This is a genomic window from Bacillus sp. FSL W8-0848, assembly GCF_038007805.1.
Lineage (GTDB): Bacteria > Bacillota > Bacilli > Bacillales > Bacillaceae > Bacillus > Bacillus glycinifermentans.
The window spans coordinates 227,672-283,755 of the sequence record NZ_JBBOYB010000001.1 but is presented as its reverse complement, the minus strand read 5'-3'; the positions used below and the strand labels follow the sequence as shown (position 1 = coordinate 283,755).

The following is a 56,084-nucleotide window of genomic DNA, read 5'->3' as shown; positions in this document are numbered from 1 at the left end:
TTCCGACAGCCCGACGAGAAAGCGGAGAGCAAACAACAGGACGATGGCCGTTCCGGCGGCAAAAAATCCGAGCGTCCCCTGGAAAAGGGTAAATAATGACCAAAAGAAAATACTGGCGGCGATGACCATTTTTGAACCAAAGCGGTCGAGCAGCCATCCCCCCGGGATTTGCCCGACTACATATGCCCAGCCAAACGCCGAGAAAACATATCCCATCGCAACAGAGCTTAAGCCAAGCTCATGCTGAACGGTATCGCCGACGATCGATAGGGTCGCGCGGTCAGCATAGTTAATCGCCGTAACGAAAAACAGCATGAACACGATAAACCAGCGGACCGAGCTTTTTCTGCCTGCGGGATGATTTTTCTTCATAGCATCATCTCCTTTATTCATTTGTATTGAAACGAGGGGGAAGAAAGAGGCGACCAAGGCCCCTTTCGAACCGGATTACCGCTTGATAAAAACGGTTTTGACAGCTGTGAAAAATTCTTTGGCCGCCTCTCCTTGCTCCCGGGAATGAGAACTCGATTGTTTGAGGCCGCCGAACGGCGCCTGCAGTTCGACACCGGCGCTTTCCGCGTTTACCCGAATGAGCCCGGCTTCCATATCATTGATAAATGACAGCATATGACCGATGTTTTCCGTGAAAATCGAAGCGCTCAAGCCATACTCCACATCATTCGCGATCTTTATCGCTTCTTCAATCGTGTCCGCTTTGATTAACGCGATGACAGGTCCGAAGATTTCTTCCCGGGCAATCGTCATTTCTTGTGTCACTTGATCGAAGATGGCCGGACTGATATAGTAGCCGTTCTCATATTTTCCGTCGGTCAGCCTCTCTCCGCCAAAAATGAGCTCGGCCCCTTCCTGCTTTCCTTTTTCAATATAGGACAGGCAGTTGTCAAGCTGCTGTTTGCTCGCGATCGGTCCCATCCAGACGTCTTCTTTTAAGCTGTCGCCGATCGTGATGTCTTTCGTTCGCTGGATCAGTTTTTCTTTGAAACGGTCATACACCCCGCTTTGAACGATGACGCGGCTTGTTGCCGTGCATTTTTGGCCTGTTGAGCGAAACGCTCCGCTCACCGCCGCTTCCGCCGCGGCATCCAGATCGGCGTCATTTGCTACGATAACCGGGTTTTTCCCTCCCATTTCAAGCTGGTATTTCGCCCCTCGCTCAAATGCGATGCGCCCGATGCTCTTTCCGGTTTGATTGGAGCCTGTAAAAGTAACGCCGCTAATCCCAGGGTGCTCCGCCAGCCTCCCTCCGACTTCAGAGCCCGGTCCTGTCACCGCATTGACGACCCCTGCAGGAAATCCGGCTTCCTCAAAGCACGATACGATCTTTAGGCATGTGACGGCCGTTTCGGTCGCCGGCTTGATGACGACCGTATTTCCATAAACGAGCGCAGGCGCCATTTTCCATATCGGAATCGCCACCGGAAAATTCCATGGGGCAATCACCCCTACGGCTCCGAGCGGTACCCTGTCGGTAAACATGAGCGCGTCTTTGTCAGTCGACGGGATCACGTCTCCCGTTTTGCGCATGCCTTCTCCTGCATAAAATTTCAGAATTGCGATTCCGCGGGCTGTCTCGCCTTTTGCTTCAGGCAGCGTTTTCCCCATTTCGCGCGTCGCGCATTCGGCAATTTCATCAAGGCGCCGCTCCATGATGTCTGCTGCTTTATATAAAAATCGGCCGCGCTCGGCTCCGGACAGCTTTCTCCATGCTGTTTTCGCTTCGTTTGCGGCTGCGGCGGCCCGATCGACGTCTTCGCTCGAGGACTTTTGTACAAAACCGACGACATCCCGTGTGTCTGCGGGATTGACAACCTTTTCTACCGATCCTGATTCAGCTTTCACCCACTCCCCGTTGATAAAGTTCAAATACGTTTTTTGTTCTGTTGTAACGGGCATTCTGATTCCTCCTTTAATTTAGATGGCTGCCGTTTTTTTCGGAAAGCGGTCCATCGCTTTCTTCAAGATGGTTTCGAGCTGGCGGCAATGGTCTTTTTCAACCGGCACAATCGGCGGTCTGGCAACGTTTTTCACATTATGCCCCATGATTTCCATGCCTGCTTTAATAAGGGAAACGGCATACCCCTTCCGCTGTTTGCGAATGTCATTGATCGGCAGGATCACATGTTTATACAGATCCTTCACAAGCTGTTTGTTCCCATTTAACAATGCCTCATAAAACATTCTCGAAATGTGGGGAATGTAGTTTGAAATCGCTGATGAATACGACGTAAAACCGATCGGAGCGTATGCAGGCATCGTTACTTCGGCCATCGGCATGCCGTTCAACAGGCCGAGCCGGTCTCCAAGCGTATAAGACAAACTGATGTTTAAATCCATATCCCCCGCCCCGTCCTTTAGACCGACAAGCTGCTCAAGCTCAGTCAGCCGCTCAACTTGCCCCAGCGTGAGGACAGCATGATCGCGCTGATAGATAATCGCATTTAAATCCGTGCTTTCGATGATCGTTTTCGTATACTGGTAAAGCCCCTCCTGTTCGCCCTTGATCAGGTAGGGAGGCAGGATCAGATATCCGTCCGCTCCTTTTTCAGCGGATAATTCCGCCCATTCGACCGCCGTGCTTAAGTTTCCGCCGACCCCGGTGTAAACAGGGACCTTCCCGCCGGCCGCTGAAACGGCGATTTCAACCATTTGTTCGTATTCCGCCCTGCTGAGCGATTGAAATTCACCGGACCCGCAAGCGATGAAAATCGCTTCCAGCCCTTCATCCAGCAAAAATTGAATGTTTTGAAACAGTGCTTCTTCCTCCAGCTTCCCTTGTCCATTGAAGGGCGCAACCGGAAAACCAAGTATTCCCTCCGGCGCCTTCCGAATTTGACTCATATCTGCAGTCCCCCTAAATTGCTTATTTGAATGATATAGAAAGCGCTGTCATTTCATTCAAAATGGAATGATGACCCCCTTTCAATATGTCTTTTTGTTTAATTGTAAGACAAATAAACAAATTGTCAATATCTTTATTTTCGGATTTTTCAAAAATGTCGAAAAAAAATAGGCTGAAGACTGTGTCTTCAGCCTTGGGCCTCTGCCCCGGCTTCGCCGATCAATTTTTTTCTGTAAACAAACGAAGATAATGAAATGCTCAATTCATACAAAACCAACAGCGGGACGATCACCATCACGTCTGAAATAAAATCGGGCGGCGTAATCACGATCGATATGACGACCAAAGCGAAATAAGAAACCTTTCTCATTTTTGCAAGCCTTGCCGGATTGAGGATTCCAAGGCTCGTTAAAAACATCACGACAAGGGGCATTTCAAATAAAAACCCGAACGGAAGGGTCAGGTTGATCATAAAGCGAAAATAGTGCTCCGCCGTAAACATCGTTTGAAAATGGCCGGCTGAAAGGCCGATCAAAAATTGAAGGACGAGCGGAAACAGCACAAAATAGCCGAATAAGATGCCCAGAATAAAAAAGAAAAACAGCCCCGGAATATAGCATAAAGCCACCCTCCGCTCATTTCTGGTCAACGCCGGCGATACGAACCGCCAGGCTTGAAAAGCGGCTACGGGTATTGTCGCCGCAATCGCCAAAACACCCGATATCATCATATACACCCATATAATGTCCCCCGGGCCCAAGACGGCAAGCTTGGCGTCCAAATCCCTGATCAGCCAGTCATAAATATCCTGGACAAACAGAAAACCTGCAATGAGAAACAAAATAAACACGAGCAACGTTTTAATGATCCGCTGACGCAGTTCTTCAAGATGGTCAATTAAATGTGTTTCCCGGCTTTTCATCTGCAGCTGCCTCCCGCTTTCTTTAGCATGTTCGAATAAAGAAGCAGACGGGTTCACCCGCCCGCTTCCTTTATCCTGCCGTTTGGTCGCGCTTCTTTTTCACTTCAGTGTCAGCATCATTGTCATCAGAAGAAACCAAAGATTTCGTCGCGCTTTTGAATTCGGTTAACGTCTTGCCGAAAGCCCTCCCGATCTCAGGAAGCTTTGAAGGTCCGAAAATAATCAAAGCAATGACAAGGACCAAAATGAGACCGGGAATACCGATATTGGATAGCATCTGCCGTCATCCTTTCGCTGATTACTGGGTTACCTTTTTCTGCTTTTGCTTCATTTGTTTTTGGTGCGCTCTTGCATGCGCAATAAAGCGGTCCTCTTCGACTTCGTTCGATTTTTTTACGCCTCCCGGTACGATGTTGGAGGCTGTCCGCTTCAGGCCAGTGTGGTCTTTATGATAAACATACGAAGCCCTGGTCGAAATCGCGGCGCCCGGCTCTGACACATACGGAACAACCCGGTAGTCCGCCCGCCACTCCTCAGGGGTGACCGTGCAGCGCACATAGCCGCGGTAATCATTGAAAAATTTAATATGAGGATTATTCGATAAAATTTTATCCGTATCCGCCCGTTTATCGGCGCCGTTTCCTCCGGATGTAATCGATGTGCCGACGAACTCGACGCCAAAGATAGCCGATTTTGGATCGTCAAAATCGACGAGCAGATTGTTCGCCCAGCTTGCATGAACATCGCCGGTGAGGACGACAATGTTGTTCATGTTTTTCTCTTTGATAAAGTCAATGATCCGTTCGCGCTGGGCCGGGTAGCCGTCCCATGAATCCATGCTGTAAATCGGGGCCGAACTCGTCCCAAAGTTCCAGCGTGCAAAGAAAATCTGCTGCGCCAGGACATTCCAGTGCGCTTCAGACCGGCCGAGATTGCCGAGCAGCCAGGCCTCTTGCTCTGCTCCAAGAAGCGTCCGCTTCGGATCGTTTGATTCGTCTGAAGGCGGCTTGTTTCCGTCGCCATTTGCCTGATCATCGCGGTACTGGCGGGTATCAAGAACATTGATATCGGCTAAATTGCCATAGGAAAAATGACGGTATAATTGCATGTCAGGACCGTTCGGCAGCGATCTGCGGCGGAGCGGCATGTGCTCGTAATAAGCCTGGTACGCGGCTGCCCTGCGTTTGATAAAGGCTTCAACAGACTGGCCTTTTTCTGGAATCGTATTCGCATAGTTGTTTTCGACTTCATGGTCATCCCATGTGACGACCCACGGGAAGGCGGCGTGTGCCGCTTTCAGATTCGCATCTGAACGGTATTGGGCATGGCGGTTGCGGTAATCGAGAAGCGAGGTGATCTCCGGACCGCTGTGAGTTCTGACGTTTCCGGTCTTTGACAGATACTCATTCGGACCGTATTCATAAATATAGTCACCGAGATGGAAAACGAGATCGAGCTTTTCTTTCGCCATGTGCTGATAAGCGGTATAGTAGCCGTGTTCGTACTGCTGGCAGGATGCGAAAGCAAAGGTGAGCTTCGAGACGTCCGCCCCTGGTGCAGGAAGGGTTTTCGTTTTCCCCACCGGGCTGAGCTGATTGCCGCATTTGAAGCGGTAGTAATACACTTGGTTCGGCTTCAATCCGTCAACTTCGGCGTGAACGGAATGGGCGAGGTGCGGCGTCGCCTTCTCTTTCCCGCGTTTGACGATATGGCGGAAATGTTCATCCTTGGCGATCTCCCATTTCACAGTGACGGCTTCATTCGGCATGCCTCCCCCGTTTAGCGGATCCGGCGCCAATCTTGTCCACAAAACGACGCTGTCTGACAACGGATCTCCCGATGCAACGCCAAGCGTGAAAGGATAATCCGAAAACTTCGGCGCCGCATTGACTTCCATCGTCCCCATCGATTGAGCAATCGCGAGCCCAAGCGAAAGCCCGGCGATTTTTCCGGCGCCCTGAATAAAACGGCGGCGGTCAAACGTATGATCTTTCAAGCTTTCCTCGTTCAGCTTTTTTATCCATTCCTCCAGCGGCCCTTCATGTGACATGTAGAATACCCCTCTCTCTTCAAATGATTGATCGGGTTCTATTATAGGAGCTGTTTGTTAACGGTCAGTAAAGTTTTGTAAAACGGAAAATACGGAGAAACAAGCGGCTTTGCCAGGTTTTTGTCGGAATTTGTCACAATCGATTCCATTCGCCTACGAATTCGACAAAAAGCCAATCATTCCGCCAGAACTTTTCTCCTGTTTTTCTTCATATTTTCTTTAAAGAATCAAAACAAACCAGCTCATCTCATGGTAAAATAAAGAAAGTTATGAATAGAAAGGAATGAACGATGCACAGATAGCTGAATGGTCTTCTCATTTTCCTGAACACAAGCCAAACCCAAACTTTAGGAGGCAGACCATGGTACAAGCAAACCTTGAAACTGAAAGATTGATAGTAAGAAAAATGGAATTGCAAGATGCGGAGACTCTCTATCATTACTGGTCAGATCCGCTGGTGACGAAATTTATGAACATCACGCCTTTCACAAACGTCGCCCAGGCGGAAGACATGATTCAATTGATCAACGGAATGAGTCTTGAAGGCAGGGCAAACCGTTTTTCAATCGTTGTAAAAGAGACAAATGAAGTAATCGGAACGTGCGGCTTCAACACGATCGACGAGGAAAACAGCCGGGCTGAAATCGGCTATGACCTGGGGAGAGCCCATTGGGGAAAAGGCTTTGCTGCTGAAGCCGTCAAAACACTCGTTCGCCACGGCTTCCTGGACATGGGGCTGAACCGGATCGAAGCAAAAGTCGAACCGGAAAACAAAGACTCCATCAAACTCCTCGGGCGATTATCCTTTCAAAAGGAAGGACTTTTACGGGAATACGAGAAAGCAAAAGGCGTGTTCATCGATGTTTATATGTTCTCCCTGCTGAAAAGAGAGTTTCGGATATAAAAATGAAAAAAAGGTTGATCCGGCGCTTGGATCAATCTTTTTTCAGGTTGCTATATCCTTCTCCCCGCGCTCTCATTCAGCCGCTTCGCTTCCAGAAATAAGACCTGAATGAACTTTTTCGTGTTCACGCGGGTGGACGAAAGCGCGGGAACCGCATCCTTTTGCAGCTCTTTCATTTTTTTGCTGATTACGGTGAAGTCGAAAAACCGCGATGCATAGCTTTCAAACTTCGGGTTTGAAAAGTCCGTCAATCCGAGGGATGCAAAATGGTTTAATGAATGGATGACCGCCCTTCGAATCCGCTGTTCAGACGCTTTGATCTCACGGTTGATGTCAACGGGCGAAGCACCCGGTCCGAGCTTTTGCTCCGCGACTTTGATGAAAATTTGCTTGAGCGGCGGAAAGTTTTTTTCATATAATGATGCTTGCTCATCATCAAATAAATATTGAAGGATGGCGAGCAGGTCTTGGGAACCGTTTTCTCCGACGATGCCCAATTCAGAAAGGAGAAATTCGCCCGTCTCTTGAATGCTTTTTTCTTTCAGCACGTTCCTCCCGCCTCCGGTTACGTTCCCCAGACGGCTTAAAGAAGACTGGATATCCTGTATTGACCTTTCCAATTCGATCCGCTCTTTCACTTTTTGAATGACGTTTAATATTTCGATCCGGTTGATCGGTTTATGGATATAATATTCGATCCCGAGAGAATATGCTTCTGCAACCATTTCCTTTGCTTCCACCTGGGAGATCATGATGATTTTCCCAGGGAAAGACCCTTGCAGATGACGGATCGTCTCGATTCCGTCGCGGCCGGGCATCAAGAGATCGACAAATAAAATATCAATTTGCTTTAAACGTAAAACGTGCCCTTCCAATTGACTGCCGTCTTCCGCTTCACCCGCCGCTTCTCCCAAATCTTCGTCTTCAATGATTTGTCTTAAAATCGAACGCACGGCGCGGTCATCGTCAACGATAAAAAAACGCATAAGGCATTCACCCTTTCTGGATCAATTGTTGCACAGGAAGCCTGATCGAAAACGCGACACCAAGCGGTCGATTGCGGAACGCAATTTCGCCTCCCAGCTCTTCGACGGTTTCCTTTACGTAGGAAAGGCCGATCCCTGTTGAAGGAGTGCCGAATTCATCATACTTAGAGGTGTATCCCGGCTCAAACACGACGTCCCCGATCTTCTCCGGGATGCCGGGGCCGCTGTCTTCCACTCCGAATTCTACCATGCCTTCTCCCGGATTCGAAAGATGGAGACGGACCGCCCCTTTCTCTTGAATCGCTTCGACAGCGTTGGCCATCACGTTGTTGAGCATCGACAGCACGAGATATACGCGGTATTTCGGATGCTCGCCCTTGATTGAATATTGAAAGTCAATGTCCTTTCCGAGTGATTCGGCATACTTCCGATTGATTCCAACCACAAGGCGGATCAAATCCTCCGCTTTCATATAGTCCCTGAAATTTTCGTTTGAAATCAATTTGGAAAGCCCGGCAAAAATGCGCTGATTATCCTTTTTGACCTCATGGATCTCGCCGGCCAGCTTCAAAAGCTTCTGACTGAGCTCCTGCTCAGATGGAGCTTCAAGGCTCCGGTTATGCAAGCGGCGGTAAAGCCGGTAGGACTCGCTCGTTATTTGCTCCGTGTTTTTCAACGTTTTTTTCAAATGAATCGTTTCCTCATATAAATTAGAGACGATCATAAGCATGCGCTCATTTTGTTCACGGACTTGTTTTTCCCTCGATTGTGTCTCGTACAGTTTCATGACATTAAAAAAGCTGAGCACGATAAAGCTGTGGGAAAACGCGATCGCCATCATATCGCGCAGCTTCTCCGGCGTAACCGTTGAGGCAAACATCACATACTGAACGGACATCTCTGCACAGTCGGCAAAGATTTCGATGACGAAGCCGAGCAGTCCGATGAAGAGCGGCCGGTATTGAAAAAATCGTTTGCCCTTGGCCATGTAAAAAAGAAATGCGTACGTAAAGTAAAAGAAAAAAGTCGGAAAATGGCTGTAAAAGGCCGCCGCCAAACCGATGTGATCTTGAGTGAGAAGATCCAGCAGCATCCTGAATACGACCACCGCAGCACCTGTTAAAAACCCTGGCAACATGGCCGACACATTTCTCATCAGCAGCAAAAAAAAGAAAAAAGTCGGAACGCCGAAGCTGACCCGGAACATCTCATTCAAGGGATAAAACTTCAGCTCGCCTGCAAGCGGTACGGTGAAAAGCATCAGCGTTAAAATGTAGCCGTCTTTTTTCGCAAGCCGGCCGAACTTTTTCATGGCCTCGTCCCAATTTCTCCTCAGCATGTTGATCCCCCGTTAAACAGCGTTGTTTTATTTTACATCGAATATGTGCTTAATCCGCAACTCCTATTGTACCTACTGTCCATTTGATTTTCACATCCATCGGCTTATTTTTTCCGCGCGTTTGTCGTTTTTTGTATGATCGTGTAGGTTCTGATTTAAATTGAATTTATATTCTTACAATTTGAAAGCGCTTATCATTTCCAGATATTCTCTCTTGTTCAAACCCCTATCCCCTGACAAAACCGGCAGCCGCGGCGGCTTACGGAAGGCCGTCAAGACGGACAGCCGCCGTAAAAGCACTCGACTTTTCAGATTGGAGGAATTTCGATGAAAGAAATCGTGAAAGAACGTGATAACGCCCATTTCCGGCAAACCCGCCTTGACGATCTGGTCGAATATTACCGTCCCTTTTCCGCAGACGGCCGCAATGCCGAATATATCCCCGCTTTAGGAAAAATCGATTCAAAACAGCTCGGCATATGCGTAACAGGAGCTGATCAAACGATGATGAAATCAGGCGACTGGGATGTCCCCTTCACATTGCAAAGCATCTCAAAGGTCATTAGTTTTATCGCCGCCTGTTTAGCAAGAGGGATTCATTACGTATTGGACCGTGTCGACGCAGAGCCGACGGGAGATGCATTTAATTCGATCATCCGCCTCGAGATGAATAAACCGGGAAAGCCGTTCAACCCGATGATCAATGCCGGCGCGCTGACCATCGCGTCAATGCTGCCAGGAGAATCGGCTCTCGACAAAATCGAATCGCTTTACGACGTCATTGAGAAAATGATCGGAAAACGCCCCGTCATCAATGAAGACGTGTTCCGTTCAGAATGGGAGACCGCCCATCGAAACAGGGCATTGGCCTATTACCTGAAGGAAACCGGCTTTTTGGAAGCCGATGTCGAAAAAACGCTCGAAGTGTACCTTAAGCAATGCGCCATGGAAGGAAACACAGAGGACATCGCCATGATCGGCATGATTCTCGCAAACGACGGATACCACCCTTTCAGCCATGAGCAAATCATTCCAAAGGATGTCGCACGGCTGACCAAGGCGTTAATGCTGACGTGCGGGATGTACAATGCTTCCGGAAAATTCGCGGCCTTTGTCGGCGTTCCCGCCAAAAGCGGCGTATCCGGCGGAATCATGTGCGCCGTACCCGCCAGCTTCAAAAGGAATGAGCCCTTTCAGCATGGATGCGGAATCGGCATCTATGGACCGGCGATTGACGAATACGGCAACAGCCTGACAGGCGGCATGCTTTTGAAACAATTGGCACAGGAGTGGGATCTGAGTATTTTTTGAAGATAATCAATTAAGAGGTGAGAACATGCAGGAAGCTCTTCAGTATGTCATTGGAATCATAAACGATTTTCTTTGGTCAAAACTATTAATCGTGCTGCTTCTGTCGGTAGGAGTATATTTTACGTTCAGATTGAAATTTTTGCAGGTTCGGATGCTGAAAGAGATGGTCCGCGTTTTAAAAGAAGGCGCGTCAAACCGTTCCAAAAACGATATATCGCCTTTCCAGGCATTCTGCATCAGCATGGCGGCCCGGGTCGGCACCGGAAATATTACGGGAATCGCGATCGCGATTGCACTCGGCGGCCCCGGAGCGATCTTCTGGATGTGGATCATCGCCATTATCGGCTCAGCTTCAAGCTTTGTCGAAAGCACGCTGGCCCAAATTTATAAAGTGAAAGATGTAAACGGCTTCCGCGGCGGCCCCGCCTACTACATGGAAAAAGGGCTGAAAAAACGCTGGATGGGCGCCCTGTTTGCGGTTTTAATCACCCTGTCGTTCGGGATCGTGTTCAACTCCGTTCAATCGAATACGATCAGCGTCGCGTTCAATAACGCATTTGGGACGGACCGCTTCACGCTCGGCGTCATTTTGATCGCCGTTTTCGGCACGATCATTTTCGGCGGCGTGAAGCGGATTGCGAAGCTGTCCGAATATATCGTCATGTTTTTAGCCGTTCTCTATATCGGAGTCGCTTTTTTCGTCATTTTGACCAACATTTCGGAGCTGCCGGAAGTTTTTGCGCTGATCGTGAAAAATGCGTTCGGATTTGAGCAGGCAGCGGGGGGAGCATTAGGCGCGGCACTGATGCACGGGATCAAACGCGGAATTTTCTCAAACGAAGCGGGAATGGGAAGCGCGCCAAATGCCGCCGCAACGGCCACGACAAGCCACCCCGTCAAACAGGGGCTGATCCAGGCGCTCGGCGTCTTAACGGACACATTGATTATTTGTACAAGCACCGCCCTGATCATTTTGTTCTCTGATGCCTATAAGCAGCCGGGACTGAGCGGAATCCCGCTGACGCAGGCCGCTCTAAGCGAACACGTCGGACCGTGGGCGTCAGGATTTCTTGCGATTTTAATACTGTTATTCGGTTTCTGCGCGCTCATCGGAAACTATTACTACGGAGAGACCAACATCGGTTTCTTAAACAAAAGCAAAGCAGTCTTATTGCTATATAGAATCGGTGTGCTCGGAATGGTGATCTTCGGCTGTGTTGCAAAAGTACAGCTCGTCTGGGATATGGCCGACCTGTTCATGGGATTGATGGTCATCGTCAATTTAATTGCGATCTCCCTGTTATCGAAAAACGCCTTTGCTGCTTTGAACGACTATGTGAAGCAAAGAAAAGCCGGAAAAGACCCTGTCTTTTATAAAGATGTATTGGAACATCATGACAACATCGATTGCTGGGAGCATTCCGAAGACGTTCACGCTGCAAAAAGCGAGCATGCAGGATAAAATGGAGCCGCCTGAAAGGGCGGCTTTTCGATTGATTTGCGGGGTCATCGAGTTTCTTGACGGATGACTTATGTTCTGAACAACCTGCTGAAAAACCCCTTCTTTTTCGGCTTATCAGGCTGAGATTCCCGCTCCGTTTCTGCTAAAATTCCTTTTTGCTTCGCTTCTTTGAGCCAGACGGGAAATTCGTTGAGAAGCGACTCATACAGTTCATCATCTGAAATGCGTTCTATATCTTGAATATGCAAAAAATTGGCGTTGTCGACAACGCGGCCTTCCAGCGCATCAAGCTTTTTTAGAAAATCAAAATTTCCGCCGCCGATTCCGACAAACTGCCAGAATAACGGTTTATCCGAGGACGCCTGGATAATAGGTTTTATCGTTTTTTTGCACCCTCCGTCATTGATAAAAATGACAAAGGCAGGTTCTGAACTCGGTTCTTCAGCAATGTATTTTTTCAAAACATCTTTCATGACCGGCGGTTCATCATTTCTTCCGCATTTATGAATCGAATCATTATTGATAATCTCCCGGTCTACATACCCCGAAAAATCTTTTTCGGTAACCGGCGTCAAGCGGGAAAATTCATTGTCGTACACCCAAACATCAAGCACCCCGTCGTCATCAAACCGATCGGCGACAGCCAGCACCCTTTCAACCGTCTTCTGAACGCTTCCATTTTTATAAAGAGACCTCATTGATCCCGTGATATCCAAAACCAAGCCGACCCGTGCCGTAACTTTCGTTAGTTGTTTTTTCTCCAAAACGATGTTCAAGCTTTTCTTTTGCAGACTGATCGAGTTCATTTGCAAATCTCCTTTTTGTTTGTATAAAGCTATTACGAATCCAACATATCGCAGGTTTCAATTGAGAAAAACCCTTCAGATTTCGATTATGATGATAAGATATAGATCAATAGAGATTACATGCACGCAGAGAAATTTTCCCCTTATTTCAATAACAATTGCTCAATCATTAGAAACGGGGTTTTGCACATGATCAAACGCAACCGTACACGACAGGCCTCGCTCGTGATCGCGGCCATGGCGGCGGGATTGGGTTCACGAAAAATAGCAGGGCTGCTTCCGGACTTTGTCAATGCCTGTTTAGGCGACGCTCTTTGGGCCCTGATGATTTTCTTCGGATTCGGTTTTTTATGTAAGACGGCGCGTACAAAAACTATCGCGTTCATGGCGCTGGTGTTCTGCTATTTAATAGAATTCAGCCAGCTGTATCATGCCGGGTGGATCGACCGGATTCGAGGCACCGCACTGGGCGGGCTTGTGCTCGGCTATGGATTTTTATGGACCGATTTATTGGCCTATTTGCTCGGAATTGGAACGGGCATCCTTTTCGACCGCGCGATGCACAAACGAAAAAAACAGCTGTAAAGCTGTTTTTGAGGAAAATATACGCACTTTTATTTTGTGACTTTCTGCTGTTTAAAACCCGCTGGACAAGTCCGATAATAAAAGAGGATGGGTTCGATACGTAAAGCGTGATGTAGGCCGTCATTTCCTGCAGCCGGCAGATGATTTCCTCCTGTTTTTTCGACATGTCCAGTGTCTCTATCCTTTTTGGCAGGAGGAACTACATCGTTTATCTCTTCCCTATAATCGTCTGCCGCATGCTTTACGGTTTGCCCATCTCTGTTGTTCTATGGACTTTTCCCCAATACTCCGAAGTAAAAAATGCCGCCCCGCACTTTCATCCAGCCTTCTTCATTTGATGCGTTTCAATTCATGATTTTCACTTATTCCATAAAAGAAAGCCCCGTTCGCACGCCGAGCTTTGAATAAAACCGTGAGAATCTATTGTTTAAGTGTGCTGTGTTTATAAGAATAACCGAAATAAACCGCCGTTCCGGCCAGCAGCCAAACAGAAAAATAGAGCCATGTTTTCATCGGCAAATTCGCGATCAGAAACAGGCAGAAGCCTATCGAAAGAATCGGAAGCAGCGGCACGAACGGAACTTTAAATCCTCGCGGCAGGTTTTTTTCGGTTTTGCGCAATATGATTACGGACAGGCTCACCATCAAAAAGGTGAGCAGTGCGCCCATATTGGCTAAATCAGACAGGTTTTTCAAATCGACAAACCCGGCGATGAACGCTGTTAACATCCCGGTGATCCATGTATTCCATACCGGTGCCCCCGATTTTTTCCCCGCTATTGAAAAAACTTTCGGCAGCAGCCCGTCTCTGCTCATGGCAAACGAGATTCTCGTCGCCGCAAAGGTATTCGCAAAAATCACCGCCATCAGCCCGATTACCGCACCGACCGAAATGATTTCCGCCACCGCGTTTTGATTGACTACCTGTAAAACGTAAGACATGGCCTCAGGGACGTTCAGCTGGCTGTACGGAACCATGCCCGTCATCACCAGACAGACGAGGATATAAATCATCGTACAGATCACTAAAGATCCTATAATGCCGATCGGCAAATTGCGCTGCGGGTTTTTTACATCCTCGGCTGAAGCAGAAATGGCATCAAACCCCAAATATGCGAAAAACACCGCCGCCGCTCCGGTAATGACGCCCTCTGCACCGAACGGCATAAAAGGCTGCCAGTTTTCAGGCTTCACGTAAAAACTGCCGGCAATAATAAAGAGCGCGACGATTAATATTTTTACGATCACCATTGCATTGTTAAACTTTTTGCTTTCTTTCGTTCCCTTTGACAAGATCCATGTGATGACGAAGGTAATCAAGATAGCGGGAAGATTCATGATTCCGCCGTGTTCGGGCGTGGTCAGCAGCTGTTTCGGAATGGACAGTCCAAACCCTTCGAGCAAGTTGTTAAAATAGCTGGACCACCCGCTTGCAACCGCAGACGAGGTGACCATATATACCGACAGCAGCGTCCAGCCCATCAGGTGGCCGACGATTTCTCCCATGGTTGTATAGGAGTAAATATAAGCGCTTCCATATACAGGGAGTGCGGACGATATTTCGGCATAGCAGAGAGCAGCCAGACTGCAGGCAACAGCAGCAAGGATGAACGAAAAAATAACAGCCGGTCCGGCGTCCTGTGCCGCCGTTATCCCGGTCAGCACCATAACCCCCGTTCCGATAACGGCGCCGATTCCCATCAATGTTAAATCAAACGCTCCCATAGATGGGTTGTGTTTCCGCTTTTGATGTTGTGCTAAAAGTTGTACTACATCTTTTTTCTGAAATAAGTTTCGCAAAAGCCTTTCCTCCAAATACAAAGCCGGAAAAATACAGATTTCCTTAACTCTGATTGTTTTGCGTATCAAATGTTGTCATTTCAAGCTTTATGATGCGTGGATATGCTATGTATTCCAATATACACCCCGTTCCATCAGCTTCGTACAAAACAAAATCCCCTAAAAAATGGACAGTATTTATAGTAAATGAAAAAGGCCGCAATGTAAAATAATGTCCTTTCTCACAATACGAAAAGCGCCCGGCAGGCACCGTGCGCTTTACAAAGAGCATATCGCGGCTGAAAGCCGCTTTTTACTGTCGGTAAGGGTATTTATCGTTATGCAGCATATAATATTCCAGCACGCGTTCCAGCCATTCTTCCTCTTCCTTTGTATAAGGCGAAGGAATTTGATTCACAAACTCCTCTGTTTCAGCTGTATCGACGCTGCCGAAGGCCGCCAGAACATCCTCGCCGACAAACTGAAGGCTCATCTTCATATGCCGATTTGCCATCTCTTGCACCTCGGGATCGTCAACGGGTTTTCCCGCCAGTCTTTTGACTTGTTTGGCCAATTGAATAAAGGATTTATCCAATGATGCCATTTCTTCTTCAGGTTTGTTGAACAACCGGTCGGCGGCTCCTTCCGGCATATTCCGCTCAAGCCATTCGCGCTGATCTTTCTCTGTTTGGATGATGTTGATCAGGCTCATGAAAATAGCCCCGTCTATTTCTTTTTCTTCCTCCAGAAGACCGATCATCCGGCTGATTGCTTTCAATACGGTTTCAATATGCTCCTTTTTTCCTTCAAGCTCTTTCTTTTGATTGCGCAATGTTTCAATCAGACTGACGTCAAAGCTGGAATCGTTCATGAGCCGCGCAATTTGCTCAAGGCTGTACCCCAAAAATTTAAAACACGTGATCTTATGCAGCGTCATTTCATCCTGATCCGTGTAAAGGCGGTGTCCTGAGCTAGGGTGCTTCTCAGGCTTGAGCAGCCCGATTTCATCATATTAGTGCAGCGTCCTGATCGATGTGCCGGTTTTCTCGGAGAAAACCCCGATTGTATAATATTGATCTTTTTCCATCTTTGTCATCCCCCTCATCGACGATCATAACGCCTCACGTTACCGGAGGTGCAAGTTTTATTTATTTGAAGAATTGCACGAATGATGGACCCATCGGGATGCTTCATCGTTATGTTTTTCCCGTCGGTACTTCCCGAATGTCGCGAATGATCTCAGAACCGCCGTTCTACGAACTATTTCTTAAACTCCTCTACAGAATCGACTATCAAGGTTGCTTTTGTTTCCAAAGAAAGGCTCTAAGGCCTTTTGCGGTGCTGCTAAAATAATAAAGCGGCCAACTGCAGCGGTTTCCAAGCCCGCTTCGCGATATTGAAACCTCTGTTCAGCTTGAGAGCCAGACAGCTTTTCATAAAATGAGATAAGGCGGGTATATGCCTTTATGACTTGCAAGAACACGAACCCTTTCGTTCATCTGTTTTTATGATAACACTAAAGCGATGACGAATTTACGATTCCCGCTCTATGATGTTTTCCAATTCCCTCTTCACATTCGCTGCCCCAGGGCCGATAACAATCTGGATATCATGCCTTCCGATCTTGATGACGCCGTGTGCTCCGGCTTGCTTTAATTTGGTTTCTTCAGCAAGTGAGGTATCGGTTACTTTCATCCTCAGCCGCGTCATGCAGTTGTCGCATGCGATCACGTTTTCTCTTCCTCCGATATGCTGGAGAATATTAGCCGCGATCGTTTCATAGCCTGAATGCTTTGTACCCGGTCCGCTTTTTGCCGGAGCTTCGGCATCCTGTTCCCTGCCGATGACTGGAACGTTTCGCTTTGTAATGACGAGATAAAAGGTGACGTAATAGAGGACAAAGAATGCGAGGCCGACCGGAATCAACAATAGACCCCGATCAGATAAATTCAGATTCAGCGCATAGTCGATTGCTCCCGCTCCCCACGAGAAACCGTGCCGAATGCCGAGCAAGTACAGCACCATGCCGGCAAGACCCGTGTATACAGAATGGAGGAAATACAATAGGGGCGAGGTAAACAAAAACGTAAATTCAATCGGCTCGGTAATGCCGGTAATCAACGATGTGGCCGCTCCGGAGGACATCAGCGCCTTCGTTTCTTTCTTCTTCGTTCTGGCGGCCCGTGTGATGGCTAAGGCAATCGCCGGAATGCCAAACATCATCGTGACGTAAAATCCGCCGAGAAAATACCCGGCTGCCGGATCGCCATTCAGAAACCGCGTAATTTCGCCTGTCACCGTTTCCCCTGAAGCCGTTTCAAAACGTCCGAGGCCAAAATAAACATACGTATTCATGACATGATGAAGGCCGAACGGCAGCAAAAACCGGTTGAAAAAACCGAAGACAAATATCCCGAAAGCCCCCAGCCCGACAAGCATTTGACTAAAAGCATCGATTCCCGCCTGCGCATAAGGCCATACGACGGAGAACAAACCCGCGATCGGGATCATCACCAAAATGATCATTGTAATCGGAAACTTTTCACCGCCAAAAAAAGCGAACATGCTTGGCAGCCGTGTTTGATGAAATCGATTATAGATGAACGCAGCCACAAGCCCCGCAACTACCCCGCCGAACACGCTCATATCAAGGTTCTGATTCAGGATGCCGAGCCCTTCCTGCAAGACGGAAACCGCCAAAAATCCCGTCAAGGCGGGAATGCCCTTATCCTTTGTATTGGCAAGCCCCATGGCAATGCCGATCGCTATCAAGATGTCCATATTGTTCAAGATGACGCCCGACGCCTGAAAAAGCGGAATGTCGAGCATGTCTTCAGCAGACAGCCGAAGCAGAAGTCCCGCAGCCGGAAGGGCAGCTATCGGAATGAGCATCGATTTGCCGAGCTTTTGAAGAAAATGTTTCATCTCCTCTCCCCCTCTTATAGATCCCTGAATGTTGACAGGCGTACGTCCGGCAGCGACTTCACCCGCCCTACGGTCTCTCGGTCGATCAAAAACTCCAGCTCATCGGCCCGCGGATAAGTAAACGAGGAATTCGCCAAAAGCGCTTTATCAAGGTAAGCCGGATGCGTCATGACCTCTATCGATTCACAGTCATTGAAAAGCCGGCTGACGGCTTGTTCGTCCTGTAAAGCGGTTTCGAGAACGGGTTCGAAACGGTCCGTCGTTTTGATCTGTTCCAATGCCGCATGCTCCATGTTATTTCTGACAGGCAGCCCGTATTCTTTCGCCAATTTTAAAAACACTTCCGTAATCCCGGCATAGGAGTTGATATGATGATGGCTGTCCATATGAGTCGGCTTAAGGCCTAATTCATACACTGTTTCGATTTGCGCTTTCCACTCGGCATACACTTCTTCCAAATCGACAGTGAACGCTCCCTGATAAAAAGAAAGCCGCCGAAAATCCCCCTTCACATCAACGATTGTCCGATGGCCAGGCAAAATCGGCCTTCCGCATGTCAACACCAGATGTACGCCGACTCCCAAACCCGGACACGCTTCGGCAAGCCCGGCTGCATGTTCGGCTCCCGGCATATTGGCCATTAAGGTCGCCGAAGTTAAAATCCCCAGGTTGTGGGCATCGATAATCCCATAATTGACGCCTCTTGAATAACCAAAATCGTCAGCATTAATGATTAATTTTTTCACCGTGATGTCCCCTTTGCGATGTTTTGGTGTCTTTATCAAAATATGCCGGGTCCGGCCTTTTAGCATGTTGCAGCGATTTAGCGGGCCGCAAAACAAAGAAAAAAACCCGCTGCTGAACAATGTTCAGTTAACAGGTTTTTCCTATGTACATATTGCTGTTCGACGATAAACTTCGCTCTATCCCCTCTCGTGATGATCCAGAGCGTATTCGCCTTGATCATCATAGGTAAGTGATTCAGACAGGAATACCGGGGCACCGACGTTGATGTGCAAATGCCCGCTGATCGTACTATGAGCCTGTACACTCTTCTTGAACAAGAACGGGTGTGCAATTTTCCAAGGAATATAGAATGTATTTCAAACTTCAAAAGAAGACGGGTAGCATGTTTGGATTCCTTCATACGAGGAAAAACTAAAGTAAACCTCATACGAAGGAGTGAATGGGGATGGAACATGTCAAAGCTCTTGCGATTAAAGGCATCATGACGATTGTGATTTTGTATCTTGTACTCGGTCTCGGTTTCGGCTTTACTTTTGGACATACCCTCTTGATTACGGTAGTTTTAGGCGCCGTCTCCTACTTGCTTGGTGACTTGTTTATTTTGCCGAAAACGAGCAACATCACCGCCACGCTGGCCGATTTGGGCGTCGCATTTCTTGTTGTCTGGCTGCTTTCACGTACGATGGGAGTGGAGGGTGGCCCCTCCGCACTGGCCGCATTTTTCGCAGCAGTCGCCATGTCGGTCGGTGAATACATTTTCCATTTTTACATGATGAATAAAAACCTCGGCTTTTTCAATCACCGTCAAATGGAAACACGGACGGACTAGTGGCGTCCAAAACGAAGAACGTCCCATGTTACAGGGACGTTCTTTGTCTAGCGAATCGTAAACCGGCCGATTTGGCCGCATTCTTCGGCAAACCAGATCCCGCCACACGCTGCGGCGATGCCGTGCGGTTCAGCATGCTCCGCAGGAATGGGATATTCGGTGATGTCTCCTTTCACCGTGATCCTCCCGATTTGATTGGCGCCCCACTCCGTGAACCAGAGCGCGCCGTCTTCACCTGAGGTGATGGCGTGGGGCCGGGCGTTTTCGGAAGGAAGCGGGTATTCGCAGATCTCCCCCGAAACAGTGATCCTCCCGATTTGATTGCCGTTTATTTCAACAAACCACAGGGCGCAGTCCGGACCAGCCGCAATCCCGACCGGTCCGGATTGATCAGTCGGAATCTGAAACTCCCGGATGTCGCCCTCCGGCGTGATGCGGCCGATGGCGTTGTTTTGGTTTTGCGTAAACCAAAGCGCACCGTCCGGACCGGCAACAAGGAATGAAGGGAATGAACCAGAAGACAGTTCATACTCCGTAAGCTCTCCTGATCGGGACACCCTGCCGATTTTATGGCCTGCCATGTCCGTGTACCATACGGCACCGTCCGGCCCTTCCGTGATTCCGAATGGCGCCGTTCCAGCCGGAAGCGGATATTCGGTCAGTTCACCCTGAACCGTGATTTTTCCGATTTTCCCGGCTTTATACTCTGTAAACCAGAGCTCTCCGCTGCTTCCGGCGGCGATGATCGACACGCCGGCATCAGGCGTCGGAACGTCATATTCAGTGATCTGTCCGGCTGCAGTGATTCTGCCGATCCGGTTCCCTTTCTGCTCGGTAAACCAAAGCGCACCATCCGCGCCTCTTGCGATTCCGTATGGTCCTGATGCAAGATCAGGCAGCGGATATTCGTTTATGTTCAACTGCATGGCTAATAATCCCCCTGTATGTGTTGATTTTTCTGAATAGGAGGCGATGCAGCCGCACAGCAAGAAGAACTTCTTTACTATAGAAGCACATGACAAATCCTATTCAGAAAAAGGACGTTACATTTGGCAAAGTCGAATAGACGTATACGATGATATGCTTGTAACGGATTTTTCTAAAAAGGATTATAAGATCATGTGCTTTTTTCACCCTTCCGATTTTTTTACAGTATATCACATATCGGACGTTCATCTGAAACATTACGAACTCCTTTCAATTTGATTACAAATTGGAAAATCGATTCCAAATGGTTTCTTTTTTATTGAATATCATTTAGAATGCGCACTAGATCATTTTTTTGCGATCTGACTTTTTGTTCAAGAAAGGAGACACACGTTGATGAAAAAACTGATTTCGTCTCTCATGATCGGATTCATGGCTCTCGCTCTCGCCGCCTGCGGTTCAAATGAGGAAAGCCAAAAATCAAAAGCCGATGATCAGGCAAAAACAACGCAAAACGCACAGGATCAAGAGAAACAAATGAAGGCGATGCAGAAAAAGCTCGATAAGCAAAAAGTGGATGAGAAGAAAACCGTTGCAGTCGTCAACGGCAAAAAAATCACCGGCAGCGACTACAACAGCTTATTATCAACCGCACAAATGCAATATCAGCAAACCGGACAAGACCCGACGACAGCTGACGCGGCAAAGCAAATCAAAAAACAAACGCTCGACAGCCTTGTCGGACAAACCCTCCTTCTTGAAGAAGCCGACAAAAAGGGCTATAAAGCGTCTGCCCAAGAAATTAACAAACAGCTTGATGAAAGCAAAAAGCAGTATAAAAGCGATAAACAATTCGATGCCGCTTTAAAAAAAGCCGGCTTAAACATGTCCGAATTCAAATCCGAAATAGCCGACAACATCAAAGCTGAAAAATATATCAAGAAAGAAGTCCCGCAGGATAAAGTAACGAACGAAGAAATCAAATCATACTATGATCAATACGCTGCACAGCAAAAACAAAGCAAACAAAAAACGCCGAAGCTCGAAGACGTGAAATCACAGATCAAAACAATGCTCGAAAAGCAAAAGCAGCAGGAAAAGCTCGGACAACAGGTTGAAAAGCTGAAAAAGCATGCGAACGTAGAACTTAAAATATAAAAACAAGGACCGCCGGTTTTGTCCGGCGGCCTTTTTTTCGCATCCTATTCCAATGACCCGATCGCAGCAACGACATCTGCTTCGCTGAACGTTCTAATCTGCTGAACAAGTGTAATCATGTAAAAGGATAAATCGAGAAAATACATCTAATTCAAAACATCAAATTTGAGAGATAAAAGGACTTATTTTTTCTCCATATTCGAATTCTCATTTAGTTGACGAAGTAATTTTTTAAACCCGACATCACCCATTGATGAAAACTCAAGCTTTCCATTAGAACCAAATAAACAAAAACTTGGTACTGCTTGAATGTGACAAGCTTGAACAATATGATAGTTCTGATCCAGTACAATCGGTAATGAAAACCCCTTCTCTGTAGATTTTTCTTTAACTAACTCGATAGATTTTTCTTCTTCTGAATAAGGGACGTGAACAGCAATTACCTGCAAATTATTAAATTTATTTGTTTCTTTCAGTACATCACCAGATAGTTGCCTACAGTTTATACAACTGACAGACCAAAAATAAAACAGGTACTTTTGTTTTCTCTTAAGATCAACTCCTCCCTCCTCTACATTTATCCATGGTAAATCATTTGGAATTAATGGAACGGTAATTTCATTTTTCTTCATAAAAACCCTCCATTATTTTTCTTTTAACTGTGCAGCAATAATTTTCCCCAGGGCTTCCTCTGCCGCAAACGGAGCAACCAATCCGGATGGGTTCTCTTGTTCGTGTTTTAAACATTCATACATTTTTCGTTCAATTTTAGAAGGTTCGATCCAGGCTATTGCCCAAGACGCCCAAAAGCAAGGGGGACCATCCATATTTTTAGCAATCTCAATAAGGTATGGAAGGCTGCCTTTACCAATTCTCATTAATGAAATAGCCGCCGCCATTCTCGTTTCTTCCTTCTCGCTTTTTAGAAGTGATGCGAGTTCTGGTGACGCTTCGCTAGCATCTTCACCAAATTCTCCTAAAACAGCTGCAGCAATATTGCGTAAAGAGCCCTCTTCCTTCAATGCTTCAATCAAAACTGGAATTGCTGCTTTTCCAGTCTCCTTGAGTTCCCCAATCGCTTTAGTAACCGTAACTTCGTTTTTATTTGCAAGATTTCTTACAGATTGCGTTAGATTTTTTTTTGATTCCAATTTCATTTGTCCCTCCAAACTTTTCAGTTTATCAGTTTCCCTATAATTAACGACAGAAGAATAGAAAAGAGAAATGTTCCTAAACACAGATAGTTAAAATAAGTACTTCTTCTATATTTATAGAATAAAAACCATGTCCAACCTCCTGTTCCGATCAAAATTACCGGAAAAATAAACACAACAGCTTTTTGAGCAATAACAAAAACAATGAATAAAAAGAAGATGCTCACAGCACTATTTATTAAAAAATATTTATAATAGGAAGTTAAAGAAATCGACGGATCTTTTTGTCGTGTTTGAACAAATGATACCCAACGAATTGTTAGTAAAAATATATACCCCCCTATCCCATACATTATGAAAAGCAAGGCTTCTCCAACTGAAGACTGGTCAAATATTTGACGTGCCACAACTGATACAACCAAAAGAACGAACAGCCATATAGTATTTGAAACCTCAAGCAAAAGCACTTTTTTCCACAATGAACCCGGGAGCAGAAATAAATCGCCAGATTTTGCATGACGAACTAGGCCCGAATAATAAGAACTAAAAAAAGTAGCACATACAATTAAAGTGAAAAGAAGATTAAATACATCTGGATATTTTGACATTAAATATGGAAACAGGAGTAACAGAAAAGCAAAATGAGACATATGAAAAAATAAATTTTTTTTAACTAGTAAAATCTCTACCCATAAAAATGAAAAAACACCGACTAATCCTTTCAACCCCCACCAAGTTTGCTTTTCTTTAAAGTGGTCTTGGCCTAAACCTACATTACTATCTTGAAATTCCGCCCAAAATTCAGCTTCTTTAACCAATTTTTCTTTACTCTCTATTTTATTTGAAGTAAAGTGAATTATTACAATAGATATAAGAATTAATCCTAACATTATAAATTCAACCGGAGAATAAAAATGCATGAGAATGTTGCCGAATTCACCAACTTGATCCCCCGCTACCCTCCAAAAACTTGGCGGCCGATCATTAATAAAAGAGTAATAGAGAGTTACACAATAAAACACACTTAGAATCAGTGTAAAAAAAGTAAATATAAACTTTACGCTTCTGACTGCTCTTGTGCATGAAACCGCCATAATCCAAGTCTCCATTACAATGATTAAAAGTACCAGACCTATAGCTTTTCCGGTCAAATTTATGTAATGTTGTTTCCATAATAGTAAAATAAGATCACTTGCGATGCCGGAGCACAACCATAGTAAACCCTTCCAAATAGCTTTCCAAACTAATGCCGCATAAATGATCTCGGATAACTTATAAGGTGCAGTATATAGCCAAATGACATCCTCCATCTGGCTGGGAATACGGTTTGATAAAAGACCAAAGCACGTATAGACAATAAAAGCGCCTGTCAAGATCCATCCTGTTAAAGGTGAATTCCAAGTTTCCGTTTTTGCTATAAAACCAATTTGGATAAGTATTGCCCCTAAAAACAAAAACAAAATTAAGAAAGGGAGCTTTTTTTCTTGTTCTTGTTTGAGAATTTTTCTTTTTGACTGAAGAAATAAGAATGACAGAATATTAATCATCCGACCAATCCCCCAGGAGATCGATTACTTCCTGTTTCCAAGCTAAATAGTCCTTTTGATTTTCGGGGACATCAATCTCTTTTATAAGTATCCCATCTCGAATCAATAAAACACGATGAGCAGTTTCCAGCACAAAATCAAGACTATGAGTGGAGACAAGAGCTGCTGCTCCTTCGTTTTTTGCTTTATTAATCAGCCACTGAGAGAGCCATTGTTTTGAAGGAATATCTAAACCTACTGTCGGTTCATCCAATATGTATAACAATGCGTCTTGAATGATTGCCCCAGCTAAAACAGCACGTTGTTTTTGTCCTCTGGAAAGCTGTCCAGTTATCCGATCGGCCTTTCCTTCCATGTTCACTTTTTTTAACGCTTCTTGGACCTTCTCTTGTATGTTTTCTTTAATATTAAAAGCTTTTGCTCGAAACTGAAGATGTTCGGCTACGGTTAAAGAGGGGTACAAATAAGGTTGATCTGGAATTAAAGCAACCATCCGTTGAACTCGATTATCACCTGGCCTCAGACCGTTTATTTCAATATCACCGTTATCAGATTTATATAAGCCTGTAATACAGCGGATTGTCGTTGTTTTGCCCGCTCCGTTAGGACCGAGCAAAGCAACGATTTCCCCTGCGTGAATTGAGAAAGATAGTTGATCAATTCCCTCTCCATTATGATATTTTTTTGTTAAATTTTTGACTTGCATGATTTTCATATTTACCTTCTCCTCATTGTTAGAATGAAGATTGATTCGTATTTTTGCCAAATTGAAGTTTTTTTCTGACTTTATAATCCCATAGCGGCTTACAGACCAAGATGAGGTTATGAATGAAGTGAGCAGCCAATACTGATATAAATCCATATTGTAGGAAGACAAACCCTAGTAAGCATCCAAAAAGGGTAAGATGCAACCATCGTATCCACCTAGGATGATAGCCTGTTCCTTGATGCATTATTGCCCATAAAACTGAGGAAACCAAGACAGCAATCACCATATTATCAGTTAGCAACCAAATTGTAGGAATCATAAGAAGTCTATACACCGTCTCTTCTGATAAGGAACTTTGAAGACTGATATTTAGTCCTTGTCTAAATGTAAAGCCGGACAAATAGACAGTGCGATTTGAGAGTTCAGGAGAGATACGTAATAATTTTTTCTTTTCAAGAACTGTAAACATGGCAGCAGACAGCCCCAGGCAAGCAAGCCCTATGCTTATTCCGCTTAATACTTGAGAAGCAGGGTTATCCCATACTGACCATTTCATGCTGTACCCTACAGTATTTCCGGCTAATGAACATATAAATACGACAAATCCTGTTGATAAACCTGCAAGAATAGTAGACAAAGTTCCAAATATATACACCATCTTTACACTTATCCTTGAATCGTATGCATTTACAATTGTTAATTGTATATCCTCTTTTAAAGTTAATAGATTGCAACATATAAGAATCCCTCCCAGTATCATACTAGTTGTGACGTCCGCGCGAATGTCCATGTTAATTAATACCATGATTGCTGCAATTACAGCAATTAAAGACCCTATTACCCCCGTCATACCTAACGTCGATTCAAGGTGCTCTTTTTTTACTGCAACACCCATTTTCTCTGTTAGGATTTCTTGTTCACTTCCAATACTTAATATACAGCCATTATGTAATTCAACCGTCATTTTCATTCTGACATTATCCGACTCGGCAATATACCAATAAGTCGTGATATTTTCAAGAGCTTCTTCTTTTTCACCTGCTCCACTTACTTCCGCTTGGCTCCATAGTCCTTCATTTGAAGCAGCAAGTTCTAATTTCAGCTGCTCTGGAGAGATTTTAGAAACTTTCTTGGGCAATTCTCTTCGTGGTACATCCGCATGAAAAAATGTAATTTCTCCCTTTGAGTTCACTCCAGCTATAATTGATTTATTTTGATTTACAAAACGAATTCTCCAAGACTCGACCAATCCCCAATGATACAGGACTTGTCGAACTTTATTTAGTAAACCTAAATGATGCAGTTTGTTAACAGTATCATGGTCATACCAATACATTGCATAACAATCCCAATCAGTTACATCTATCCCGACATAGCGCTTAATAAACTTATTGCAAATTAATCGAGCAGTATCTTTATCAAGCAACAAAGATTGGTAAATTAAAGGCTTAAATTTATGAAATAAAAGTAAGCCTATCACAGAAATAGAAATCCATAGAATAATAGTCAAAACAGTCATGACTTAACCTCATCTATACGTATTTGACTAAACGGCAGATCAGGTTCTGATAACTCTATTTTACCTATACATCTACAATGCTTCGCATTACATTTTGCTTGCATTAAACGTTCAGGCGAACCGATATCTAACATACTATCTTCCAAGATATGTCCAATTGCTGATTCCTCAATTTGACACGGTGTTACATAACCATCAGCTCTGATATACCAAGCCAAATATCCAGGTGTACAAAAGTCAGTTACACCATTTTTTTCTTCCTCCCAATCGATAATGATAATTTGATCTCCCCAATCACTAATCGCTTTTTTAAGCTGTTGCTTTACTAAACGCTCTGTTTCTGAAGAAATGTCTCTTGTATCTGAAGCTCTTCCCACATTAAGTGTTCTTCCTGCCCTAAAAATAGTGGCGCCAGATTCGACAGAATTCTCAATGACCTCCAAAACCTCACAAGCATTTAATTCATTTATAGTCATAGCTACTATGACAGAGAGAGAAGAATCGGTCATTCGCTTGACATTTCTCATACTTTCTTTAAAACTGCCTTTTCTCCCTCTAAGGAGATCATGAGTATCGGCACTCCCATCAATACTTATCTGTACACATACATTCCCTAAATGTTTAAGAAGTTCTATTTCTTCATCTCTCCAATTCAATCCATTACTAAAAAGATTTACATTGGTAAATAATGAACTTGCTGCAGTGATAAGTTCTTTAAATCCCTTAATTAATTTTGCTTCACCACCAGTAATTGTAATATCTGCCACACCATGTGCAGCAAGCTTCTCCATTACCTCTATCCATTCGAAAGCATTCAACTCGTTTTGATAAGGTTTACCTGAACTTGCATAACAAAACGAACAACTCAAATTACAAGAGTTTGTAAATTGAAGTGTGCAGCTAATAGGTAAATAAGACTTTGTAGAGCCGGTAATCATTAACCGTTTATCTAACAATCCTTCTGTCCATGCAGCAGTGAATGGGTGCGTACTTAATTCTTCTTTTAATTTATCAGCACTCATTTCCTCCTTCGTTACTATTTCCCATATTCTTGCTGTTTTTTGCAAGCTATTATTTTCAGCCAGTAAAAGAGCAAGCTGCACTCCCCTTCCACTAAGCCTGTAATAGAACATACTTTTACGATCTACCAATAAAGCACCATGTGGCTGAAGGTGTACACTTAGTTCCATTTCCGATAATTCTCCCAATAAAGACATAGAATCCCCCTTTTGAATAGGGAGCTGCATGCCCCCTACCCGTTTTTGTCGAAACTTAATAGATTTAAATCACTTTCATTTGAGGACTTGGCAACGGACAAACGCGAGTCATTGCTATACTTTTCGCTGCCCAGCATCCCATACAACCAGCAGCTTTAATAATTGAATTTCCTGCTGGTTTAGAGAGCCCTTTTTGGTTTACTGGTTCCCATTCTTTTTCATTACCTCTCATGAAATTCACCTCCTATTTTTAATGTGGAATCACATAAATAGATTCCACCTAACATCACAATAACAATTCACTTTTGTCGAAGTAAGGGGAATTTTGTAATTAAATACATTTTATTCAAATTTTCTCATCTATATGTAATATTTCATAACCATCCAAAAGACCTTTTCTAATTATATTTAACTTCTTCCCCTTCTCTTGACTTAGTAACGAATATCTAAGTTATTCAAGGGGAGACAGAATGGAAATATAGAAACTGAATGTAGGGATTTTATTTCATCGATGGCAGGTGTGGAGAGTTTTTTAACACGGGAGATCTAAAATCAAACAAACCATTTGCATATACAAATGGTTCAATAAGAATTTCGAAATCTTAGTTTATGTTAATAAAGGGCGAATCAAAAGCATTTAAAACAAATTCTGCGATTTCTGCATAAATTCTTTGACCCGGTATTTCATTTACAACTGAGATTTCATGATTAAACAGTATAATAGATACTTTCTAAACAAAAATGCATGTTGTACACAAAATTTACGCCCTTGAATTCAATTCAAGGGCGCTTTTTATTATTCCAATGACCCGATCGCAGCAACGACATCCGCTTCGCTGAACGTTCCCATTAAGCAAAGCGACTCTTCCGGTTTGCACGCGTGGGCTGCAATTTTTTGTTTGGCTTGCTCAATGTTTTCGACAATGCCCAGATCGCGCAGCCTTTTCGGAAATCCGAGCGCATCATATAGCGGAAGCAGCTCGCGAATTTCGTCTGTCCGTCCTTCCAACGCAAGCTGAACCAATATGCCGTAAGCGACCTTTTGACCGTGGAGCACATGATGGGTTTCCGGAATAAACGTCAAACCGTTGTGAATCGCATGGGCCCCGGCCATTCTGCCGTAGCGGCCTGCATAGCCGCCCACCGTTCCGGCAAGTGCGATGACCGCTTCCAGCACATTCGCCAAAGCCGGAGATGGTTCGCCTTTTTCGATGCTTTCTACAGCCTGCAGACTCTCGTTTAACAGGATGTCGCGAATATAGACGGACTGTCTGAGCCCCGCCTGAACCATGATCGACAGCGCATCCTTCGTCGTTCTGATGATCGCCTCAGCTTCATACCACTTCGCAAGCGTATCGCCGATCCCGCTTTTTACGTAAGCAATCGGGGATGATAAAAGCAAGACAGGGTCAACAAGCGTCAAATAGCTTGAACGCTTATGGTACTGCACCCCTTCAAAGTTCCCTTCGTCATCGTAAATCACACTGAGCGGCGTAGCTGCGGCGCATGTTCCCGGGATTGTCGGAATCGTCATCACTTCAATACTCAGCAGATCGGCGACTGCCTTCGCCGTATCTAAAACGGTTCCCCCGCCGATCCCGATGATGATATCCGCCGCACCTGCTTCCTCGGCTGCTTTGCGAATCGCACGAAGCGAACTGGTTCCCTTATGCTGAATCACCTTCCAATCAGCCGGAAGCGCCGCATGATTGGAAAAAGCCGCAAACGACTTCACGCCGGTGACAATGACAGGCTGCTTGAACCCCTCTAAAAACGCCGGGAGCTCCCGCGTGATTCCTTCCTTGCATATATATTGATTCGGTCCGCTTCTGACGATATCTTCAGGCTGCATGACACCATCTCCTTCTATTATTTTCTAACGCCAATCATCTCACTTTCTTTAAAACTGTGTCAAATTATATTACGAGCCCGCTGCCGCGCCGGATTCCAAAAAAATACATGTTTCATATGAAACATGTCGAAGAAATGGTGATGTTGTCATTGAACCAGCCGGCGTTTAGCCACGGTTTTTCAGACTGAAATCACAGTGCGGTTCGCTGTGCTTCGTCTTTCCATCACTCGTGCCGCTTAATTCATTTTTCTCACAAAACTGAACGATCTTGCCCGTTTTTTTGTTTTTTCCATAATAATATGTCATATCCGGCTCATCTTTAAAAACGCCCATAGATTGCGTTAAAAAATAGTCTTTGTTTATCACAGTTTTAGGTTCAATCACATGATTCTCTTTATAATTTTTTCCTGATGCCCTATTTCCGACAAATGCTTTTCAGCATCTGAGCGAACCCACGCATTCATGATCGGATTGCCGTGGTCTAGGACATAAAAAATTGCATACGGACCGATGAGCAATACTGCACTGATCAGCCCTAATATGACGTTCAGCCTTTTCATTATTGAATTCCGCCGTTCTCACTCGCCAGCTCATCCAAGCGCGCCATCGCTTCCTCTTTTTCAAACGTACTGTACCAGAGGTCATCATAGGAATCCAGAATCCGGTAATGATGTGAAATCAAATTTTGCTGCATACGAAAATCTCCTTTACAGTCAATCTCCCGCCACCATACCCTGCCGCCGAGCGTTTTCCCCTTCGGCCGGTCAATGCTGCGGTGCGCCACAGTTTCGACAACTTCCAACGGTTCGTCCCCCAGCACTGACTGCAAAACCTCACTGTTTCGAAATAGCGCGCACACTGCCACGACATGCGTCCACCCCGCAGTCGTCCTTCCCTTTTCAATTTGCACAAGCGTCTTCTTCGAAATCCCAAGAACATTCGCCATTTTCTCCTGCGTATAGCCGCTTTCTGTACGAATCAGCCTTAATTTTAATGAAATAAGTTCGATTATATAATCTTTGTCCACAGTATTCCTCCATCGCAATATTTAGTGTAATATTACACTTTTTGATGAAATATTTCAATCTTTCAAACCGCAACATCATACAAGAAATCCCTGAAAAACATGCTAAACTAAAACAATCAACAACACGACAGGAGGTCCGTCATGCGAGAGGAAACCCGGACGCTGATCCTTGATCAAGACCTGCAGGTTGAAGCCTATCGCTTCAAAGGAATCATGCAGAAGTTCCCGAACCACTTTCACGAATATTATGTGATCGGCTTTATCGAAAAAGGACAGCGCTATTTGCTTTGCCAGGGACAGGAGTATATCATCAACCCCGGAGATCTCCTGCTGTTTAATCCGCACGATACGCACAGCTGCGAGCAAATTGACGGGAAGGCCCTTGATTACCGCAGCATCAACGTCATGCCTGATGTAATGGAAAAAGCCGTGATGGAGATAACGGGCGCCGAAAGCCTCCCTTACTTCACGCAAAACGTGTTGTTCCGCCATGAGCTGACGTCCAGCTTGAAAGAACTGCACGTGCAAATTTTGCAAAAGGAAAAAGCTCTTCAAAAGGAGGAGCTGTTTCTCAACCTTCTTGAAGAGCTGATCAGAACGTATTCAGACGTGACGTTCCTCGAACGCGCGCCCGAACCGTCTGATGAAGTCAAAACCGTGTGCGGTTATTTAGAAGAGCATTATACGGAAAATATTAAGCTTGATGATCTCAGCGGACTCACGGGCTGGAGCAAGTATCATTTGCTGCGGTCGTTTACGAAGCAAAAAGGAATTTCTCCGTACAGCTACCTGGAAACCGTGCGCATCAATCAGGCAAAAAAGCTTCTGGAACAAGGCGTAAAGCCGATCGACGCCGCCTTTCAAACGGGCTTCAGCGACCAAAGCCATTTGACGAAGTTTTTCAAGCGGCAGGTCGGGCTGACGCCGAAACAATATATGAAAATCTTTGAACAAGACAGATTGGAGATTGAAGGATGAATCATCGACGTGAAACCGCCGGACACCTTGCAGCCGTTTTAACGATTCTCATCTGGGGGACGACCTTTGTCTCGACAAAAGTGCTGCTCGAGGATTTTTCGCCAATGGAGATTTTGTTTTATCGATTTTTGCTTGGATTGATCGTCCTGCTCATCGTTCACCCGCGCGTTCTGAACGTACAGAGCCTGCGGCAGGAGATCCTTTTTGCAGGGGCCGGCTTATGCGGCGTAACCTTGTATTTCTTATTGGAAAATATCGCGCTCACCTACACATATGCTTCAAATGTCGGCATGATCGTCTCGGTGATCCCGATGATCACAGCCGTCCTGGCTCATTTCCTTCTGGACGGCGAGAAGCTTAAGCCGCACTTTTTCATTGGATTTGCCGCCGCTTTTACCGGTCTCTTGCTTATATCTTTCAATGGAAACGTCGTGCTCAAGCTGAATCCGTTCGGTGACCCGCTTGCCGCAGCCTCTGCTTTTGTTTGGGGAATATACGCCATTTTAATGAAAAAAATCAGCGCGTTTCGCCATCACACGATTCAATGCACCCAGCGCATCTTTCTTTACGGGCTGATCTTTATGATCCCGGCTTTGTTCCTGTTTGACTTCCGTTTTACGCTCAGCCCATTCGCTTCCTCCGTCAACCTGCTGAACATGTTGTTTCTGGGTGCTGGCGCATCCGCTCTTTGCTTTGTGACGTGGAACTGGTCGGTCGGGGTGCTCGGAGCCGTGAAAACGAGCGCCTACATTTATATGGTGCCCGTGATCACGATTGCCGCTTCGATTATCATTTTGCACGAACAACTGACATGGATCGCCTTTGTCGGAGGCGCGCTGACACTAACAGGCCTTTATATTTCTGAGATGAAATCCAAACCGCAGCTGAAGGAGGAGCATACGTCTTGAATGAAACAAAATGCGCACTCGTCATAGACGAAAGCCTGCCTGTCGGACTGACCGCCAATACAGCCGCCATTCTCGGCGGGAACGTAACAGACGGCTCAGGGATCGAATCGTAAAAGTCCCCATCCCCATCTTAAAAGGAAACGCCGGGCTTCTTCATGAACTGAGACAAAAGCTGCTCACCGACGAGTTCGACGATATCCTCCCGATGCGGCCCAGAGCTGTCATACATATGAAGCATATATCGAAAAATTCCAAGCTTCCGCTTCCTCCGATTACCGCTATTATGGAATCGGAATGTGCGGGGATAAGAAGAAGGTGAACAGGCTGACCGGGAGCTTGGGGCTGTTAAAATAAACAATTACGGGCATTGACTGCTGAATGGGTCAATGCCCTTATTTTTTTGTCATACGTTTGCCACCTAATAGTGAAAGCCTAAATAAAGAAAAGAGGGACCTTCTATGGATCAAATGGTATTGAAAACTCAGGAATGGCTAAACAAAACCTACAGCGGAAAACACGGCTACAACAAGGTGAAAGAGAACGGAAAACCAAGCTGGGAGACGATTTACGGTTTAACGAGAGCATTGCAGATCGAACTCGGTATCGCAGAGCCCGCCGATAATTTCGGACCGGCGACAGAGAGCAAATTTGTGCCGCTAAAAAAGCAGAAAAAAACTGAAAAACCTACAAACTTAAATTACATTCTGCAAGGCGCTTTTTGGTGTAAAGGAAGTGGATTTAATCCCGGCGGTTTAACGGGTAACTTCTTTGAGAGTACAGAGGATGCCGTGAAAAGGTTTCAGAGAGCTGCAGGCCTAGCCAAACAAGACGGTGTTGTCACTGCACAAATCATGAAAGCTCTGCTCAACATGAGCGCTTTTAAATTGCTTCGAAATGGTGATACGAAAATTCGTCAAATTCAGCAAAATTTAAATCGGGATTACAATGCTTATTTCGGATTAATGCCTTGTGACGGCGTTTATTCCAGAGAGACAAATAAGGCACTGATTTATGCTTTGCAAAAAGAAGAAGGCATGAGTACAAGTGTGGCAAACGGCAATTTTGGACCAGGGACAACAAGCAAATGCCCGACACTTAAACCAGGCGATTCCAGAACAAAGTTCGTGCTGATTCTTCAATACGCATTATATTGCAATGGCTATCCTTCAGGTGAATTTGACGGCGTTTATGATGCAGAAGTGGAATCTGCCGTCTCACGCTTTCAAAGCTTCATGTGTTTGCCGGCAAAGGGAATTGCCAATATGGCAACAATCAAGGCTTTATTGTCAAGCTCCGGCGATACTTCGCGTGCTGCCGCGGCCTGCGACACTTCCACGGTTCTAACAGCAGCAACTGCAAAAACTTTGCGTAACAACGGATATAAAGTTGTCGGCAGATATTTGACGGGCAATGTGCGGACAAGCAGCGGCCTTAAATCAAAGGCAATGACCCCTGCTGAGCTTTCCATCATTTTTAATGAAGGTTTGAGAGTGTTTCCGATTTATCAGGACGGCGGCTACGAATCCTCGTATTTCGTGCAAAATCAAGGAACAACAGATGCGTATGCCGCTGTCAACGCAGCACAAGGGTTAGGCTTCCCATCAGGCACAACCATTTATTTTGCCGTTGATTTTGACGCGTATGATTATGAAGTAACAGACAAAATCATCCCTTATTTTAATGAAATCAAAGCAGCGTTTGACAAAATGCAAAGCATTCCGAATTCGCCAAAATATAAGATCGGCGTATACGGGCCAAGAAACATCTGTATCAGAACAGCCGACGCAGGTTTGACGGAATACAGCTTCGTCGCCGATATGTCGACCGGCTTCAGCGGCAACCTCGGCTACACAATGCCGAAAAACTGGGCCTTTGACCAATTCTACGAACAATCAATCGGCAGCGGAAGCGGTATGATCGGCATTGATAAAGATGCTTACTCAGGCAGGGACAAAGGTACTGCAAGCGTCACCCCGTCGTCAGATCCGGTCTATGACGCACGCGTACGCACATTGAGAAACATTTTAGCAAATATCCCGGCACTGAGCAGTATTTCTGAACTATTTACAACAATGTTTATTTTTGATAAAACTGAGACAGTTTACAAGTCGCTATACTTGGATATTACGTTGTCTACTTCACTGGTATTTAAAAAGCCAAGTGAAACATCACCGGGTACACTGCAAGTTAAAAACGGAAAGGTCGGAGCATCGATTACAGAAGTATTAGGAAACTCAAAAACATCATTGAGTTCTTCACAAATTCATTCATATGATGAGCTTTTAAAGAATATCGGTTTGTCGGTGCGTAACGGATATATCTCGGTAAACGTTTCACCTTCTGTTGAATCTTTGGATCTCTCATTAACTATATTTAGCAATGAAATTCCGGTAGTAGGCGATACAAAAACTGAAATGTCGGCTACAATTACCTTTAAAATTAAGAAGTTATATGTGTCACCTAGCAAACCAGTTGTAGCTCCTCAAGAAGCTTTACCAATCGATTGGGGAGCAGTTGGGGTTGCAGTTGGAGGAATTATAGCAGCTACTGTTGGTGTAGCAGCTGTTGTAATAGTGGGAACTGCAGCACCTGAAATCGCTATTGGTACGGCAGTGTCTGCTGTGTTATTTGCGATATTTGGCGAAAAAACAGCAGATTAATTTGTTTATTTAATGAAAGCTGCATAAATACATAATATAATGTATTTATGCAGTTTTTCCAAATCTTTAATATATAAAGTCTCGTGGAGGTATTTACATTGAACACAGACAAACAAGTATTCACTGCAACGCAAAAAACAGCCAAAACCCTTAAAACTTTCCGCGATAAGAGCGATGAAGAGTTATTAGCCTTTCTCGCTAAACAAGATTCATTAACCTTAAATCAGCTGAAAGTCTATTACTCTGATCCTTCATTTGCGCTTCATTATTTCATCAGTGCAGCATTTTTCAGTATAGTATTAGCTTCGTTCATTACTGCAATTCTTTGTGGTCAAGCAGATTCGATGTTCCCTTTTGTTTCCGGCATCTCCATTATCACATTAGCTGCCATATTTGTGGGGTGTTTCTTCTGGGTGCTTAAACAGCTTGTCACCTTGAAAAAAAAGCCGAGTCAATTCATTACACATTTTTCCAAGAAAGCCGAGTTTGCACGTATTGTAAAAATGATTGATTATGTTTTACAACAAAAATACAAAAAGGCATTGGAAAACATACCGTACCAATAAAATCTCATGTATTTTTATATAGGAGTGACAATCCAATGAGAAACGAAAAACAATTATTTCAAAAAGCTGAACATACAGCCAAACTCCTTGAGTCTCACAAAAGTGACGATGAGCTGCTTACATACCTTGCAAATCAAGATTCTGTTACATTAAATCAGTTAAAAATATATTTTTCAAATCCCAGTTTCACATTAACGTATTTTATTAAAGCCATTTTTTTTAGCAGTATTACCGCTGTAATTATGGCGGCCTTTTTATCTGGTCAAGTCTCCTCCTCCACCTATGACCTTTCAAGGCTATTTTCATTCCTCTTCATGTTCTATCTAATCTTCTCTTTTCTTTGGATCGCCAAGATGCTGATCTCCTCACGAAAAGGACCGATGCAAACGATCCTGCACTTTCAAAAAAGGGCGGAATATTCCAGAATCGCGGGTATGATTGATTTTATTTTAGATGAACGTTTCAAAAAGAAATTTGATTAAAAAGCAGAGGGACATGCGCCTCTGCTTTGGTTCGTCTATCAATCAAACTAATATAATATGACTAGAGGACAAAAGACATGCAAACAGACAAACAATTATTCGAAGAAACAAAACAAACAGCAGAAGAAATATTGTTATCGAAAGCCGAAAACGATGAAGAGCTGATGGCATACCTCGAAAAACAAGATTTATCCACGTTAAACCGGTTGAAAGTTTATTTTTCAGGGCCAACGCTGAAAATCGGCCATGTGATAAAAGCCTCGCTTTATAGCTCCTTCACCGCCAGCATTATAACTGCTATATTTACTGGTCAAGCCGTCTCCATTTCGTATGACATTGAATATACTTTTTTTCCTTTTATATTAACGATACTACTGATAACAAGCTCCATCTGGGTGTTCGGCACGATCACTAAATCGCAAAGAAACAAAGACCAAAACTTTTTACACTTTAGAAAAAAAACCAATCATACAAAAATCATCGGAATGATTGATGTCCTGCTGGAGAATAAATACAAAAACATATTTAAACGCAAAAAAATAAAGAAGGCATCCTTCGATGCCTTCCCCATCAATTACTCCATATTAGACATATTCTGTCTTCTTTCCTGCTCTGCAATGATCTCGTTGTCTTCGGCATTATCACGCGTCACTTTCTGCGTCAGAATCGCGCCTACCGCCACTAAAATCATCACAGCGATGTAATAGCCTTTTTCATTGAGCTGCAGGTTTTCGGCATTGTAAAGGCCGATACAAAATAAAAAAACGCCTGCAAAAAATGTGAAATATGCCATGACCGTAAAAGCCGTTGTATTTCTTCGTCTATACTTCTGCATCTTAATACCTCCTAAAAAACTAAAACTATTGTACTTGATTTATCCACCTAAAAGAAGAATGATATTCCTTTTTACACACAATTTAGTAAATATGTCACGCCATGATTACATAGACCTAGTCAATATACGGAAGGCGGGCCGCCTCTCGTCTCCCCATCGTATTGCTCTTCAATTTCAAGCCCCGAATCGAGCATCTCGCTTTCGATCTTTTCCAACACCTGTTCATTTTTTCCGTAATGTAATCCATCATAATGAAACGCATCATTCGGCTCCTTTTCTTCTATGGACGCCAAAATATCGTGAATATCGTTATGATCGCCGGAGATCGAGCCGAATCCCTGGTTCTGTTTTTTGTAGTTCACAAAACCGCTCGGCAGGTTGTTTCCGAGGTTGACGCATGAGGCGCCTTCAACTGTTCCGATCGAAATCGCTCCAATAAAAAATGAAGGGGAAAAACGTTTCACGGCCAACATCCTTTCGTCTAATTGATCGTATAAGGCACTGCTTTTCCGTTTATTTTCACTTCGATTTCATCGGTTTTCCTTTTTTTCTTTTGGTGAGGCGGTCTTTTCGGTTTCGGATGGATATATGGGGAGAAGACATTTCCCATATTCAGCATCCCGCTCAGATCCTTTATTTCGATGTTGTCGAGGTGAAATGCGAATTCTTCGAGGTTCAATTCCTGCAAATGAAGGTCTTTCACGTCCATTTTCAAAAATAAAGAAGGATGGCTTCGATGGTTGAGGGATGTCTCGAGTGTGTCGATTTTTTGAGACAATTCATCGAGTTTTTTTAGAATATCGTCTTGGCTCATATGCCCCATTCCTTTTTAATAACGCTTTTCCACAACACCTTTATTCTCTCTGACTTTATTATGCTTCCCCCTCACTGACCCAAAGCCTTCACGGATAAACGATTCGCTTTTTCTGCCTTTTAACATGTTGGTTCCGACAAATATTCCGGAAGAATTTCTGATCGCATTTACTTTTAAAGAACCGTATTTTATCGATGTCATCACGTTCTCCTTCATCATCGTTTATTTTTATAGAAAGGAATGGTGATCACCAGGACTCCCCTTTCAAATACCGCTTGAATCCTCTGCAAATCGCACTCCTCGGGGATCGGAAGCTCCCTTTTGAAAGGTCCGTAGAACCGTTCCCTGCGGATGATGACTTTCTCATTTTCTGAACCAAGTTTGTTTTCAATGATTCCTTCAATGCACAGTGCGTGGTTCGTTTTTCTCACGGTAAAGTCATCGGTGCCCGCGCCTGCCAAATCAACGGATATGATCAAGCCGCCGTTTGATTGAAGGATATCCACCCTCGGTTCAACAAATGGCGAGATCTCGTACAGGAGATTGGAAAAATCCTCTCCCAGCATCTCTTTCACGTTTGAATGAAAATGGGGTTTTACCATTGCTTAAAGCCTCCCGCAGATCTGCCAATCATTACATCTTTATTCATCCATATGTGCTTTTAACGAAAGTCATGCTAAAAGAATATCAAGGAGGCTTGTCTTCATTTCAAAACAAAATCAAGCTCTTTACACAACATCTTAAAGAGCCTGATTCTGAACTGCCGGTGAAAAGTTTAGGGAATTCATCAATGAGTCGACTCCGTCAGGGTCAAATACCGATGTCACGTTTGCTTGATTTAATACGTTTCCGGACAAGAAACCAATTCCGTTGTTAACTTTCCGGTGCGCAGCATAACCATTTAATTGATTCTCCCCGATGGCAATGACACAGTTTGTATTTTGTGAATTCACATTGACGGCGCCGAGTGAAAATCCAATTGCCAAACAAATCACCTTCCTTTTTCGAACCAAAAAGCAGCCTTTAGTGAAAATCGTTTATTTGACAGTCATTGTCATCATTATCAATCACAAGAGTCGTATTTTGGGAATTTTGAACGGTGCCGGTAAATCTCCCTTGACCGGCTATTCGCTTGCTGTGCGCGCTCCAGCCGTTCACTTCATTTTCGCCGACTGAAATGGCTGCACAAGTATCTATGACGTTAACATTGATTTCTCCGATATCCACTTCATTTACATTTCCTTCCTTAGGTCCAAGCAGGATGTTCGGCTGATTTTGGATCGGCGTGTCGACGATATCATTGTCCGTCACATAACTATAGTTGTTTGAAATCTGCGAATTGCTGATCGATCCGAAACCGTAATTGTTTTTTCGATGTGAAGACCAATTATGCGCATAATTGGTTCCGACAAAAATTCCTGAAGAAGTATCGATGGAATTTACACTGATTTGATAAACATTGACCTGATTGATGATTGTGTCACGGTTCAATTTTTTTCAGTCCTCGATATTTTTCGGTGATTGCATCTGAATTCAATACTTTACAATATGTTTTGACATGAATAAAAGTTCTGGGTCACTTTTCAAAGGATCAAAAAATCAAACTTTTTCACACTTCATCCGTATAAAGATAAAGAGGGGGAGAAAGATGCCAAATTCACCAGAACAAAAAGCAAACATTCCAAAGACCCTAAGCGAAAAGGTCTGGGATATGTTAGGCTGTTTATGCTATGCCGGGTCGATCGTCTTTTTGATCTTGATTTGGAGCAAGCTTCCTGAAAAAGTGCCCGTACATTATGGCGTACTCGGTGAAGCAGACCGCTGGGGATCAAAATGGGAGCTGATCATATTGCCCGGAATCGGGATGTTCATTCTCTTGCTTATGACGCTATTGGAAAAGCACTTTGAAATCCACAATTATCCTAAACGGTTGAATGAGACAAACGCAGAACGCTTTTATTTGCACAGCCGAAAACTGATCAATCAACTTAAAAACGTGTGTATCATCATATTCTCTTTCATTCTGCTCGAATCTGCCTCGATTGCTTTAGGATGGGGCAGCGGTTTTGGCAAATGGTTTTTACCGATCGCCCTATTTGCCGTCGGTTTTCTTGTTGCATCGAGCATGATCAGGCGCAGAAAGATACGATAGCTTAAAAAAGGTCCTCTGCCGGGGCCTTTTTTGTATGTTCGGCCGGTTTGCTGAAATTAATTTCCCCATGCCGGCCCGGCTTGTCAATATGAAATGAATAGAGTAATATATTGTTTAGCGATTATGGTCGACCGAATACCGTCGACTACAAAAAGATATTCAGGTGTTCATAAAGGAGAAGAAGCAACATGTCGATTGTGTTCGTTATGTTTTTACTAGGTCTTTTGCTTGGCTTTGTCGGGGCCGGTGGAGCCGGATTTGTCATCGCGCTGTTAACGATGCTGTTTCACATTCCGATTCATACAGCATTGGGAACGTCTCTGGCCGGCATGGCTTTTACGAGTTTATCGGGCACGTACAGCCACTTTCGCGAGGGAAATATCAAGCTGAAAATCGGCTTAACCGTCGGCTGTTTTGCAGCAGCGGGATCCTTTGTAGGAGCTAAGCTGACTTCTCTGATACCTTCAAGCTCATTGCATTATATGACCGCGGGAATGTTATTTTTATCGGCCATCCTCATTTTAATCAGATTATTCTTTTTGAAAGAAAAGGAAGCTGCGCAGGAAACGAACCTTGCCTTTTGGATCAAGGCCTGTTTATTGGGAATCGTGGCCGGCGTCCTGTCCGGAACGTTCGGAATCGGCTCTGCACCTTTTATTCAAATCGGGTTGATGATGATGCTGAACCTGTCGATTCGCCATTCCGTAGGAACGACAATGCTCGTCATTATTCCGCTCTCATTAGGCGGTGGGGTCGGCTATATTTCAGAAGGATTCGTCGATTATGTCCTATTGGTCAAAATCCTGATCGGTACGATGTGCGGCGCGTATGTCGGGGCTAAATTTACCAATGTCCTGCCGAAAGTCGTCTTGAAATCGGGTTTATTTTTAACTCCCGCCGTTTCGGGGTTCATTCTCTTATTTTAATTCAGTGCCCGGCTTGCGGCCGGGCATTTTGTTTATCCTGCACTTGGAGTGGTTATAGTGGGGGATAACGAAGGAACCTGTGGTAAAATACGAAATGAGAACGAATACGAGGATGAGAAGCGTGATTGAAAAACCAAAACCGTTTTATGAACAATCCTACCATGCGATTAAGCGAATGATATTTGAAGGGAAATTAAAACCCGGTGAACGAATCGCCGAAGCGAAGTTAGCCAAGGAGCTCGGCGTCAGCAAAAGCCCTTTGAGAGAAGCGATCAGGGTTCTGGAAAAAGAGGGGCTCATCGTCATCGACTCAAGAGTGAAGGTCTATCAGCCGACAATCAAGGACGTTGAAGAAATCTATTTTTGCCGGATGGCGCTTGAATCATTTGCTGCGGGATTGACGGCAAGAATTGCAACGGCAGAGGAACTGAAAACGATCGAAGACGTTTTGCAAAAAACGGAGGAAGCCATCCTTCAATCCAAAGATCAAAACACGATTATCGAATTAAATGATACATTCCACAACTTAATTGTCCAATATACAAAAAACAGTCTATTGCGGAAACAGCTCAACGATTTGGAAGGGTTAATTTATTATTTCCGTATTTTGAATTTTGAAGGAGAAAAACGGGCTGAAGCCATTTTGGAGCAGCATCGGGAAATTTTCCGCCATATGAAACAAAGAGACGACGAGCAGGCATCAAAAGCGATGATTCGCCACCTTCAGCTTGATCTTGACCACTTAGCCGAAGTGCTGTCTCATCAATAAAAAGGGCGGCCTTTCTTACGGCCGCCTCTCATTTCTAATAGAAAGAAACAAATTCATTAACCGGCTTGCGATATCCTCTCAAGCGTCGGTTGCTTTCTTTTTCTTTGCCGATCGTTATCATGAGGACGATTTCATGTGTATCCGGGATCTTCAGCAGATCGCGAACTTGATCGCTGTCAAATCCGATCATCGGGCAGGTGTCCCATCCCCGGTTCTTGGCGGCGAGCATAAACATCATCGCAGAAAGAGAAGCATTGCGAATCGCCTCTTCCTTCATGAATTGCTCCCCGCGCGACTCGTAAAAATGGGTATTGTTTTCGATCATTTCCTGCAGCTCAAAGTCCTTAATAATTCCTAAATCCCTCATGCCTTCGTTGATTTTTTCCGTTTGCCGGTAGGCGTAGCGGTCTCCCGTCACTAAAATCACGGCAGAGGCTGAATGCACTTTATATTGGCCGTTCGCAGCTTCCTTGACTTTTTCTTTTAAATCCTTATCCAATACCACTTTATACTCTGTGTGCTGCAAATTGAACGCCGAAGGCGCAAGCTTGATATCCTCAAAGATAGGCTCCAAATCTTTCACCGTGATTTGAACATCTTCCAGGAAATTATTTGCAGAGTGTCGCGTTTCGATAAGCTCGTTAAATTCCATTCTCAAAAACTCCATTCATCTATACTTTTCCGATAAGTTTCCTTATTTATATAATCGGCGATAAGCTCCCTATTGTTTAGCGACGCTCGCTTCGCTGTTATGATACGATGTTGGAAATGAGGTGAACTCAGAGCATGAACATAACCATTAGAAAAATGGCAAGCGGGGATCTGGGCCGGCTGCCCGATATCGATGACAGTTTCGTCGTAGACTCGGTTCTGCTTCTCACGCTTGAGGAAAATAAAATCCGGTATTCGGTAAAACCAATTCAAAGCTACGAAAAAAGCTATACGGAAGAATCAGAGCCCGCTGATTACTCTGTATATCTCGATAATCCCGATCAAGCCGTTTATTTGGCGTTTGCCGGCAATCAGCCTGCAGGACTTGCCGCAGTCAAACGGAACTGGAATGAATATGCCTATATCGAGGACATCAAAGTCGATTCAGCGTTTAGACGCAATGGAATCGGGCGGAGACTAATGGAGCAAGTCAAACGCTGGGCGCAGGAAAAAGGCCTGGCGGGGATCACGCTGGAAACGCAGAACAACAATGTGAAAGCATGCAAATTTTATGAAAGCTGCGGATTTGAAATCGGCGGGTTTGATCTATGCTTATATAAAGGGATGGATCAACATCAAGATGAAATCGCGCTTTACTGGTATTTGACGTTTTAAATCTAAAAAAGAGTGATGAACATCGATTGTTCATCACTCTCTTGCTTTATTCTTCGCTCTTTTTTCTGCCAAACGGCCACCAGTTGCCTTCTCCGAACGTCACAGTGATCGCCGGAATCAACAGCGGCAGGATGACGAGTCCGTATAACAGAAGGCCGACAATGACGACTGTCGCCACTTGCATCAGCGTATTGACCCCTGATGGCATCATGGCGGCGAATGTACCTGCCAAAATAACGGCTGCCGTCATAATCACAGACCCCATCTTGCTCATGGACTTTACGATGCCCTGGCTGATGCCGAGGTGCACCTCTTCCTTAAACCGGTCAAGCAGGAAAATCGAATAATCCACCCCTAAAGCGATCAGGATCACAAAGCTGAAGAATGGAACGGCCCAGCTGACCCCGTCGTCGCCCATGACCCGGACAAAAATCAGCTCCGTAATCGATATCGACGTGTAATATGTGATAAACAGAGACGCAATCATATAGATGGGCATGATCATGGAACGGAACAAAATCGTCAGCACCGCAAACAAACCTATGACCATAATCGCCATCGTGCGGGATAAGTCTGTCGTCGACAGCTCTTTTAAATCGGCGTTCTGACTGGAGACTCCGCCGTACGCAATCGTTGCATCCTTCAATGGAGTGCCTGAGACTTCATCGGCGACGGCTTTTTTGATCTGATTAACCGTTGTAATGGCCTGTTCCGAATACGGGTTGATGTCGAGCACCACGCTTAATTGAACGCCTTTTTCGTCCGAAAATGAATAATTGTCGATCGACTTCTTAAATTCTTTGTTTTTCATGACCTGGTCAGAAATGAATATCCCCGTATCCTTCACTGCAGAGCTTTTGCTCATATCCTTCAGCATATCAGCGGAAGCCGTGATGCCGCCAGTCACTTTTGAAAGACCGGCATTTGCACTCTTCACACCGTCTGCAAGCTTGCCTAAGCTTGCTTTCAGCGTTCCGGCCTGCTGTTTTTGTCCTGCAAGCTGCTGATCGGCTTGCTCAAGCCCGCTTTGAATCTGTCCAAGCTGGCCGCTGATTGCAGTCAGCTGAGGCACCGACTGTGCGGTGCTGCCCGTTTGAGCCATCTGTTTGCTGATGAGCTGGAGCTGGCTGTTGATTTTTCCTAACCCATCGGCTGCATCCCCCAGCGAACCGCCCGATTGTCCGCTCCCGGCAGAATCTGCGGCTTGCCCCGCGATTTGTCTTAGGCCCGCTTCTACATCAGTTAAACCTTTTTGAACATCGCCGAGGCCTTTTGTCGCTTTATCAAGTCCGTCTGAAACCGCCCCAAGCTGGTGATCAATCGACAGGTCTTCAATTTCCTTTCCCGTCGGCTGCGTGATCGTCATCACCGAATCGACGTGATCCACCTTCTCAACGGCTTTGCTGACGTTCCCGAGATAAGGAATCGTTTCAGCCGTCGTCAGCTTGTTTTCACCTTTGATGACGACATTCACCGGAAAGGCTTTTCCTTCTCCAAGCCCTTCTTTTATCGCCTCAAGGCCTTTTACCGATTTATAGCTGCTGCTGATTTCCGAAGTGGAATCGAAAGAAATTTGATCATCATACGTTAACATAAACGGAACTGTAATGATGGCCGTGATGATGATAAACAAGAACGGGCGCGCAACCGAATGTCTGCCAAGAAACGCCCACAATTTATTGTCGCTGTGTGAAAGCACTTTTTTGGACGGCCAAAATAATTTTTCACCCAGGGTCACCATAAACAACGGAAGCAGCGTATACAAAATGATCATTAATACGCCGACCCCGACAGCGACACCTACGGCAGATTGGAATATCGCAAATTTGGCAAACCCGAGAGAGGAAAAACCGATCAATACGGCAAAGCCGCTGATAAAGAGCGTTTTCCCCCCTGTGCGGTAAGCGATCAAAGTCGACTCTATTTTGTCATGCCCGTTTGCCAGCTCTTCGCGGAAGCGCGTCAGAAGAAGGATGCAATAATCCGTCCCGATCCCGAACAGGATCGCCACCAAAAACGTCTGTGTAAAACTCGAAATCGGAAAATCAACATGATGAACCAGGATCGCCAACAGCGATTGGCTGATCAAATAGGAAAAACCGACAGCGATAATCGGAACAAAAGGCGTTACGACTGACCGAAACACAACCAAAAGCAAACCGATAATTAAAAAGACCGTGATAACTTCGGTTTTCTTCAGCCCTTCCTCTGAGCTGTGTGCAAAGTCCTGATTAATGAGAGACGCTCCTGTAATGTATGCCGTCAAGTCTTCGGGAACGATTTGATAAATACGATCCGCGATCTTTTCCACTTGTTTATCCGATCCTGTGACCGTAACGGGAATGAGGACCGTTTTCTTATCCTTTGATATCAGTTGATCTTGTATCTCCCTGTCGCCTGAAAAAGGAGATGTAACGCCTTTCACGCCTTCGATCTTTTTGATCTGATCCGCTGCATCGCGCATGCTTTCTTTTTCGTCTTTCTTAAAGGCGTGATCCAGCGAAAAAACAACGCTGATTGTATTATTATTTTCCCCTGCATCTTTCAGAATCTCCTTTGCCTTCTCAGATACCGAATCAGCAGGAAGCTGCACCTGCCCCTTTTGATTCGCCAGCTCGGTCAGGTTCGGGGAAAATAAATTTAAGATGACCGTAAGTGCCAAAACGCATGCGGCAATGATCCATTTGTATTTGACGATCAATCTCATTCCGTCACGTCTCCTTTAAATTTTTGTTTTAACATCTTGAATATCTCGATAAAGGAATCCAAGTGCTCCTCATCTGTATCATCAATCACTTTTTTTAAAGCCTTAAAAATGGCCGAATCTAATTCTTCCATGACGTTTTCGCCTTGCTCCGTAATTTTGATAAGCTTGGAACGTTTATCGTGCTGGACAGGAGAGTCATCCCATTCAACGAGTCCTTTTTCAAGCAGCTTCTTCAGCCTGTTGGAAACGGCGCTTTTATGTACATTTTGTATGAGCGCAAGGCTTCCCGGAGTGGAAGGTCCTTTAATTTTTAAAACGGTTAATAAATCAGCCTGTTCCCTTGAAATGTGCTGAAACACATCCTGGTCAATTTCACGCTGTACAAATTCCGTGCCGACAAACAATACTTCTGCAAAGAGATCGATCGCCTGGCACAATTTCTTTTCATCCAAAAGGATTCACCTCTGCATTAGTTTACACCGCTAAACTTTATTCGCATGTCATATAGTTTATACCGTTAAACTATATGGTGTCAATATTTTTATTAATTCGGGTATTAGTAAACGATTTTGAACCTTTTTAATGAAATTAAATTGACTTGTCTGACATATAGTAATAATACAATTACTAAAAGACGGTGATATCCATGAAAGAAAAAATTGCAAAAGAATATATCGAATTGATCCCTAACGTATTCGCCGGGTTCAGCGAATTAAACAAAGATGCGACAGGGCTGACGCATATGCAAAATCACGTCATCGAATTTATGTATATGCAAAAAAGAGCCTTAAACATGAAAGACATCAGCACCGGGTTAAATATCGCAAAACAGCAGCTGACGAACGTCATCGGCTCATTGGAAGCCGACGGCTATGTGACAAAAGCGCCCGATCCTAAAGACAAACGCGCCGTCCTCGTCTCTTTGACTTCTCTCGGCAAGGGAATGGTCGAAAAAAAATGGACGAGGATTTATGAAACGTTCAGCGGCAATCTCAATAAATTGAGCGATGAAGAGCTCATCGATTTACACTTTGCGCTTCACAAAGCGAACGTATTATTGAAAAAGATGGAGGATTAAAACATGAATCAAAGAGAACGCGTTACAATCATCTGTTTGGGAGTGATCACCGGCGTGGTGTCGGGACTTCTGTTGAAGGATATGTACAAATGCCTTGTGACCGGCGTCATCGCAGCTTCCGTCATCACGCTTCGGTTAAGCATGAAAGCGAAAACGGAAAAAAGAGCCTGACTGACGGGCTTTTTCTTTATCATAGCAACCGCCGCTTGATCAGGCTGATTTCCGTCAATTTCTCCTTCCCTGAAAATGCCTGTTGCACAAACAGATTCTAAATTTTTGAACTCCTGAATGACCACAATGCTATAATTGAGAAAAATGTGAAAGAAAGCAGCGTGTGTACTATGAAGCTATCCTTTTTGCCTAAGAACGCCTTTATCGATCCAAATGGTCAGAATATTAAGGAAATTATGAACATTGTTGATCAAGTCGTCAAATTCGTCATTGAGCACGCAAGCAGCGCCGGGAATCACCGCACTTTGCCTTCCCCGGAATCATCGTATTACGGAGATATACCCGAGACTGGGATCGAATTAGAAGAGCTTTTAAAAAAGTTGCAGGCGATTGTAAAAAACTCCATGAATCCTCTAAGTCCGGATTATATGGGTCATATGGATTCCATTCCGTCTCTAATGTCTTGTCTGGGCGAATTCGTCAGCACTTCAGTGAACAACAATATGCTGAGCCTGGAAATGTCGCCTGTCTTTTCAAAAATGGAAGTACAGCTTATGGGCACCGTCGCCCGTATGTTTGGATACGATGACAACTCAGGGGGCGTGATGACAAGCGGCGGAAGCCTCGCGAATCTTCAAGCGCTTGCAGCAGCGCGCAATCGTCAATTGAAGGTAAAGGAATCGGGGTTATTCGGACTTACCGGACAGCCGGTTATCTTTGCTTCAGACGTCAGCCATACTTCCTTGCATAAAGCAGCAATGCTGTTGGGCCTGGGAACCTCCAGCATTATCCCGGTGAAAAGCAGCAGCGATTCGAAAATGGATCTTGACGATTTAAAAAAGAAAATCAGTCAGGCAAAAAATGAAGGAAAGATTCCATTTGCAATTGCAGCCACGGCCGGAACGACGGTAACAGGAAGCATCGACCCCATTCGATCGATCGCTGACACCGCAAAGGAAAACGGATTGTGGCTGCATGTCGACGCGGCATACGGGGGAGCACTCATTTTTTCAGAAGCTTACCGCGACAAGCTGAACGGTATCGAAATGGCCGATTCCATCACATTCAATCCGCAAAAATGGATGTACGTCGCGAAGACTTGTGCAATGGTTTTGTTCAAAAATCGCGGCGTTTTGGAAACCGATTTTCGCATTTCCGCCCCATATATGAACGAAACCGACTTTGCAAACCTGGGCGAAATAAGCGTTCAAGGCACGCGGCATGCGGATATCCTAAAATTATATTTATCGCTTCAACACATCGGATTAAAAGGATACAGGGAGCTGTTGCATGAAAGCCTCGCATTAAAAGACGAATTTATTAAGCAGGTGAAACAGCGTCACTATCTCGAACTGTCCGGCGAGCCGGATACAAATGTTGTATGCTTTAGAGGCGTTCCTCATGACGTTGATGAAGCTCAATGGGATCACTGGAATCTCGAATTGCAGCAGTTTTTGTTGAATGAAGAAAACATCTTCTTTTCATTGCCTGCATTTAGAGGAAGCCGCTGGCTCCGCGCCGTTTTATTAAATCCTTTTATCTCAAATACCCTTATTCAAAGAGTTTTTGAAAAAATTGATGAGTTTTATGAACAGGGGTAACAGACTTTGAAAAGGAGGAGAAATATGACAAATAAAGTTGGCACAGAAGAAGCCATTCAAAGATGGAACCGATTTGCCGATGCGTACGCCGCCAATCATACCGAACTGGGAGACATTCATAAAGAAGTGTTTTTAAATCCTGCTATTTTTTCTCTCATTGAAACGGTAAAGAATAAACGCGTGCTTGACGCCGGGTGCGGTGAAGGGTATTTCAGCAGGCTGCTGGCCAAGGCCGGAGCAGCTGTAACAGCTGTCGATTACTCGCCGAGAATGATCGACATCGCCAAGGAAAGAACGCCGGATGATTTGCCGATTGAGTATCGGCACGGGAACTGTGAAGACTTGAATATGTTGGAAGACAAAAGCTTTGACTTGATCATATCGAATATGGTCATACAAGACCTCGCGGATTATGAAAAAGCGTTTCAGGAAATGCATCGGCTGCTGACAGACCGCGGATGTTTTATTTTTTCGAGTTTGCATCCCTGCTTCATTACGCCGGAAAGCGGCTGGGAGAAATCGAAAGACGGCAAAAAGCTGCATTGGAATGTAGATCAATATTTTTATGAAGGTACATACGAACAAAGGTTTGGCGATCGGGAGAATATGCTGTTCTTCCATAGAACCTTGACGAGTTACATCAACACTTTGATTAAAACGGGCTTCATGCTGGAAGGCATAATAGAACCAAAGCCGTCAGAAGAGATGCTGAAAAAATATCCGTCATTCGAAGAAGATTTCAGATGTCCTGATTTTATCGTTTTTAAATTGCGAAAAAGCTGAAAAACGGAGCCGCTGCCGGTTTCGTCAACGGCCCGATTATTCAGATCCGCTCGCCTCGGCAAGTGTCTTCCCTTTTGTTTCCGGCGCCCATGCAATCGATACAATCAGTCCGATTCCGGTCAGGACAGCCATGATGATCATGGTAGCAGACACGCCTAAATACGTTAACGAGTACGGCAGGAGGAATGTTCCTATAAATGAGCCGATCCGGCTGAATGCGGTTCCCATTCCGACTGCTGATGCCCGAATATCCGTCGGGAAGAGTTCGTTTGGATAAATGTAATCCAGAACACTCGGACCTCCGGAGAAGAAAGCATAGATGGAAAAGCCGAGAAGAACAACGAAAATAGATGCGTTTGGAAAAATGCCTAAAATCAGCATTCCGATTGTCATCATGAAAAAAGACCATATGATCACAGGGCGGCGGCCGATTCGGTTGACCAGCAACAAAGCCGGGATGCAGCCGATTAAATAGAAGAAACTGATCACGACTTCACTGATGAAAGAAGTGTTCTCTCCTTTTAATCCAAATGCCCCTAAAATTTGCGGGGCAAAGGTGTAAAGCGCAAAGGTCGGAATTACTTGAAATGTCCAAAACAGCCCGATAAACAAGGTGCGTTTTAAATAAATGCCCTCAAACATTTTTTTAAAACGCGTTTTTTCCACTTTTCCGGTTTCATGTGAAAGGTCTACTTCTTCTCCATATACATCTTTAATGATGTCCTCAGCTTCCTCTACGCGGTTTTTGCTTAACAGCCAGCGCGGCGACTCAGGCGTTCCCCATCTCATGACAAGCAGAATCAATGTAGGAACAGCACTGCTGGCAAGAATCCAGCGCCAGGCGCTGTCACCGAGATTCATCAACAGAAAGGCGACGATATAAGATACGAGAGCTCCTAAATACCACATGGACATTAAGATTCCCAGCATTCTTCCCCGGTGTTTTTTGGGGGAAAATTCAGCAAGCAACGCTGTAGCAATCGGGTAATCGGCCCCGATGGCGACTCCCATTAAAAAGCGGATAATGGTTAATTCAAGTCCGCTATTGACAAAGAATTGCAGTACCGAAAATATGAATATAGCAATCAGGTCAAGGGTATACATCACGTGCCTGCCGACCAGATCGGTAATATAGCCAAATAATGCCCCTCCTACTAATAAACCTAAAAGAGCAGAAGCCCCCACCATCGCACTCCAAAATGTCGTCAGATCAAGCTGTGTCGTCATTTGTGTTAAAGCAACGCCAATAATCGTTAAAATGTAACCATCCAAGAACGGGCCCCCGCAAGTATAAATCGTCAATTTACGGTGGAAAGACGTAAAAGGAGACTCATCCATTATGGTTTTTACACTCATTTTACCTGCATGCCCCCTTTTTTTTTGAGACCCAAGCCATCTCAAGCGGTATACTAAGTATTTCTCCAAACCCCTTTTTTATACAAAAAAAGACAAGGGCCATTTATCAAATACCTTGTCTTTAGTCGTGTTAAACATGTAAAAAGCTCCTTACTGTTCAGAGCACCTAGTCCAAAATATACATTTTTGATTATATTGAATTAACGGGCCGGAAAGAGAGGGGATGAAATGAAAAAACAAGATTCACAAGACGTAATAGATGAACTGAATGCGATAAGCTCATGGATACAAACCTATGGATCCTATATTCAAGCAATTGGCCAAACGAAATTTTTATCTGAAAAAGAGGAGAAAAAAAAGAAGGAATTGAATTGCAGATAAAAGGAAATTTGATTCAGGCGTTAGGCAACGGCATTCAGGCTGCTTTGGCTGAAATACAAGGAAAGAATGAAAAAGACAAAAAAGGGGTCGCTTTGGATGTTTTAGGCCCGCTGATCCAATCAATCGGAAATGGAATCGAAGCCGCAGCAGAAAGCGATTAATTTTTGCATCATTCCGTCCACCCGAATACCTCTCTTTTCCGAAACTGCTCAATCCCCGGAAAAATGATAAGGACATGTTTATCGCCTATTCCGCAACTACCCATATCAGCATACATTATCTCAAAAAGGGGGAGATATTAAATTGGATATCAGCTACCATCAAGCTCCTGATTATGTTCCTCACCTTCAACCAGATCTATATCCAGACTTATATTACCGGGATCCCAACCTTAAACAGCAAACACTGACAGCCATAGATCCGGTTGTCAGACACGGATTGCGCGAGGCCCAGCATCTCGGTTACCGGCACGCATTAAGGGAAGCGGTCGCAATTGGATATTTGATGGGAAGAGGCTATCATTATCATAACGCTTGGAAAACCGTTGAATCTTGGTGGAGACCGCCGGGGACCCCGTTGCCTCAGCATCCGTACTAAGATCCATTCAGCTGTTTGAATCCCAAATCAAACAGCTGAATTTTTCACTTTAGAAATGGTCATCCCATCGCCGATCGGAATGAGAAGGGATTCTAATCGGGGATGGCTTGCCGCGGTTTCATTGAATGACCTCATCAATTCGGTCCGACGGTTAGATTCAGCGTCCTGATCTGCTACACTGCCGCCTGCAAGTACATTATCGGCAACGATGACCGCACCAGGCTCTGAAAGCTTGATGCAATACGCGAGGTAATTTTCATAATTTCCTTTGTCGGCATCGATAAAGAAGAAGTCGAATCGCTTATGATCGCGGACAAGTTTTTCAAGGCTTTCCAAAGCCGGTCCGGTCATATATGCGACTTGATCACCAAAGCCCGCTTTCGAAAGATTGCTGTGTGCCAGCTTTGCGTACTTCTCTTCTAATTCAAGAGAAGTTAACGTTCCTTCGCTGCCGAACCCCCTCGCGAGGCAAATCCCGCTGTATCCCCCGAGCGCTCCGATTTCGAGAACGCGTTTAGCCCCTGAAATCGATACAAGCATCGTCAGAAGTTTTCCGGACGAGGGAGTTACCGATATGGAAGGCATTCCGTTTTCTTTTATGGACGAAAGGACTTCCTGCAAAAGGGCATCCTGGCATGGAAACACTGAGTCGATATAACGGCTAATTTGTTTCATCGGGTTCAGTTCCTTTCTCACTTTTGTCTGAAGCCTCATTTCGATCCGATTCTTCCTCTGTCTTATTCGGTATTTCCGCCGCTTCCCCTTCCTGTATGTCAAACAATTGAATAAATTCGTTGATCACCATATCAATCGCTTTTAATTCACCGAAATATTTGCTGGATCGATTGAAACTCAGCCTCTTCCAACTGTTTCTTAATGGTCGAACGGTTAAGATTCATCATCTCCAAAAAAGCAATCGCTCTTCCCCGGCGGAACGTTTTTGGTCCGCCTTTTCCTTTTTTATGCTAAGCCGCGATGATGATGTCCCTCTTTTTTAAGATCTTTATGTGCTCATTTTCTGCACGTCTTGAATCAAATGTATGGGGTCATGCCAACGGATTAACGACCCGTCAATGCAAGATATTTATGCACAATCGCTTTGGCGAGACAAGATGATGAATCAATGCAACGAATGGCTGATTGTTTATCTGTCACGACATTTAAATCCGTACAGGCAATCACAGCCGCGTCAATTTCCCCGGTTAGTTCTTTAGAGAACGTTTCCCACAATTGAACGGCTTCGTCTGTTTGACCTGTTTTAATCATTTGTATGATTTGGTTCACACGCGCTTGCCAATGATCTTTATGGATATAATCCAGGCCGTTTTTCAAAAAAGCATCTTGAAAAATGCCCGACTGAACTGTCGGATCAGTAGCTAATAAGGCTATCTTTTTTGAATGTCCGGGTATGGCTTTCATCGTTTCATCGACCATGTTTAAGAGCGGTACTGAAACCGAATGTTGCAGCTGTTGAAAATAGATGTGTGCCGTATTGCAAGGTATCGCAATAAAATCGGCCCCTGTTTGTTCAAGCTTACGGGCGCCTTTTATAATTGCCGCTTCCATCTCTTCATGATTAATGGGTCGATCAATAAAGAAAGGAGTCGAACACGAATAAATCATCATATGCGGGAAATCTATATCATATGTTGCCCCATACATTCTTTGACACTCGTCTACTACTTTATCAACGAACGGCCCGGTCGATTTCGGCCCCATGCCCGCAAGTATTCCTATCATCGTTGCTCCTCCTTTTTACACTGATATTCAAATTATACCATGCATCACCATCACCTGAAGGAAATGACAGAAAAGAGGAAGGTCATTTGCGGCGCATATCCGGGGTGCCTTTTCGTTTGAAAGAAATACTAGTATAACAGAAGCTAAAAGTTTCTCGATGGCATTACAACAGACCTGTTTTCTCCTAAACGGGCGCCTTTTATTTCTGAAGGCGTCTTTTTTATCGAATATCAACCAGATGAACAAGCAAGAAAAGAAAGGAATTGCAGTATGAAAATAAGTAAACACTGGGGAATTTCATTATTGGCAGTCTTGTCAATCGGCCCCGGATTAATGATGAATAGTGCGTTTACTTCAGCGCAAAGGCTGGTGCAGCAGACGTTTCATGCCGAAGCTAATGCAGCTCTTATTCCGTTTGTCGTTGGAGCCGTCGCTTTTGGTTTATTCGTTCCGTTCGGTCCTTTTCTGCGGCATCGAATCGGTGCTTTGAGAACGTATGTCGCCTCAATGTGTCTTTTTATATTGGGCGCATTGATATGCGGAGCATCTCCGAATTTGTTATGGATGACAATCGGCCGCATGCTGCAGGGGATCGGCACGGGGACAGTGCTCATGATGATGATTCCCATGCTGGTCCTTTCATTCCCAATCAGCATTCGAAATTTTGCATTGTTTGTCCTTGTCGGCGGATTGTTCGGCTTTGCCATTTTGGGAACGTTTTTCGGGGCGATCTCTTCTGTTTCCGGCCACTGGAGATGGTTATGTTATGCAGCCGGCGCATGTTCATTCATCGGAATTGCTTTGAGCCGCATCTTTCTTCAAAACGAACATTCGACAGAGACCAGACATCCCTTTGATGTTATCGGATTTATCCTGTCGGGAATCGTTTCTGCTTTGACGGTTCTCACGTTCATCGGCTTTTTAAAACGGGGATTGTCCTCTCCTTATGTATGGGAAAGTGCGGGGGCAAGTCTTCTCCTCTTTGTGATTTTATTTACAACGCAATGTTACATGAAAAAACCCTTCCTCCCGTTCAAATTGCTGTTGCGTCCAAAGCCAATATTGGGGCTGCTAGTCATTGTTTTAGGTTATATGTGCATGGTGTTCAGCCTGTCTTCCCTGCAAGGAATGCTGAAAGATAACGGGATTTCACACCATGATTTCCTGCTTTTCTATTTATTCTTCATTTGCGGCGTCGGGATCTCAGCGCTGCTCAGCGCCTTGCTGTATGACAAACTCGGCCCGGGCATGATCGGAATCTTAGGATCGATATGTATCATGGCCGCCGTTCTGCAAGGACTGTTATTGGGCAATCATGTCCCGTTGTATATGTATGCCTGCAATTTTATGATTTTATTGGCCGGCGTCGGGTTTACCGTAGCATCCGGCCTCATGGGGGCTGCTTTAGGAGGTCCGCTGCCGGACCTGGTGCAAAGGATGGTCGCCGTTCAGTTTATTCGACTGTTCGCTTATGCGTGGATACCCATCATCGCAAGTTTTGCCTTAAAAAAAGACATGGCCTGTCATTTGATGAATACCGGCAAAACTGAAGCGGCCCACATGATGACATATCATGATTTTTTCTTCATTTCCTTTATTCTGAGCCTGCTGATTTTATGTTTCTCGTTTGGAATGGCGCTTACAGGAAAAGGGCATAAGCTTGCTCATAAACCGCATCATCAAAAAACACATACAGGTATTTCACAGCATCTTCCCCGTCGCGTTCATGACCGGACTCTCGGGCAACTCAAGCACATTTCGAGAAAAATGAGTGATCAAGAATTCAGGCGTGCGCTTAAACAGTTTCAAAACAATACGTAGGGATCGAACGAAAAGACAAGGGATACGCTTGAGCCCTTGGGGGCAGACTATAAAGTTGTGAAAATCGGAAATCAAGGCGATACATATCCAGTCCTTGAAAAAAAGGGTCAATGGGTACATATTCAAGTGGACAGCACTCAGTCGGGCTGGATCGCAGGATGGTTGGTATCAGATTCAAATCAATCAGGTTCTTCTGCCGTTTCTCGAACCTCGGCCTCTCAAAATGCCAATAGTTTAAGAGGAAAAAATATTGTGATTGATGCCGGGCATGGAGGGAGCGATCCAGGAACGATTGGCTACAGCGGTTCCCTTGAAAAAAATCATACGCTAAGAACAGCATCACATCTTGCTTCTCTTCTAAAAGAAAAGGGGGCGCATGTGATTCTGACCCGCGCGTCCGACCGTTATTTGAGTTTAAACAGCCGCGTTGCGATCAGCAGCACTTATCATACATATGCATTTGTTTCTGTTCACTACAACTCATCTCCTGTTCATTTGAGCCGCGGGGTTGAAGTGTATTACTACAAAGGAGGCGCTGACAAATCGCTGGCTGCAAATGTACTACGCAGCGTATCCAATGAAACCGGATTTCCAAGCAACTGCGTTCGTTTCGGCGACTTTTATGTCTTGAGGGAAAATCCAAAACTTGCGGTATTATTGGAACTTGGCTATATCTCAAATCCCGGCGAAGAATCGGCTATACAGTCAGAAACTTATCAAATAAGAGCAGCCAATGGGATTGTACATGGGTTATCTGATTACTTTAGTTCTTAATACGAAACAGATTCTGTCTTAATACGAAACAGATTCTGTCTTAA

Annotated in this window: 63 protein-coding genes and 3 pseudogenes (1 of these 66 cut by a window edge); 26 read left to right on the top strand and 40 right to left on the bottom strand. The window is 44.7% G+C overall.

The window, feature by feature from the left end; genetic code table 11:
- The 6 genes from NSQ39_RS01640 to NSQ39_RS01615 all read right to left on the bottom strand — a co-directional run.
- Window positions 1-372 carry the 5' portion of an MFS transporter gene (locus tag NSQ39_RS01640; protein WP_175075290.1) on the bottom strand. It extends 987 nt beyond the left edge of the window, so only the first 372 of its 1,359 coding nucleotides appear in the window; it begins with the start codon at window positions 370-372; its stop codon lies off the left edge, out of view.
- A gap of 75 nt (window positions 373-447) precedes the next feature.
- On the bottom strand, window positions 448-1,914 hold the full coding sequence (gucD, locus tag NSQ39_RS01635) for an alpha-ketoglutaric semialdehyde dehydrogenase GucD (RefSeq protein ID WP_175075291.1): 1,467 nt from the start codon (window positions 1,912-1,914) through the stop codon (window positions 448-450).
- Between the two features lie 18 nt (window positions 1,915-1,932).
- Window positions 1,933-2,859, bottom strand: coding sequence for a 5-dehydro-4-deoxyglucarate dehydratase (kdgD, locus tag NSQ39_RS01630; RefSeq protein ID WP_175075292.1), 927 nt, complete (start codon window positions 2,857-2,859; stop codon window positions 1,933-1,935).
- 188 nt (window positions 2,860-3,047) lie between these two features.
- A complete protein-coding gene (gene tatC, locus NSQ39_RS01625) occupies window positions 3,048-3,782 on the bottom strand; it encodes a twin-arginine translocase subunit TatC (RefSeq protein ID WP_046129118.1) in 735 nt (244 codons plus the stop codon).
- 70 nt (window positions 3,783-3,852) lie between these two features.
- Window positions 3,853-4,059, bottom strand: coding sequence for a twin-arginine translocase TatA/TatE family subunit (locus tag NSQ39_RS01620; protein ID WP_046129055.1), 207 nt, complete (start codon window positions 4,057-4,059; stop codon window positions 3,853-3,855).
- A gap of 21 nt (window positions 4,060-4,080) precedes the next feature.
- A complete protein-coding gene (locus NSQ39_RS01615) occupies window positions 4,081-5,832 on the bottom strand; it encodes an alkaline phosphatase D family protein (protein WP_175075293.1) in 1,752 nt (583 codons plus the stop codon).
- Between the two features lie 361 nt (window positions 5,833-6,193).
- Between NSQ39_RS01615 and NSQ39_RS01610 the strand changes: the two genes are divergently transcribed.
- Window positions 6,194-6,736, top strand: coding sequence for a GNAT family N-acetyltransferase (locus tag NSQ39_RS01610; RefSeq protein ID WP_341014020.1), 543 nt, complete (start codon window positions 6,194-6,196; stop codon window positions 6,734-6,736).
- Between the two features lie 50 nt (window positions 6,737-6,786).
- Here the strand turns inward: NSQ39_RS01610 and NSQ39_RS01605 are convergent, their stop codons facing one another.
- Complete coding sequence (locus NSQ39_RS01605; protein WP_341014018.1) at window positions 6,787-7,722, bottom strand: DNA-binding domain-containing protein; 936 nt, start codon at window positions 7,720-7,722, stop codon at window positions 6,787-6,789.
- A 7-nt stretch (window positions 7,723-7,729) separates the two neighbouring features.
- Window positions 7,730-9,061, bottom strand: coding sequence for a sensor histidine kinase (locus NSQ39_RS01600; RefSeq protein ID WP_341014016.1), 1,332 nt, complete (start codon window positions 9,059-9,061; stop codon window positions 7,730-7,732).
- A gap of 327 nt (window positions 9,062-9,388) precedes the next feature.
- On the opposite strand from NSQ39_RS01600, the gene NSQ39_RS01595 reads away from it, so the two are divergent.
- Together NSQ39_RS01595 and NSQ39_RS01590 are read left to right on the top strand one after the other, a co-directional pair.
- Window positions 9,389-10,372 (top strand): glutaminase, encoded by a 984-nt coding sequence (locus NSQ39_RS01595; RefSeq protein ID WP_341014014.1) that lies wholly within the window; start codon window positions 9,389-9,391, stop codon window positions 10,370-10,372.
- Between the two features lie 25 nt (window positions 10,373-10,397).
- On the top strand, window positions 10,398-11,834 hold the full coding sequence (locus NSQ39_RS01590) for an alanine/glycine:cation symporter family protein (RefSeq protein ID WP_341014012.1): 1,437 nt from the start codon (window positions 10,398-10,400) through the stop codon (window positions 11,832-11,834).
- Between the two features lie 68 nt (window positions 11,835-11,902).
- Here NSQ39_RS01590 and NSQ39_RS01585 read toward each other — a convergent pair whose 3' ends face one another.
- Window positions 11,903-12,640 (bottom strand): vWA domain-containing protein, encoded by a 738-nt coding sequence (locus NSQ39_RS01585; RefSeq protein WP_341014010.1) that lies wholly within the window; start codon window positions 12,638-12,640, stop codon window positions 11,903-11,905.
- Between the two features lie 189 nt (window positions 12,641-12,829).
- On the opposite strand from NSQ39_RS01585, the gene NSQ39_RS01580 reads away from it, so the two are divergent.
- Window positions 12,830-13,225, top strand: coding sequence for a ribosomal maturation YjgA family protein (locus NSQ39_RS01580; protein WP_175075298.1), 396 nt, complete (start codon window positions 12,830-12,832; stop codon window positions 13,223-13,225).
- A gap of 420 nt (window positions 13,226-13,645) precedes the next feature.
- Here NSQ39_RS01580 and NSQ39_RS01575 read toward each other — a convergent pair whose 3' ends face one another.
- From NSQ39_RS01575 to NSQ39_RS01550, 6 genes and pseudogenes are all read right to left on the bottom strand, one after another.
- Entirely contained in the window at window positions 13,646-15,025 is a 1,380-nt protein-coding gene (locus NSQ39_RS01575) for an amino acid permease (RefSeq protein ID WP_175075299.1), read from the bottom strand.
- A 292-nt stretch (window positions 15,026-15,317) separates the two neighbouring features.
- Window positions 15,318-16,091 (bottom strand): annotated as a pseudogene (locus NSQ39_RS01570) (MerR family transcriptional regulator).
- A 180-nt stretch (window positions 16,092-16,271) separates the two neighbouring features.
- Window positions 16,272-16,481, bottom strand: a complete 210-nt coding sequence (locus tag NSQ39_RS01565; protein WP_175075300.1) for a hypothetical protein — start codon at window positions 16,479-16,481, stop codon at window positions 16,272-16,274.
- Between the two features lie 56 nt (window positions 16,482-16,537).
- Window positions 16,538-17,929: a PTS transporter subunit EIIC gene (locus NSQ39_RS01560; protein WP_175075301.1), complete on the bottom strand. Its 1,392-nt coding sequence runs from the start codon at window positions 17,927-17,929 to the stop codon at window positions 16,538-16,540.
- Between the two features lie 14 nt (window positions 17,930-17,943).
- Entirely contained in the window at window positions 17,944-18,675 is a 732-nt protein-coding gene (locus NSQ39_RS01555; RefSeq protein ID WP_175075302.1) for a carbohydrate deacetylase, read from the bottom strand.
- 77 nt (window positions 18,676-18,752) lie between these two features.
- Window positions 18,753-19,032: pseudogene (locus NSQ39_RS01550) on the bottom strand (hypothetical protein); the annotation flags it as partial.
- A gap of 89 nt (window positions 19,033-19,121) precedes the next feature.
- Here NSQ39_RS01550 and NSQ39_RS01545 point away from each other — a divergent pair.
- Window positions 19,122-19,505, top strand: a complete 384-nt coding sequence (locus NSQ39_RS01545) for a YndM family protein (protein WP_175075303.1) — start codon at window positions 19,122-19,124, stop codon at window positions 19,503-19,505.
- A gap of 47 nt (window positions 19,506-19,552) precedes the next feature.
- Here the strand turns inward: NSQ39_RS01545 and NSQ39_RS01540 are convergent, their stop codons facing one another.
- Window positions 19,553-20,431: a Vgb family protein gene (locus tag NSQ39_RS01540; protein WP_175075304.1), complete on the bottom strand. Its 879-nt coding sequence runs from the start codon at window positions 20,429-20,431 to the stop codon at window positions 19,553-19,555.
- A gap of 397 nt (window positions 20,432-20,828) precedes the next feature.
- Between NSQ39_RS01540 and NSQ39_RS01535 the strand changes: the two genes are divergently transcribed.
- Window positions 20,829-21,590, top strand: a complete 762-nt coding sequence (locus NSQ39_RS01535; RefSeq protein WP_175075305.1) for a SurA N-terminal domain-containing protein — start codon at window positions 20,829-20,831, stop codon at window positions 21,588-21,590.
- Between the two features lie 182 nt (window positions 21,591-21,772).
- Here the strand turns inward: NSQ39_RS01535 and NSQ39_RS01530 are convergent, their stop codons facing one another.
- The 10 genes from NSQ39_RS01530 to NSQ39_RS01485 all read right to left on the bottom strand — a co-directional run bounded on the left by NSQ39_RS01530 (window position 21,773) and on the right by NSQ39_RS01485 (window position 30,615).
- Window positions 21,773-22,222: a TlpA family protein disulfide reductase gene (locus tag NSQ39_RS01530; protein ID WP_175075306.1), complete on the bottom strand. Its 450-nt coding sequence runs from the start codon at window positions 22,220-22,222 to the stop codon at window positions 21,773-21,775.
- 12 nt (window positions 22,223-22,234) lie between these two features.
- Window positions 22,235-22,747, bottom strand: a complete 513-nt coding sequence (locus NSQ39_RS01525; protein WP_175075307.1) for a HEAT repeat domain-containing protein — start codon at window positions 22,745-22,747, stop codon at window positions 22,235-22,237.
- 17 nt (window positions 22,748-22,764) lie between these two features.
- Window positions 22,765-24,291: a sporulation killing factor system integral membrane protein gene (skfF, locus tag NSQ39_RS01520; protein WP_175075308.1), complete on the bottom strand. Its 1,527-nt coding sequence runs from the start codon at window positions 24,289-24,291 to the stop codon at window positions 22,765-22,767.
- The gene (locus tag NSQ39_RS01515) at window positions 24,284-25,006 is read right to left on the bottom strand and encodes an ABC transporter ATP-binding protein (RefSeq protein ID WP_046129071.1); all 723 of its coding nucleotides are present in this window, start codon (window positions 25,004-25,006) and stop codon (window positions 24,284-24,286) included. Before NSQ39_RS01515 ends, skfF begins: the two co-directional genes overlap by 8 nt.
- 19 nt (window positions 25,007-25,025) lie before the next feature.
- On the bottom strand, window positions 25,026-26,519 hold the full coding sequence (locus NSQ39_RS01510; protein WP_175075309.1) for a CPBP family intramembrane glutamic endopeptidase: 1,494 nt from the start codon (window positions 26,517-26,519) through the stop codon (window positions 25,026-25,028).
- On the bottom strand, window positions 26,516-27,736 hold the full coding sequence (gene skfB, locus NSQ39_RS01505; RefSeq protein ID WP_175075310.1) for a sporulation killing factor system radical SAM maturase: 1,221 nt from the start codon (window positions 27,734-27,736) through the stop codon (window positions 26,516-26,518). The genes NSQ39_RS01510 and skfB overlap by 4 nt, the downstream gene beginning before the upstream one ends.
- Before the next feature lie 64 nt (window positions 27,737-27,800).
- The gene (gene skfA / locus NSQ39_RS01500) at window positions 27,801-27,968 is read right to left on the bottom strand and encodes a sporulation killing factor (protein WP_046129074.1); all 168 of its coding nucleotides are present in this window, start codon (window positions 27,966-27,968) and stop codon (window positions 27,801-27,803) included.
- Window positions 27,969-28,532: 564 nt separating this feature from the next.
- On the bottom strand, window positions 28,533-29,588 hold the full coding sequence (locus tag NSQ39_RS01495) for an iron-containing alcohol dehydrogenase family protein (RefSeq protein WP_046129075.1): 1,056 nt from the start codon (window positions 29,586-29,588) through the stop codon (window positions 28,533-28,535).
- A 165-nt stretch (window positions 29,589-29,753) separates the two neighbouring features.
- A complete protein-coding gene (locus NSQ39_RS01490; protein WP_216898837.1) occupies window positions 29,754-29,894 on the bottom strand; it encodes a hypothetical protein in 141 nt (46 codons plus the stop codon).
- A 253-nt stretch (window positions 29,895-30,147) separates the two neighbouring features.
- Window positions 30,148-30,615, bottom strand: coding sequence for a helix-turn-helix domain-containing protein (locus NSQ39_RS01485; protein ID WP_175075313.1), 468 nt, complete (start codon window positions 30,613-30,615; stop codon window positions 30,148-30,150).
- A gap of 141 nt (window positions 30,616-30,756) precedes the next feature.
- On the opposite strand from NSQ39_RS01485, the gene NSQ39_RS01480 reads away from it, so the two are divergent.
- From NSQ39_RS01480 to NSQ39_RS01450, 7 genes are all read left to right on the top strand, one after another.
- On the top strand, window positions 30,757-31,593 hold the full coding sequence (locus NSQ39_RS01480; RefSeq protein ID WP_175075314.1) for an AraC family ligand binding domain-containing protein: 837 nt from the start codon (window positions 30,757-30,759) through the stop codon (window positions 31,591-31,593).
- Window positions 31,590-32,501 carry a DMT family transporter gene (locus NSQ39_RS01475; RefSeq protein ID WP_175075315.1) on the top strand — a complete coding sequence of 304 codons (912 nt, stop codon included), beginning with the start codon at window positions 31,590-31,592 and terminating at the stop codon, window positions 32,499-32,501. The genes NSQ39_RS01480 and NSQ39_RS01475 overlap by 4 nt, the downstream gene beginning before the upstream one ends.
- The gene (locus NSQ39_RS01470; RefSeq protein WP_236809523.1) at window positions 32,498-32,614 is read left to right on the top strand and encodes a DUF2000 family protein; all 117 of its coding nucleotides are present in this window, start codon (window positions 32,498-32,500) and stop codon (window positions 32,612-32,614) included. Before NSQ39_RS01475 ends, NSQ39_RS01470 begins: the two co-directional genes overlap by 4 nt.
- Before the next feature lie 127 nt (window positions 32,615-32,741).
- Window positions 32,742-32,855: a DUF2000 family protein gene (locus NSQ39_RS01465; protein WP_335497385.1), complete on the top strand. Its 114-nt coding sequence runs from the start codon at window positions 32,742-32,744 to the stop codon at window positions 32,853-32,855.
- A gap of 104 nt (window positions 32,856-32,959) precedes the next feature.
- Complete coding sequence (locus tag NSQ39_RS01460; protein WP_175075316.1) at window positions 32,960-35,161, top strand: glycoside hydrolase domain-containing protein; 2,202 nt, start codon at window positions 32,960-32,962, stop codon at window positions 35,159-35,161.
- 98 nt (window positions 35,162-35,259) lie between these two features.
- Window positions 35,260-35,727 (top strand): hypothetical protein, encoded by a 468-nt coding sequence (locus NSQ39_RS01455; protein ID WP_175075317.1) that lies wholly within the window; start codon window positions 35,260-35,262, stop codon window positions 35,725-35,727.
- Between the two features lie 35 nt (window positions 35,728-35,762).
- Window positions 35,763-36,209 (top strand): hypothetical protein, encoded by a 447-nt coding sequence (locus NSQ39_RS01450; RefSeq protein ID WP_046129082.1) that lies wholly within the window; start codon window positions 35,763-35,765, stop codon window positions 36,207-36,209.
- A 574-nt stretch (window positions 36,210-36,783) separates the two neighbouring features.
- Here the strand turns inward: NSQ39_RS01450 and NSQ39_RS01445 are convergent.
- From NSQ39_RS01445 to NSQ39_RS01415, 7 genes are all read right to left on the bottom strand, one after another.
- Complete coding sequence (locus NSQ39_RS01445) at window positions 36,784-37,044, bottom strand: YiaA/YiaB family inner membrane protein (RefSeq protein WP_175075318.1); 261 nt, start codon at window positions 37,042-37,044, stop codon at window positions 36,784-36,786.
- 119 nt (window positions 37,045-37,163) lie between these two features.
- A complete protein-coding gene (locus NSQ39_RS01440) occupies window positions 37,164-37,508 on the bottom strand; it encodes a hypothetical protein (protein ID WP_231947416.1) in 345 nt (114 codons plus the stop codon).
- A gap of 17 nt (window positions 37,509-37,525) precedes the next feature.
- Complete coding sequence (locus NSQ39_RS01435; RefSeq protein ID WP_046129085.1) at window positions 37,526-37,858, bottom strand: hypothetical protein; 333 nt, start codon at window positions 37,856-37,858, stop codon at window positions 37,526-37,528.
- 15 nt (window positions 37,859-37,873) lie between these two features.
- A complete protein-coding gene (locus tag NSQ39_RS01430; protein ID WP_175075319.1) occupies window positions 37,874-38,059 on the bottom strand; it encodes a hypothetical protein in 186 nt (61 codons plus the stop codon).
- A gap of 14 nt (window positions 38,060-38,073) precedes the next feature.
- Window positions 38,074-38,460, bottom strand: a complete 387-nt coding sequence (locus NSQ39_RS01425; RefSeq protein ID WP_175075320.1) for an Hsp20/alpha crystallin family protein — start codon at window positions 38,458-38,460, stop codon at window positions 38,074-38,076.
- 138 nt (window positions 38,461-38,598) lie between these two features.
- Entirely contained in the window at window positions 38,599-38,844 is a 246-nt protein-coding gene (locus NSQ39_RS01420) for a hypothetical protein (RefSeq protein ID WP_046129088.1), read from the bottom strand.
- A 37-nt stretch (window positions 38,845-38,881) separates the two neighbouring features.
- Window positions 38,882-39,349, bottom strand: coding sequence for a hypothetical protein (locus NSQ39_RS01415; protein WP_175075321.1), 468 nt, complete (start codon window positions 39,347-39,349; stop codon window positions 38,882-38,884).
- A gap of 157 nt (window positions 39,350-39,506) precedes the next feature.
- On the opposite strand from NSQ39_RS01415, the gene NSQ39_RS01410 reads away from it, so the two are divergent.
- The 3 genes from NSQ39_RS01410 to NSQ39_RS01400 all read left to right on the top strand — a co-directional run bounded on the left by NSQ39_RS01410 (window position 39,507) and on the right by NSQ39_RS01400 (window position 41,705).
- Window positions 39,507-40,010 (top strand): DUF1648 domain-containing protein, encoded by a 504-nt coding sequence (locus NSQ39_RS01410; RefSeq protein WP_175075322.1) that lies wholly within the window; start codon window positions 39,507-39,509, stop codon window positions 40,008-40,010.
- Window positions 40,011-40,198: 188 nt separating this feature from the next.
- On the top strand, window positions 40,199-40,936 hold the full coding sequence (locus NSQ39_RS01405; protein ID WP_175075323.1) for a sulfite exporter TauE/SafE family protein: 738 nt from the start codon (window positions 40,199-40,201) through the stop codon (window positions 40,934-40,936).
- A gap of 112 nt (window positions 40,937-41,048) precedes the next feature.
- Window positions 41,049-41,705 (top strand): GntR family transcriptional regulator, encoded by a 657-nt coding sequence (locus NSQ39_RS01400; protein WP_175075384.1) that lies wholly within the window; start codon window positions 41,049-41,051, stop codon window positions 41,703-41,705.
- Window positions 41,706-41,739: 34 nt separating this feature from the next.
- Here NSQ39_RS01400 and NSQ39_RS01395 read toward each other — a convergent pair whose 3' ends face one another.
- A complete protein-coding gene (locus NSQ39_RS01395; protein WP_175075324.1) occupies window positions 41,740-42,357 on the bottom strand; it encodes a nitroreductase family protein in 618 nt (205 codons plus the stop codon).
- Between the two features lie 134 nt (window positions 42,358-42,491).
- Between NSQ39_RS01395 and NSQ39_RS01390 the strand changes: the two genes are divergently transcribed.
- The gene (locus NSQ39_RS01390; RefSeq protein WP_175075325.1) at window positions 42,492-43,031 is read left to right on the top strand and encodes a GNAT family N-acetyltransferase; all 540 of its coding nucleotides are present in this window, start codon (window positions 42,492-42,494) and stop codon (window positions 43,029-43,031) included.
- 46 nt (window positions 43,032-43,077) lie between these two features.
- On the opposite strand, the gene NSQ39_RS01385 is transcribed toward NSQ39_RS01390, so the two are convergent.
- A complete protein-coding gene (locus tag NSQ39_RS01385; protein WP_175075326.1) occupies window positions 43,078-45,738 on the bottom strand; it encodes an MMPL family transporter in 2,661 nt (886 codons plus the stop codon).
- The gene (locus NSQ39_RS01380; protein WP_175075327.1) at window positions 45,735-46,190 is read right to left on the bottom strand and encodes a MarR family winged helix-turn-helix transcriptional regulator; all 456 of its coding nucleotides are present in this window, start codon (window positions 46,188-46,190) and stop codon (window positions 45,735-45,737) included. The genes NSQ39_RS01385 and NSQ39_RS01380 overlap by 4 nt, the downstream gene beginning before the upstream one ends.
- 194 nt (window positions 46,191-46,384) lie before the next feature.
- Here NSQ39_RS01380 and NSQ39_RS01375 point away from each other — a divergent pair, with 194 nt between their 5' ends.
- From NSQ39_RS01375 to NSQ39_RS01360, 4 genes are all read left to right on the top strand, one after another.
- Complete coding sequence (locus tag NSQ39_RS01375; RefSeq protein ID WP_175075328.1) at window positions 46,385-46,816, top strand: MarR family winged helix-turn-helix transcriptional regulator; 432 nt, start codon at window positions 46,385-46,387, stop codon at window positions 46,814-46,816.
- A gap of 3 nt (window positions 46,817-46,819) precedes the next feature.
- Entirely contained in the window at window positions 46,820-46,987 is a 168-nt protein-coding gene (locus NSQ39_RS01370) for a hypothetical protein (RefSeq protein ID WP_175075329.1), read from the top strand.
- A gap of 170 nt (window positions 46,988-47,157) precedes the next feature.
- Window positions 47,158-48,588 carry a pyridoxal phosphate-dependent decarboxylase family protein gene (locus NSQ39_RS01365; RefSeq protein WP_175075330.1) on the top strand — a complete coding sequence of 477 codons (1,431 nt, stop codon included), beginning with the start codon at window positions 47,158-47,160 and terminating at the stop codon, window positions 48,586-48,588.
- A 24-nt stretch (window positions 48,589-48,612) separates the two neighbouring features.
- Window positions 48,613-49,371: a class I SAM-dependent methyltransferase gene (locus NSQ39_RS01360; protein ID WP_175075331.1), complete on the top strand. Its 759-nt coding sequence runs from the start codon at window positions 48,613-48,615 to the stop codon at window positions 49,369-49,371.
- 36 nt (window positions 49,372-49,407) lie between these two features.
- On the opposite strand, the gene NSQ39_RS01355 is transcribed toward NSQ39_RS01360, so the two are convergent.
- Window positions 49,408-50,643: an MFS transporter gene (locus tag NSQ39_RS01355; RefSeq protein WP_254416484.1), complete on the bottom strand. Its 1,236-nt coding sequence runs from the start codon at window positions 50,641-50,643 to the stop codon at window positions 49,408-49,410.
- A 312-nt stretch (window positions 50,644-50,955) separates the two neighbouring features.
- Here NSQ39_RS01355 and NSQ39_RS01350 point away from each other — a divergent pair, with 312 nt between their 5' ends.
- From NSQ39_RS01350 to NSQ39_RS01340, 3 genes are all read left to right on the top strand, one after another.
- On the top strand, window positions 50,956-51,108 hold the full coding sequence (locus tag NSQ39_RS01350) for a hypothetical protein (protein ID WP_341013996.1): 153 nt from the start codon (window positions 50,956-50,958) through the stop codon (window positions 51,106-51,108).
- Window positions 51,099-51,269, top strand: coding sequence for a DUF6944 family repetitive protein (locus tag NSQ39_RS01345; RefSeq protein ID WP_341013994.1), 171 nt, complete (start codon window positions 51,099-51,101; stop codon window positions 51,267-51,269). Before NSQ39_RS01350 ends, NSQ39_RS01345 begins: the two co-directional genes overlap by 10 nt.
- A 142-nt stretch (window positions 51,270-51,411) precedes the next feature.
- Window positions 51,412-51,705: a hypothetical protein gene (locus NSQ39_RS01340; protein WP_046129100.1), complete on the top strand. Its 294-nt coding sequence runs from the start codon at window positions 51,412-51,414 to the stop codon at window positions 51,703-51,705.
- 27 nt (window positions 51,706-51,732) lie between these two features.
- On the opposite strand, the gene NSQ39_RS01335 is transcribed toward NSQ39_RS01340, so the two are convergent.
- The 3 genes and pseudogenes from NSQ39_RS01335 to NSQ39_RS01325 form a co-directional block, all read right to left on the bottom strand.
- A complete protein-coding gene (locus tag NSQ39_RS01335; RefSeq protein ID WP_175075333.1) occupies window positions 51,733-52,380 on the bottom strand; it encodes an O-methyltransferase in 648 nt (215 codons plus the stop codon).
- Window positions 52,367-52,698, bottom strand: a pseudogene (locus tag NSQ39_RS01330) (hypothetical protein); the annotation flags it as partial. The gene NSQ39_RS01335 and the pseudogene NSQ39_RS01330, both read right to left, overlap by 14 nt.
- A 66-nt stretch (window positions 52,699-52,764) precedes the next feature.
- A complete protein-coding gene (locus tag NSQ39_RS01325; protein ID WP_175075334.1) occupies window positions 52,765-53,445 on the bottom strand; it encodes an aspartate/glutamate racemase family protein in 681 nt (226 codons plus the stop codon).
- A gap of 270 nt (window positions 53,446-53,715) precedes the next feature.
- Between NSQ39_RS01325 and NSQ39_RS01320 the strand changes: the two genes are divergently transcribed.
- Both NSQ39_RS01320 and NSQ39_RS01315 read left to right on the top strand, forming a co-directional pair.
- On the top strand, window positions 53,716-55,266 hold the full coding sequence (locus NSQ39_RS01320) for an MFS transporter (RefSeq protein ID WP_175075335.1): 1,551 nt from the start codon (window positions 53,716-53,718) through the stop codon (window positions 55,264-55,266).
- 57 nt (window positions 55,267-55,323) lie between these two features.
- The gene (locus NSQ39_RS01315) at window positions 55,324-56,040 is read left to right on the top strand and encodes an N-acetylmuramoyl-L-alanine amidase (RefSeq protein ID WP_175075336.1); all 717 of its coding nucleotides are present in this window, start codon (window positions 55,324-55,326) and stop codon (window positions 56,038-56,040) included.
- The last annotated feature ends 44 nt before the right edge of the window (window positions 56,041-56,084 follow it).

Excerpts from the sequence above, each read along its gene's own strand:
- NSQ39_RS01515 (WP_046129071.1), bottom strand. The coding sequence starts at position 25,006 with ATGAAAATCATGCAAGTCAAAAATTTAACAAAAAAATATCATAATGGA.
- NSQ39_RS01450 (WP_046129082.1), top strand. The coding sequence starts at position 35,763 with ATGAGAAACGAAAAACAATTATTTCAAAAAGCTGAACATACAGCCAAA.
- skfF (WP_175075308.1), bottom strand. The coding sequence starts at position 24,291 with ATGATTAATATTCTGTCATTCTTATTTCTTCAGTCAAAAAGAAAAATT.
- NSQ39_RS01560 (WP_175075301.1), bottom strand. The coding sequence starts at position 17,929 with ATGAAACATTTTCTTCAAAAGCTCGGCAAATCGATGCTCATTCCGATA.
- NSQ39_RS01435 (WP_046129085.1), bottom strand. The coding sequence starts at position 37,858 with ATGAGCCAAGACGATATTCTAAAAAAACTCGATGAATTGTCTCAAAAA.
- NSQ39_RS01360 (WP_175075331.1), top strand. The coding sequence starts at position 48,613 with ATGACAAATAAAGTTGGCACAGAAGAAGCCATTCAAAGATGGAACCGA.
- NSQ39_RS01335 (WP_175075333.1), bottom strand. The coding sequence starts at position 52,380 with ATGAAACAAATTAGCCGTTATATCGACTCAGTGTTTCCATGCCAGGAT.
- NSQ39_RS01545 (WP_175075303.1), top strand. The coding sequence starts at position 19,122 with ATGGAACATGTCAAAGCTCTTGCGATTAAAGGCATCATGACGATTGTG.
- NSQ39_RS01390 (WP_175075325.1), top strand. The coding sequence starts at position 42,492 with ATGAACATAACCATTAGAAAAATGGCAAGCGGGGATCTGGGCCGGCTG.
- NSQ39_RS01615 (WP_175075293.1), bottom strand. The coding sequence starts at position 5,832 with ATGTCACATGAAGGGCCGCTGGAGGAATGGATAAAAAAGCTGAACGAG.
- NSQ39_RS01325 (WP_175075334.1), bottom strand. The coding sequence starts at position 53,445 with ATGATAGGAATACTTGCGGGCATGGGGCCGAAATCGACCGGGCCGTTC.
- NSQ39_RS01540 (WP_175075304.1), bottom strand. The coding sequence starts at position 20,431 with ATGCAGTTGAACATAAACGAATATCCGCTGCCTGATCTTGCATCAGGA.
- NSQ39_RS01590 (WP_341014012.1), top strand. The coding sequence starts at position 10,398 with ATGCAGGAAGCTCTTCAGTATGTCATTGGAATCATAAACGATTTTCTT.
- NSQ39_RS01445 (WP_175075318.1), bottom strand. The coding sequence starts at position 37,044 with ATGCAGAAGTATAGACGAAGAAATACAACGGCTTTTACGGTCATGGCA.
- skfA (WP_046129074.1), bottom strand. The coding sequence starts at position 27,968 with ATGAGAGGTAATGAAAAAGAATGGGAACCAGTAAACCAAAAAGGGCTC.
- NSQ39_RS01405 (WP_175075323.1), top strand. The coding sequence starts at position 40,199 with ATGTCGATTGTGTTCGTTATGTTTTTACTAGGTCTTTTGCTTGGCTTT.
- NSQ39_RS01430 (WP_175075319.1), bottom strand. The coding sequence starts at position 38,059 with ATGACATCGATAAAATACGGTTCTTTAAAAGTAAATGCGATCAGAAAT.
- NSQ39_RS01605 (WP_341014018.1), bottom strand. The coding sequence starts at position 7,722 with ATGCGTTTTTTTATCGTTGACGATGACCGCGCCGTGCGTTCGATTTTA.
- tatC (WP_046129118.1), bottom strand. The coding sequence starts at position 3,782 with ATGAAAAGCCGGGAAACACATTTAATTGACCATCTTGAAGAACTGCGT.
- NSQ39_RS01600 (WP_341014016.1), bottom strand. The coding sequence starts at position 9,061 with ATGCTGAGGAGAAATTGGGACGAGGCCATGAAAAAGTTCGGCCGGCTT.
- NSQ39_RS01365 (WP_175075330.1), top strand. The coding sequence starts at position 47,158 with ATGAAGCTATCCTTTTTGCCTAAGAACGCCTTTATCGATCCAAATGGT.
- NSQ39_RS01525 (WP_175075307.1), bottom strand. The coding sequence starts at position 22,747 with ATGAAATTGGAATCAAAAAAAAATCTAACGCAATCTGTAAGAAATCTT.
- NSQ39_RS01580 (WP_175075298.1), top strand. The coding sequence starts at position 12,830 with ATGATCAAACGCAACCGTACACGACAGGCCTCGCTCGTGATCGCGGCC.
- NSQ39_RS01395 (WP_175075324.1), bottom strand. The coding sequence starts at position 42,357 with ATGGAATTTAACGAGCTTATCGAAACGCGACACTCTGCAAATAATTTC.
- NSQ39_RS01610 (WP_341014020.1), top strand. The coding sequence starts at position 6,194 with ATGGTACAAGCAAACCTTGAAACTGAAAGATTGATAGTAAGAAAAATG.
- NSQ39_RS01320 (WP_175075335.1), top strand. The coding sequence starts at position 53,716 with ATGAAAATAAGTAAACACTGGGGAATTTCATTATTGGCAGTCTTGTCA.
- NSQ39_RS01370 (WP_175075329.1), top strand. The coding sequence starts at position 46,820 with ATGAATCAAAGAGAACGCGTTACAATCATCTGTTTGGGAGTGATCACC.
- NSQ39_RS01460 (WP_175075316.1), top strand. The coding sequence starts at position 32,960 with ATGGATCAAATGGTATTGAAAACTCAGGAATGGCTAAACAAAACCTAC.
- NSQ39_RS01490 (WP_216898837.1), bottom strand. The coding sequence starts at position 29,894 with ATGACATATTATTATGGAAAAAACAAAAAAACGGGCAAGATCGTTCAG.
- NSQ39_RS01375 (WP_175075328.1), top strand. The coding sequence starts at position 46,385 with ATGAAAGAAAAAATTGCAAAAGAATATATCGAATTGATCCCTAACGTA.
- kdgD (WP_175075292.1), bottom strand. The coding sequence starts at position 2,859 with ATGAGTCAAATTCGGAAGGCGCCGGAGGGAATACTTGGTTTTCCGGTT.
- NSQ39_RS01350 (WP_341013996.1), top strand. The coding sequence starts at position 50,956 with ATGAAAAAACAAGATTCACAAGACGTAATAGATGAACTGAATGCGATA.
- NSQ39_RS01585 (WP_341014010.1), bottom strand. The coding sequence starts at position 12,640 with ATGAACTCGATCAGTCTGCAAAAGAAAAGCTTGAACATCGTTTTGGAG.
- gucD (WP_175075291.1), bottom strand. The coding sequence starts at position 1,914 with ATGCCCGTTACAACAGAACAAAAAACGTATTTGAACTTTATCAACGGG.
- NSQ39_RS01530 (WP_175075306.1), bottom strand. The coding sequence starts at position 22,222 with ATGAAGAAAAATGAAATTACCGTTCCATTAATTCCAAATGATTTACCA.
- NSQ39_RS01620 (WP_046129055.1), bottom strand. The coding sequence starts at position 4,059 with ATGCTATCCAATATCGGTATTCCCGGTCTCATTTTGGTCCTTGTCATT.
- NSQ39_RS01475 (WP_175075315.1), top strand. The coding sequence starts at position 31,590 with ATGAATCATCGACGTGAAACCGCCGGACACCTTGCAGCCGTTTTAACG.
- NSQ39_RS01400 (WP_175075384.1), top strand. The coding sequence starts at position 41,049 with ATGAGAAGCGTGATTGAAAAACCAAAACCGTTTTATGAACAATCCTAC.
- skfB (WP_175075310.1), bottom strand. The coding sequence starts at position 27,736 with ATGTCTTTATTGGGAGAATTATCGGAAATGGAACTAAGTGTACACCTT.
- NSQ39_RS01385 (WP_175075326.1), bottom strand. The coding sequence starts at position 45,738 with ATGAGATTGATCGTCAAATACAAATGGATCATTGCCGCATGCGTTTTG.
- NSQ39_RS01495 (WP_046129075.1), bottom strand. The coding sequence starts at position 29,588 with ATGCAGCCTGAAGATATCGTCAGAAGCGGACCGAATCAATATATATGC.
- NSQ39_RS01535 (WP_175075305.1), top strand. The coding sequence starts at position 20,829 with ATGAAAAAACTGATTTCGTCTCTCATGATCGGATTCATGGCTCTCGCT.
- NSQ39_RS01425 (WP_175075320.1), bottom strand. The coding sequence starts at position 38,460 with ATGGTAAAACCCCATTTTCATTCAAACGTGAAAGAGATGCTGGGAGAG.
- NSQ39_RS01480 (WP_175075314.1), top strand. The coding sequence starts at position 30,757 with ATGCGAGAGGAAACCCGGACGCTGATCCTTGATCAAGACCTGCAGGTT.
- NSQ39_RS01595 (WP_341014014.1), top strand. The coding sequence starts at position 9,389 with ATGAAAGAAATCGTGAAAGAACGTGATAACGCCCATTTCCGGCAAACC.
- NSQ39_RS01510 (WP_175075309.1), bottom strand. The coding sequence starts at position 26,519 with ATGACTGTTTTGACTATTATTCTATGGATTTCTATTTCTGTGATAGGC.
- NSQ39_RS01410 (WP_175075322.1), top strand. The coding sequence starts at position 39,507 with ATGCCAAATTCACCAGAACAAAAAGCAAACATTCCAAAGACCCTAAGC.